Genomic DNA, 55980 nt, shown 5'->3' with positions numbered 1-55980 from the left:
GGCGCGGGCGATCGAGGCCTTCGTGCGCCACCTCCTCAACGCCGAGGTCACGGTGAAGCCCCTCGACCGGCTCGAGGATCCCGACTGGCGCTGGTTCGTCGGGCTCGACGCGGAGGGCACGCGGATTGGCAACGCGCTCTGGCGCGGCGAGGCGCTGGACGACGCCGCCCGCGAGCGGGTGATCGCGGTCTTCAGCCTTACCTTCGCCGATCCGGCCCGCGTCGATCCGCGGGTCGGCGAGCGGCCGGTCTATCTCCTGCTCGCCATGTCGCCGGACAAGACCGTGCAGCTCAAGCCACAGAACCTCGTCGTCGGATTGCCGCTGGCCTCCGACCGGGACGCCGCGTGAGGTCGGACATGACGCCGGAACAGATCCCGGAAGACCGCTTCGAGGTCGGCATCATCGTGGCGCGCCGCCGCCTGAAAGGGCCGTGGGCGAGCCACGCCTGGCTACCGGTTGAGGCTCTTCCGGCAGCGCCGGAGACCGCACCCTGGACCCAACTCTCCGAGACCGAGGAGGAGGCGCGACCTTCTACGCGGGCGCCCACGAGGTCACGCTGCACATCGGCGAGACGGCGCATTACCGCGACAACCTCGTCTCCGGCCGCCCTTCGCTCTGGGTCACGCTCCACGCCACATCGGAGGACACCTACACGGTGGCGAGCGTGACGGCCGATCCCTACGAGGGCGAATCGATGGCCGAGGGTATCGGCGAGATCGTCGAGGCGGTGCCGATGCCGCCCGAAGTGCAGGCCAAGCTGCTCGCCTTCTTCGAAGCCTTCCACATCGAGCGCAAGTTCGAGAAGCGGAAGCGCGACCGCGCCGATCCCGAGGCCCTGGCGCGCCGCGCCCCCGGCACGCAGGGGAAGCCGGAATGAGCGGCAGCTTCCTCTCCCGATGGGCCCGCCGCAAAGAGGCCGTGCGCGCCACCGAGCGCACCGTTGCGCCCGCCGTCTCGGATGAGGTCGAGGCGAAGGCCGCCCTCGACGCCGAGGCGCATACCGGCGACGGATCACCTGCGCCGCAGGCCCGTCGCCCTGACCGGCGACGAACCGGAGGCCGGGACTGACGATCTTCTGGCGCGGCTCCCCTCCCTCGACGCCCTGACGCCGGAGACCGATCTCACCGCCTTCCTCCAGTCCGGCGTGCCCACGGCCCTGCGCAATGCGGCCCTGCGGCGGATGTGGTCGCTCGACCCGGCGATCCGCGACTTCGTCAGCGAGGCGCGGGAATACGCCTATGACTGGAACACGCCCGGCGGCGTGCCGGGCATGGGCCCGCTCCTGCCGACCGACGACGTGAAGGCGATGCTGAAGCGGATCATCGACGGTGTCCCCTTCGCGGCGGAGGAGGAACCGGATACCGAGCCGCAGGACGCTCCGACGGCGTCATCGGAGGAAGCTGCGCAGATCGCCGATGCGGCGCCCCCGGCATCCGAGACCGACCCTGAAACCGACGGCGTTCCGCTTCCGATGCCGGACCTGCACGCTCCGGTCGCGGTTGCCGCCGCCGAGTCCCCTGAGGTCGTACAATCCCCCCTCCCCCGGCCTCGCCTGCGGCGCCATGGTGGGGCGATGCCCTCGTAATTCACGCGCATTTCGATTGCGGCAAAGCCAAACGCTTTTTATTATTGATCCAAACAAGCGGTCCTCTAGGCGGGCCCGAGGGAAACGATGAGTTCGGTCGCGTCGGTAATGGCACTTCCGGGAGATGAGGTGTCTGGAGTCGTCGGCGTTCCGGACGAGATCGACCTCCTGCGCGCGCAGCAATACGATCTCTTGGCTGCGCTGCTCGGCCGGGCACCGGGTTCGTCGCTGCTCGCGGCGCTCGCCGCCGTGAAGGAGGGCGACGGGGTTCTGGGCCGGCAGGTCGCGGCCCTGCGCCGTGCGGCGGCCGAGACCGATACGGAGGCCGTCGAGCGCGAGTTCTTCGCGCTGTTCATCGGCGTCGGTCGCGGCGAGCTTCTGCCGTACGCCTCCTACTACCTCACCGGCTTCCTCAACGAGCGTCCGCTCGCCCGCGTGCGTGAGGACTTCGCCGCGCTCGGGATCGAGCGGGACGAGTCGATGAGCGAGCCGGAGGATCATCTCGCGATCCTTCTGGAGGTGATGGCTGGGCTCGCTGCGGGGCGGTTCGAGGCGGAGCCCGGCATGCAGGCGCACTTCTTCGCCCGGCACATCGAACCCTGGGCGGACCGTTTCTTTGCGGACCTGGAAAAGGCGAAGGCGGGCCGGTTCTACCGCGCGGTCGGGGGGCTCGGCCGCGCCTTTATCGAGATCGAGGCGGAAGCTTTCGCCATGGAAGGCTGAAGGGCTGCTCCGTCGTGACAAATGAAATCGAGGCGCGTTGCCCTACAGCAGGCAGCCGCCGGAGGAGACGAGGGTGATGCGACAGGATCCGAAGACGCTCGGTCGTCGCCAGTTCTTTCGGGCGCTCGGCGGCAGCACGGTGGCCGCCGCGGCCGCCGTCGCCTCGCCGATGGGGGCGACCGAGGCCCAGGCCTACGATCCGGGCAACGACGAAACCAAGGCCCGTTACCGGGAGAGCGACCACGTGAAGGCGTTCTACCGGACCAACGGCTACGAGACGCTGAAGAAGAACACTGATCCGGCTTCCACCGGTCCGAAGTGAGGCTGCCATGCTGATCAAGCGCAAGAGCGGCGACGCTGCTCGCACCAAGCACCAGGCCGTCGCCGCCGGCCTCGCCGCGGGCGTGCTCGACCGCCGCGCCTTCCTCCGCAAGTCCGGGCTGACCGCCGGCGCGCTCGCCGCGGCCGGCACGATCCAGCTCGGCTCGGTGCGCAAGGCGCAGGCCGCCGGCTCCTCCGCCGTCGGGCCGGACACGGTCATCAAGAAGAACGTCTGCACCCACTGCTCGGTGGGCTGCACGGTGACGGCCGAAGTCGTGAACGGCGTCTGGGTCGGCCAGGAGCCGTCCTATGCCAGCCCGATCAACCGCGGTACGCACTGCGCCAAGGGCGCGGCGATCCGCGAGCTCGTCTCGTCCGACCGCCGCCTCAAGTACCCGATGAAGCTCGAAGGCGGGCAGTGGAAGCGGATCTCGTGGGATCAGGCCTACGAGGAGATCGGCGACAAGCTGGTCCAAATCCGCGAGAAGAACGGCGCCGACTCGGTCTACTGGCTGGGTTCGGCCAAGTTTACCAACGAAGCCTCCTACCTGATGCGCAAGTTCGCGGCCCTCTGGGGCACGAACTCGATCGACCATCAGGCGCGCATCTGCCACTCGACCACGGTGGCGGGCGTGGCCAACACCTGGGGCTACGGCGCGCAGACGAACTCCTACAACGACATCCGCAACGCCAAGACGATGATCATCCTCGGCGGCAACCCGGCCGAGGCGCACCCGATCTCCATGCAGCACGTGCTGTCGGGCAAGGAGATCAACCGCGCGAACATGATCGTCATCGATCCGCGCTTCACCCGCACCGCGGCGCACGCCACCGAATACGTGCGCATCCGCTCCGGCACCGACATTCCGGTGGTCTGGGGCATCCTCTGGCACATCTTCCAGAATGGCTGGGAGGACAAGGAGTTCATCGCCCAGCGCGTCTACGCGATGGACGATGTGCGCAAGGAAGTCGCCAAGTGGACGCCCGACGAGGTCGAGCGCGTCTCCGGCGTGCCGGGCGAGCAGCTCAAGCGCGTGGCGGAGAAGTTCGCCAAGGAGAAGCCCGCGACCCTGATCTGGTGCATGGGCGCGACCCAGCACACCGTCGGCACCGCCAACGTGCGCGCGCTATGCATCCTGTGCCTCGCCACCGGCAATGTCGGCAAGCCGGGCACGGGCGCCAACATCTTCCGCGGCCACACCAACGTGCAGGGCGCGACCGATCTCGGCCTCGATGTGACGTCGCTGCCGCTCTATTACGGCCTCGTCGAGGGCGGCTGGCGCCATTGGGCCCGCGTCTGGGACGTGGAGTACGAGTGGCTGCAATCGCGCTTCGATGAGGTTCCGGCGAAGGGCGGCCGCAAGGCGCGCACCCGCAAGGAGAACATGGAGGCGCCCGGCATCACCTCGACCCGGTGGTTCGATGCCGTGAACCTGCCGCCGGAGCAGATCGACCAGCGCAGCCCGATCAAGGCGTTCATGGTGTTCGGCCACGGCGGCAACACCGTGACGCGCATGCCCGAAGCCATCGACGGCATGAACAAGCTCGAACTGCTGGTCGTCGCCGACCCGCACCCGACCACCTTCGCGGCGCTCGATGCGCGGCAGGACAACACCTACCTCCTGCCGATCTGCACCTCGCTGGAGATGGACGGCTCGCGCACGGCCTCGAACCGCTCGATCCAGTGGGGCGAGCAGATCGTGAAGCCGGCCTTCGAGTCGAAGAGCGACTACGAAGTCCTCTACCGCCTCGCGCAGAAGCTCGGTTTTGCCGACAAGCTCTGCAAGAACATCAAGATCGTCGACGGCGCCCCCGAAGCGGAAGACATCCTACGGGAGATCAACCGCGGCGGCTGGTCCACGGGCTATTGCGGCCAGTCGCCGGAGCGGCTGAAGGCGCATATGCGCAACCAGCACAAGTTCGACCTTGTGACGCTGCGCGCGCCCAAGGACGATCCGGAAGTCGGCGGCGATTATTACGGCCTGCCCTGGCCGTGCTGGGGCAAGCCGGAGCTGCGCCATCCGGGCTCGGCCATCCTGTACAACACCAGTCTCCACGTGAAGGACGGCGGCGGCGGCTTCCGCGCACGGTTCGGCACCGAGCGCAACGGCCAGACCCTGCTCGCCGAGAACTCCTTCTCGAAGGGCTCGGACCTTACCGACGGCTACCCCGAATTCACCTTCGGGGTGTTCAAGAAACTCGGCTGGGACAAGGACCTGACGCCGGACGAACTCGCCACGATCCTCAAGATCGGCGGTGAGAAGCCCGATACCGTGAGCTGGGCGACCGACCTCTCGGGCGGTATCCAGCGCGTCTGCCTCGACCACGGCGTCTCGCCCTTCGGCAACGGCAAGGCCCGGGCCAATGCCTGGAACCTGCCCGACCCGGTGCCGGTGCACCGCGAGCCGGTCTACTCGCCCCGTCCCGAACTCGTGGCGAAGTACCCGACCCGCCCCGACGAGCGGCAATTGCGCATGCCGAATATCGGCTTCTCGGTGCAGAAGTCGGTGGTCGATCGCGGCGTCGCCAAGGACTTCCCGATCATCCTCACCTCCGGTCGCCTCGTGGAATACGAGGGCGGCGGCGAGGAGACCCGTTCGAACCCGTGGCTCGCCGAGCTGCAGCAGGACATGTTCGTCGAGATCAACACCGGCGATGCCGCTGCGCGCGGCATCAAGGACGGTCAGTGGGTCTGGGTGAGCGGCCCTGAGAACGGCGCCAAGACCAAGGTCAAGGCGCTGGTGACCGACCGGGTCGGCAAGGGCGTGGCGTTCATGCCCTTCCACTTCTCCGGTTGGTACCAGGGCAAGGACATGCGCGACTTCTACCCGAAGGGCACCGACCCGGTGGTGCTCGGCGAGAGCGTGAACACTGTGACGACCTACGGCTTCGATCCTGTGACGGGCATGCAGGAAACGAAGTGCACCCTGTGCCAGATCGCAGCGGCGTAAGAGGAGCACCCCGAACCATGGCCCGGATGAAGTTCCTCTGCGACGCGGATCGCTGCATCGAGTGCAACGCCTGCGTCACGGCCTGCAAGAACGAGCACGAGGTGCCCTGGGGCATCAATCGCCGCCGCGTCGTCACCCTCAACGACGGCAAGCCCGGCGAGCGCTCGGTCTCGATGGCCTGCATGCACTGCACCGACGCGCCCTGCGCGGCGGTGTGCCCCGTGAACTGCTTCTACACCACGGCCGATGCCGTGGTGTTGCACTCCAAGGACATCTGCATCGGCTGCGGCTACTGCTTCTACGCCTGCCCCTTCGGCGCGCCGCAGTATCCGCGGGTTGGGAACTTCGGTTCGCGCGGCAAGATGGACAAGTGCACCTACTGCTCGGGCGGCCCCGAGCCCGACTTCTCGACCGCCGAGTACGAGAAGTACGGCTCGAACCGCCTCGCGGAAGGCAAGCTGCCGCTCTGCGCCGAGATGTGCTCGACCAAGGCGCTGCTCGCGGGCGACGGCGAGATGATCGCCGAGATCTACAAGCAGCGGGTGATCAAGCGCGGCTACGGCTCGGGCGCCTGGGGCTGGAAGACGGCCTACCGCGAGACCGTCGCAATCTGATCCGGTGTCGAGCGCGGGCTTTGCGGCCCGCGCCCGCGAGCTGTGACGAGACTTCGAAAGGAACGCCGATGCGGCGGGCGACGACCTTCCTCAGCACCCTCCTCCTGGCGGTGATGCTCCTCGCGGTGCCCGGCGCCCTCAGCCCGGCGCAGGCGCAGAACCCGATCCAGGCCGACGGCCAGAACCCGATGGGCGCCCGGCCCACCGCGGATTCGGTCAACGAGGAATTCCTGTTCAAGCAGGAATCCAAGATCCGCGGCCGGGTCTCGATCCCGGACGGCAAGTCGGCCAACCTGATCCAGCCGCAGGGTCGCGAGTATCAGAACTTCCGCGAGCGCTGGCTGCCGTGGATCGGCGCGCTGACCATCCTCGGCATGCTCGCCGCGCTCGGCGCGTTCTTCCTGTTCCGCGGCCGGATCATGATGGAGCACAGCCAGGAATCGGGAAAGAAGATCCTGCGCTTCAACGCCTTCGAGCGCTTCACGCACTGGATGACGGCGGTGTGCTTCATCATCCTGTCGCTGTCGGGCCTGAACTACATCTTCGGCAAGCGGCTGCTGATGCCGCTGATCGGCCCGGAGGCGTTCGGCGCGATCGCGCAATGGGCGAAGTACAGCCACGTCTACCTCGCATGGCCGTTCATGCTCGGCGTGGCCTTCATGTTCGTCCTCTGGATCCGAGACAACATCCCGAACAAGGTCGACTGGGCCTGGATCAAGGCCGGCGGCGGCTTCATCGGTAAGGGTCACCCCCACGCCGCCCGCTTCAATGCCGGCCAGAAGGGTGTGTTCTGGATGGTCGCCGGATTCGGCGCGGCCATGGGCGTTACCGGTCTGATGATGCTGTTCCCGTTCGCGCTCACCGACATCAACGGGATGCAGGTGATGCAGGTGATCCACTCGGTGATCGGCATCATCTTCATCGCCGGCATCCTCGCCCACATCTATATCGGCACGCTGGGCATGGAGGGCGCCTACGACGCCATGGGCAGCGGCAAGGTCGATCTCGCCTGGGCGCGCGCGCACCACGACCTCTGGGTCGAGCAGGAGCAGGCGCGCACCGCCAGCGGCCCGCAGCTCAAGGGCCATCCCGCACCCGCGGAGTGATGAGAGCGGGAGACCGGCGGCGCAGGCCGGTCTCCAGCCAAGGGCAAGACCACCTGCGCTGACCGAGGCCTAAGGCCTCCAGGGAAGACACGACCATGAAAGCCTTCCTCGCCGCCGTGATCGCCGCCATCGCCCTCGGGGTGCTGGCGATGTTCGCGCTCACGAGCAACCAGAAGTTCGCCTATCAGGCGTTCGCGACCTCCGGGGCGCGGGTGTCGGAGCCCGGCACCAACCTCGTCGGTCCCCGCTGGAACGGCGATCCGAAGCCGGACGAGTACAACGGCGAGCCCCACGGCAAGGCCGAGGGTGAAGCGTCGCACCCGAAGCGCTCCTGAACGAATTCAAGAAACCTGAAAACGAAGTCGAGGGAGTGAGCCCGATGAAGCCTTCGCCGATCATCCGGCACCTCGCCGGCGGCCTTGCGGCCTGTGCGCTTCTCGCCGGCACCGCCCTGGCTCAGGATGCGAGCCCGAGCGCGCCGGCCACGCTGCAGACGTCCGGTAAGCCGGCCAATCTCTGCCAGGAACTCGTGGCGTTCGTGAAGCAGCCGGAGCCGGCCAACAAGGCCGCGGCGACGCCGCCGCAGCAGGCCACCGCCGTCTCGAACCCGTCCGGCAAGACCGAGGGCGGCAAGCCGGCGGATGGCGGCGAGCCCCAGAAGACGTCGGGACTCAGCGGCGCTGTCAGCGAGACCGGCAACGGACCCGCGCCGGGCGCCGCGACCAATAATTCCAAGCCCGAGGCCGCGACCGGCAACCCGGCGGACAACCCGAACGCCAAGGCGAATGCCCTGGCCAAGAACCCGCCGCCCCCGGCCCCGCCCGCTCCGGCGCCGAAGCCCGATCCGGCGACCATCGAGAAGATCGAGGCGGCGGCCGGCGCCAACGACCTCGCCGCCTGCCGCGAGGCGGCCCGCTCCATGCGGGTGGCCGGAATCGTCATGCCGCCGCCCCTGCTCGCGCTCGCGGCGCTCGATCCGAAGTTCTTCCAGCAGTAAGAAGAGCAGCGGAGGAGCCGTCAGGCTCCTCCGTCCGGTTAGGCCGCGCCTTGCAGCGGTGCCACCGGGTTGGCGACAGGCGTCGGCTTCTCCGCACCGCCGCGCACCAGTGCGATCACGAGCGCCGTGAGCGTGAGCAGATCGCAGGTCAGGCCGAAGACCGAGCCGACCAGCATGTTGTGGATCGCCCAGCACGACGACGCGCCGAGGAAGAAGCGGCGCATCGCTTGGGAATTCCCCTGAAGCCGTGCCGTCGTCGCCAGTAGCGATCCAAGCCCGGCGCAGGCCGAGGGCCATCCGTTCCAGGTCGCGAGGGTGAGACCCAGCGCGACGAGGCTGCTTGCCAGGAACAACGGGGCGACCCAGGCCGCGCGGGACTCAGGACCGATCCAGCGGGCGGCCACCACGCTCTGCATCACCGAGACGAGGCACATCGCCGTGCCGGTCTGCGCGCCGAGCTGCAGGAAGTGCAGCGCGAAACAGGCCGAGCAGGCCGCCGAGGTGAAGAGGATCAAACTTCGCCGCGGCATCATTCCGCCGGCAAAGCCCAGGCAAAGCCCCAGGCCTCCAAACAGGTCGAGGTGTTCACGCGCGGCATTCCACGCGAGGGGAGCGAGATCTGCGGGGGACATGATGAGGGTCTCGAACGACGCGTTCGTGATTGGCTTGTGACGGGTGTTTTACTGAAGATCGTTCTTGGCTCTTCTTTCGCGGTCCTTGCGGTCTACCGCGAAAGCAGTGCCGACCGCGCCAAGAGCCGCAGCGGTCTTGCCTGCTGCGCTATTCCTGCGTGGTAACCGGTTCGTTAACGCGACGATGACGGCCCCCCGGCGTGGCGCCGGCGCCTCACTCCTGGAGCGATGCACGGTCGGCCCGACAGTGAGAATGAACGTTCATTGACATGAGAATGAACGTTCACTATCAAGCTCGAGGCAGCGTTGGAGTTGGGCCATGAGCATGATTGTCGGTGATCGGGCGTCCTTCCCTCACGCCGTCGGGCTCGGTGCCGATCTCGCCACCGCGCAGGAGGGCTTCAGCCCGGTGCGGTTGTTCAAGGCGGTCTGCACGCCGGCAAACCTGCTCGTCTGCGCCGTCGTGGCGTTCGGCTGGTTCGCGCTGCTCGGCTGGACCGGCGCCGGGCCCGATGGTTGGCAGGCCCGCCTCTGCGCCGATCTCGACCTTCAGCCGCGCTCCTGCGCCGCCGTGCAGCTCCTCAGCGAGCCGGGCCGCACCGCCGCGACGAATACCGTAGGAACCACGTCATGAGTGCAGCGGCCGGCGCCGTCATCGACGCCCGGAGCGGACAGGCGGCCCGGCGCGAGCATATTCTCGACGCGGCCGAAGCCTGCTTCGTCCGCAACGGTTTCCACCGCACCACGATGCAGGATCTCGCCCGCGAGGCTTCGATGAGCCCGGGCAACATCTACCGCTACTTCGATTCTAAGGAGGCCGTCGTCCTCGGGCTGGCCGAGCGCGACCGCGAGCGGGGCGCCGTCCTCGTCGAGGCGATGGAGCGAGCTGGCGACAAGCGTGCCGTGCTGATGGGCGTGCTCGCCCGCTTCTTTCTCGAAATCAGCCGCGAGGCCGCGGTGCTGCGTCTTGATCTGTGGGTGGAAGCCACCCGCAACCCCGCCATCGCCGACCTTGTCGAGCGCGGCGACGAGGAAGGCCGGATCTGGCTGACCGAGATGTTCGACGCGCTCAAGACCTCGCCGGACTGCGATCCTGCGGCCCTGTTCGACGCAATCGCGCCACTGATGAAGGGCATGATCGTCAGCCGGGCGCTCAGTCCCGGCTACGACGCCCGTCCCGCCGTCGCTCAGCTCCAGTCGCTGATCAAGGCGGGTCTTTCGGGCGCGCTCGCCCTCCCCCCTGCCGACAAGGAAGCCGGCCGATGATCCGCGCCCGGACCCTGGCCGTTCCGGCCCTGGTGCTCACTGCCCTGAGCTTCGGTCCCGCATGGGCTGAGGCTGCCCCGCCCCCGGCGAAGACCGCCCCGGCGGCCACCGTCAGCGTGGTCGAAGCCGAGCGGCGCGAGATCGTCGAGAGCGTGGTCGTGACCGGTACCCTGGTGCCGCGCGACGAGATACTCGTCACGCCCGAGATCGACGGCTACCGTCTCGTCGAGCTGCTGACCGAGGAGGGCATGCGCGTCGAGAAGGGGCAGGTGCTGGCCCGCCTCAACCGCGACCTGATCGACCGTCAGCTCACCCAGCAGAACGCGCTGATCGACAAGGTGAGCGCCGCCGTTCTCCAGGCGCAGAGCAACATCGGGCAGGCGGAGGCCGCCGAACTCGAAGCGCGGCTGGCCCATGATCGCGCCAAGCAACTGATCCAGACCGGGATCACCACCGCGGCCGTCATGGAGAACCGCACCGCTGCCCTGCGGCAGGCGGAGGGTAAGCTCGCCTTCGCCCGCAACGGGCTGGCGATGGCCAAGGCCGAACTGGCGCAGGCCAAGGCCGTGCGCGACGAACTCGAACTGCGCCTCGCCCGCACCGAGATCCGCGCACCGGAAGCCGGCATCGTCAGCCGCCGCACGGCGCGGGTCGGCATGGCGACGTCGTCCTCCGCAGAACCGCTGTTCCGGCTGATCGCCCGCGGCGAGATCGAGCTGGAGGCGGAGGTCATCGAGACCAAGCTGCCGCTGCTGCGCGAGGGCGCTCCCGCCTTCATCGAGATCGGCGAGGGCGAGCGCGTCACGGGCAGCGTCCGCGCGGTCTACCCGGAGGTCGACAAGGCGAGCCGGCTCGGCAAGGTCCGCGTCCGCCTCGATCCCGATCCGCGCCTGCGCATCGGCACCTTCGCCCGCGGGGCGGTCGAACTCGCCCGCACCCGCGGCGTCACGGTGCCCCAGGCCTCCGTCCTCTACGGCGGCGGAAAACGAAGCTCCGTGCTCGTCGTCGCGGAGGACAAGGTCGAGTCCCGCGAGGTCCGCACCGGCCTTTCCGACGATGACGACATCGAGATCCGCTCCGGCCTCGCGGAAGGCGAGCGGGTCGTGGCCCGCGCTGGCAGCTTCCTGCGCGACGGCGACCGCGTTCGCCCGGTTTCGCTCGCGCGGCAGGGGCAGACACCGGCCGCGGTCTCGGCCGCCCCCCCGCCGCAGGCCACCGCCGACGCCGGCTCGCGCTGAGGCGGCTCCGCCTCGGCCCCTCGACATTCCTTCTGACGGTTTGCCCCGATGCGCCTGAACATCTCCGCCTGGGCGATCCGCAATCCGATCGCGCCCCTCGTCCTGTTCCTCGTGCTGGTGGTGCTTGGCCTCGTCAGCTTCCGGGGGCTCGCGGTCACCCGCATGCCGAACGTGGACGTGCCGATCGTCTCGGTGACGATCACGCAGGGCGGCGCCGCCCCGTCTGAGTTGCAGACCCAGGTCACGAAATGGGTCGAGGATTCGATCGCGGGCGTGCGCGGCGTCAAGCACATCACCTCGGCGATCACGGAAGGGGCTTCCGTCACCACGGTCGAGTTTCGGCTGGAGGTGAACACCGACCGCGCCGTCAACGACGTGAAGGATGCGGTCTCGAAAATCCGCATCAACCTGCCCCGCACCATCGATGAGCCGGTGATCCAGCGCGTCGAAATCACCGGCCTGCCGATCCTCATCTACGGCGTGACATCGCCCGCGATGACACCGGCCGACCTGTCGTGGTTCGTCGAGGACAAGGTCGCCCGCACGCTGCAGGGCGTGAAGGGCGTCGGCGGCGTCGAGCGCGTCGGCGGTGTTTGCCCGCGAAATCCGCATCACACCGCTGCCCGACCGGCTGCTGGCGCTCGGCATCACCGCGGCGGACGTGAACAAGCAGGTCCGCGTCACCTCTGCCGACCTGGCCGGCGGGCGCGGCGAGGTCGGCGGACGCGAGCAGTCGATCCGGACATTGGCCGCCTCGCGCACGATCCGCGACCTGAAGGCGACCTCCATCGTCCTGCCCGGCGGGCGCAAGGTCCGCCTCGACGACCTCGCCACGGTCGAGGATTCGATCGAGGAGCCGCGCACCTTCGCCCGCTTCAACGGCGAATCCGTCGTTGCCTTCTCGGTCTCCCGTGGCTCAGGCGCGAGCGATGCCGAGGTTGCGGCGGGCGTCGAGAAGAAGATCGCGGAGTTCGCCCAGGGCTACCCCGACATCCAGTTCCAGGAGATCGATTCCTCGGTTGCGGCGACGCGGGGCAGCTACGCCTCGGCGATGCACACCCTGATGGAGGGCGCGGCGCTTGCCGTCATCGTGGTGTTCCTGTTCCTGCGCGATTGGCGCGCCACGCTGATCGCGGCGGTGGCCCTGCCGCTCTCGGTCCTCCCGACCTTCTGGGCGATGGACGCGCTGGGCTTCACCCTCAATGGCATCAGCCTGCTCGCGATCACGCTGGTCACCGGTATCCTCGTCGACGACGCCATCGTCGAGATCGAGAACGTCGTGCGCCACATGCGGATGGGCAAGTCGCCCTACCGCGCCTCGATGGAGGGCGCCGACGAGATTGGGCTCGCCGTCATCGCCATTACGGCGACGCTGATCGCGGTCTTCGCCCCCGTCTCGTTCATGGGTGGCATCGCCGGGCGCTACTTCATCCAGTTCGGCCTGACCATCGCCGTCTCGGTGTTCATGTCCCTGCTGGTGGCGCGCCTGATCACGCCGCTGCTCGCCGCCTACTTCCTGCGCGACCACGGCCATGCCGAGGAGCGCGAAGGCCCGGTGATGCGCGCCTATACCCGCCTCGTCGGCTGGTCGGTGCGCCACAAGTGGATCACCCTCATGGTGGGGCTCGCGCTGTTTGCCGGTTCGATCGTCTCGACCAAACTTCTCCCCTCGGGCTTCATCCCGAAGCAGGACAACGCCCGCACCCTGTTCATGATCGAGTTGGCGCCGGGCGCCCGGCTCCCCGACACCATCGCGGTGGCCGACCGCGTGGTCGAGCGCATTCGCGCCCTGCCCGAGGTCACCTCGGTCTTCGTCGATGGCGGTCGTCAGGCCGGTGGCAAGAAGGAGACGCGGCTCGCCACGCTGATCGTGAACCTGAGCCCGAAGAGCGAGCGCGTGAAGCGCCAATGGACCATCGAGTCCGAGATCGCCGGGCTTCTGGCGCAGGAGCCCGACATCCGCTCCTGGACCCTGCGTGACAGCGGCCAGCGCGACCTCGCCCTCGTCGTCAGCGGCCCAGACGTCGATGTGGTGACGGAGGTCGCCGCGCGGCTCCAGCGCGACATGGCGGCGATCCCGCACCTCGTTTCGGTGATGTCTACGGCGCCGCTCAACCGCACCGAGGTGCGCATCCGCCCGAAGCCGGGCGCCGCGGCCGATCTCGGCGTCGCGACCGACGTGATCGCGGAAACGGTGCGCGTCGGCACCATCGGCGACATCGGCATCAACCTCGCCAAGTTTAACGCAGCGGACCGCCAAGTGCCGATCCGGGTGCAGCTGCCCGAGAGCGCCCGCGGCGCGATCGCGCGGCTCGAGAACCTGAAGGTGCCGGCCAAGAACGGCACGGCCGTGCCGCTCGCCGCCGTGGCCGACATCGAACTCGACCAGGGCCCCGGCGCGATCGAGCGCTACGACCGAGCGGTGCGCGTGGCGGTCGAGGCCAACATGGAGGGCTCGGACGCGCTCGGTTCGCTGATCGAGCAGGCGCTGGCGACCCCGACGGCGAAAAGCCTGCCGCCGGGCGTGACCATCCGCCAGACCGGCGACGCCGAGATCATGCAGGAGGTTTTCTCGGGCTTCCTCATGGCGATGGGCGCCGGCATCATGATGGTCTACGCGGTGCTGGTGCTGCTGTTCGGCTCGTTCCTCCAGCCGCTCACCATCCTGTTCTCGCTGCCGCTCTCCATCGGCGGGGCGATCCTCGGGCTGCTGATCTGCCACATGCCGATCTCCATGCCGGTGGTCATCGGCCTGCTGATGCTGATGGGGCTGGTGACGAAGAACGCGATCATGCTCGTGGATTTCGCGGTCGAGGAGATGGCCCGCGGCGTCGATCGGGTCACCGCCATCGTCGATGCCGGGCGCAAGCGCGCGCGGCCGATCGTAATGACCACCATCGCCATGGCCGCCGGCATGGTCCCCTCGGCGATGGCGCTCGGCATCGGCGGCGAGTTCCGCGCGCCGATGGCGGTCGCGGTGATCGCCGGACTCATCGTCTCGACCCTGCTTTCGCTGGTCTTCGTCCCCGCCGTGTTCCTGCTGATGGACAGCCTCGGCGGTTTGATCGGCCGTGGGCTCGGCCGCTTCGTCGGCCCGCGCGACGAGGCCGAGGACGCACCCGCCCCGGCCGCGCATCACGGCTGACCCCCTGCCCACATCGGCCCGTTCGATGGCCGGTGCGAGAGTGGCAGGGCCGACAGACGGCCGCGCTGCGATGTCGTTTCGCACATCCCGCCAGATGCCCCGCCACCGGCGCTGGAGCACCTCGGGTTCGTCTCCGCCCGCTCAGATATCCCGGCCCTGATAGAGTCCGGGCTCTTCGATGCGCCGTCTCCTCACCTGCCTGAGAATCCGCCCGTCGATGGCCGCGAGACCGACCCCGATGAGGGCCATGCCGACGATGTGACGAACCTCCAGGGACTCGCCCAGCACCCCCGTGCCGAGGAGGATGGCCGTCACCGGGATCAGGAAGGTGACGAGCAGGAGATTGGTCGCCCCAGCCGTTGCCAGAAGGCGAAAGTAGAGCAGGTAGGCGAGCGCGGTGGAGAGCGCCGCGATCCCGAGCACCGCACCCCAGACCGGTGCACCCGGCATCGGCAGCGTCCACGGCCGGTCCGTGAGCAGCGTAACGGGCAGAAGCAGGAGCGTGGACGCCGTCACCTGGCCCGTCGCCGTGGCGAGCGGCGGGACGCCCATGCGCTGAAAGCGCCGTCCGAAGACACCGGCCAGGGCGTAGGACAGGGCCGCGCCGAGCACCGCGATCTGCGCCAGGAGATGGCTCCCCTCGTCGGCGAACGCCGCTGTGCCGATCATGACGGCCACACCGACGAGGCCGGTCAGCGCCCCCGCCAACCGGTTTCCGGTCATCCGCTCGTCGGACGTCAGCAGGTGGGCGACGACGACGGTGAAGAGCGGTGTCGTGGCGTTGAGGATGGCCGCGAGCCCCGAGGCAATCTGCGTCTGCCCCCAGACGATGAGACAGAAGGGCACGACGTTGTTGAGGAGCCCCATCCCGAAAAAGGCAACCCAGACGTTCCGGCCACGCGGAAGGCGGAGGCTGGCCAGAGGCAGGGCGGCATTGAGGATCAGCGCAGCCAATCCGACACGCAGGACGACGAGCGTCAGGGGCGGCAGCGCAGACAGGGCTACACCCGCGAAGAAGAACGATCCGCCCCAGAGCACGGACAGTCCGAGCAGCATCGCCCATTCGAACGGCGACATGGTGCGGTTGACGACGGTTGGCATGAGCAGGCTCCGGCAAGTCCGAGCCCGTGCCTACGGCCCCATCCGGAGGCCGCGCATCCCGCTTCCTGCTTTCGAATCCCCCCTGCGCCGAGACTGGCGCGATGCTCCGGACCGGCCGAAGCGACGCCCTACCGTGACCGGTCGAGCAACCCCGAGACCACGCGGGCGGTGTAGTCCACCATCGGCACGATACGGGAATAGTTGAGCCGCGTCGGGCCGATGACACCGACGACGCCGACGATCTTCTGCGCGCTGTCGCGGAAGGGGGCAGCGATCATCGAGGAGCCGGAGAGCGAGAAGAGCTTGTTTTCCGAGCCGATGAAGATGCGCACGCCGTCGCCCTGCTCGGCCCGAGCCAGAAGTTCGATCACGTCCTTCTGCGTCTCAAGGTCGTTGAACAGCAGGCGGATGCGCTCCAAGTCTTCGGCCGCGCGCAGGTCGTCCAGCAGGTTGGCCTGCCCCCGCACGATGAGCTGGCGCGCCTCGGATGGGCCGACCGTGGTGGCGAGCCCGGCATCGACCAGCCGCTCGGTCAGGGCGTCGAGTTCCCGCTTCATCTCCTTGCGGCCGTTCTCGATATCGTCGCGCAGGGTATCGAGGGTGCGGCCGCGCAGGCGGGCGTTGAGGAAGTTCGAGGCCTCCTGCAGCGCCCCTGCCGGCAGGCCCGGCGGGAGATCGACGAGGCGGTTCTCCACCGTACCGTCGATCGAGACCAGCACCACGAGCGCCCGTTCGGGATCGAGTCGCACGAACTCGACATGCTTGAGCCCGGCATCGACCTTGGTGGTCAGCACCACGCCCGCCCCGCGGGAAATGCCCGAGAGCAGCGAGGACGCTTCGGCCAGGGCCGAATCGAAGGTGTGGCGCGAGGCTGCCGCCTGCATCTGCGCCTCGATGCGCGCCTTCTCGGCGAGATCGACATCGCCGATCTCCATCATCGCATCGACGAAGAAGCGCAGACCCAGCTCCGTCGGCAGGCGCCCGGACGAGGTGTGGGGCGCGAAGATCAGCCCGGAATGCTCCAGATCCGCCATCACGTTGCGGATCGAGGCCGGGGACAGGCTCATCGGCAGGATGCGCGCGAGATTGCGCGACCCCACCGGCTCGCCGGTGGTGACGTAGCTCTCAACGATCTGCCGGAAGATCTCTCGGGAGCGCTCGTTGAGGGCGGCGAGCGCTTGGGGTTGCGGATTCACGATGGGCTGAACGGCCTCGATCAAGGAGATGAGCACCTGACGAATGCAGGATCCTGACAAACGATTGTGAGCGCTTGGGCGCCGCCGATCAATCCTGTCGTGCGGCGACGTTACGGACGATGTCCGGACCGCGCCGACCCGGCGAACGACACCCTGCGGGCTTCAGCCGAGGAATCCTAGGGATCATTCTGCGGCCCCGAGTCGTTTGATGAGCAGGGCAGCGTTTCGAGCCGCGATCCGCCGCCCCGTAACTCGAGTAAAGATGGAGCTTCCGGTAGTGCTGACTGGCGCACGAAAGACCATGGTCAAGGTCGCCGCCCTGGCGATCGCGGTCACCGGCTTGAGCCTCGCTTCGGCGCCCCGCGCCGCGCAGGCTGCCCCGCTCCCGATCCAAACCGAGGCGACCGCGCCAGCCGGTGACATGATCGAGCAGGCGCAGTACCGCGGCCATCGCCGTCACTACCGCGGCCAAATGCGTCACCGTGGCCATTGGCACCGCCATCACCGCTTCGGCGGCCCGCGCCATCACCATCACCGCCGTCACTGGAATCACCGCCGTTGGTGATCGGCTAGCAGCTTATCTGAAGGGCCGCCGTCGCGAGACGGCGGCCTTTTTCGTGCCGGAGACGAGCCTGATGCGGAAAACCACAGGACGGGCGGCGGTTGCCGCGGGGGCTGGCAGCGCCTAAGAGCCCGGGCTTCGATTTTCGACACGGGAGCTTACCAAGCATGCGGCCCTCGAAGCGCGCGGCGGACGCGATGCGCGACGTTACGCTGGAGCGGGCGGTCGCCCGCTACGCGGAAGGCTCCTGCCTCGTCACCTTCGGCAACACCCGCGTGCTCTGCACCGCCTCGCTGGAAGAGCGCGGCCCGCCGTGGCTGCGCGGCTCCGGCAAGGGCTGGGTCACCGCCGAATACGCGATGCTGCCCCGCGCCACCCACGAGCGCACCCGCCGCGAGGTCAATTCCGGCAAGCCCTCGGGCCGCACGCAGGAGATTCAGCGGCTGATCGGCCGCTCCCTGCGCGCCGTCACCAACTTGCCGGCCCTGGGCGAGCGCCAGATCACCGTCGATTGCGACGTGATTCAGGCCGATGGCGGCACCCGCACCGCCTCGATCACCGGAGCGTGGGTAGCCCTGCACGATTGCTTCGCCTGGATGCGGGCCCGCTCGATCATCTCGGTCGATCCCCTGAAGGACCATGTCGCGGCGGTCTCCTGCGGCATCTACAAGGGCCAGCCGGTGCTCGACCTCGACTACGCCGAGGATTCGGCGGCCGAGACGGACGCGAACTTCGTCGTCACCGGCAAGGGCGGCATCGTCGAGGTGCAGGGCACCGCCGAGATGGAGCCGTTCACCGACGAACAGTTCCTCGAATTGCTGCGGCTTGCCAAGGGCGGCGTGGCGGGGCTCGTCGAACTGCAGCGGAAGGCCATCGCGTGAGCGTGCACCGCATCCTCTCGGGCAAGGTCGTCATCGCGACCCACAATGCCGGCAAGCTCGTGGAGATGCGCGAGCTGCTGGCCCCGTTCGGCGTCGAGGCGGTCTCGGCCGGCGAACTCGGCCTGCCCGAGCCCGATGAGACCGGCACGATGTTCTCGGAGAACGCGGCGATCAAGGCGCACGCCGCCGCGAAGGCCTCCGGCCTGCCAGCCTTCGCCGACGATTCCGGGCTTTGCGTCGATGCGCTCGACGGCGCGCCCGGCCTGTTCTCCGCCCGCTGGGCCGGCCCGGACAAGGACTTTTCCGGCGCGATGGCCCGGATCGCCGCCGAACTCGACAAGCGCGGCGCCACGGACCGGCGCGCTCACTTCGTCTCGGCCCTGGTTCTGGCGTGGCCCGATGGTCATACCGAGCTGTTCGAGGGCCGCGTCTTCGGTGATCTGGTGGCGCCGTGCGGTAGTCTCGGCTTCGGCTACGATCCGATGTTCCGCCCCGAAGGCATGGACCGCACCTTCGGCGAGATCTCCTCGGAGGAGAAGCACGGCGTCGATTGGCAGAGCGGCAACGCGCTCTCGCACCGGGCGCGGGCCTTCGTGCTCCTCGCGCAGGCGTGCCTGCGTCGGCCGGGCTGAGCTTTCGCCCGGCGTTGGGCGTGCTTACATCACGCGTGAAGGATGGCAGGCGCTCCGATCGAGCGCTGACATCCCATCCGCCGCCCTCATCCTGAGGTGCCCGCGTCAGCGGGCCTCGAAGGATCTTCCAGTTCCCGCGCGACCCCTGGAGGATCCTTCGAGGCTTCGCTTCCGCTCCGCACCTCAGGATGAGGGCGGCGGGTTGGACGAGTGCGCGGTTCAAGCGGCTCGATGACACAAGACAGGCCGATGCCCCCCGCGACACCGCCCGACCATCCGACCCGCGACGCGGGATTCGGCATCTACCTGCACTGGCCGTTCTGCGCCGCGAAGTGCCCCTATTGCGACTTCAACAGTCATGTCCGCCATGCGGGCGTGGACCAGCCGCGCTTTCTCGCCGCCTTCCGGCGAGAGATCGCCCACGCCGCAGCACTCGCGCCGGGGCGGACGGTCACCAGCATCTTCCTCGGCGGCGGTACGCCCTCGCTGATGTCGCCCGACACGGTGGCCGGGCTGCTCGATGCCGTGGCCGGGGCCTGGAGCGTGGCGCCGGATGCGGAGGTGACGCTGGAGGCCAACCCCACCAGCGTCGAGGCGACCCGCTTCCGCGGCTACCGCGCCGCCGGGGTCAACCGCGTCTCGCTCGGCGTTCAGGCGCTCGATGACGGCGACCTCAAGCGGCTCGGGCGCCTGCACAGCGTGGCGGAAGCGCTCGACGCCGTGCGCACCGCATCGGCGCATTTCGAGCGCTTCTCCTTCGACCTGATCTACGCCCGACCGGAGCAGACACCGGAGGCCTGGGCCGCCGAGCTACGCCGGGCGATCGGTTATGCCGCCGAGCATCTCTCGCTCTATCAGCTCACCATCGAGCCGGGCACGCCCTTCTTCGGCCTGGCCCAGGCCGGCCGCCTCGTGCCGCCTGACGACGACGCCTCACGCGCCCTCTACGACGTGACGCAGGAGATCTGCGGGCTCGCGGGCCTGCCGGCCTACGAGATCTCGAACCACGCCCGACCCGGCGCGCAGTCGCGCCACAACCTGCTCTACTGGCGCTACGGCGAGTATGCCGGCATCGGCCCCGGCGCCCATGGCCGCCTGGTCCTGCCGCAGGGCCGCACCGGTACTCTGACCGAGAAGGCGCCCGAAGACTGGCTCGCCCGCGTCGAGCGCGACGGCCACGGCATCGTCGAGACGGAAACACTGTCCGCCGAGGATCAGGGCGACGAGTTCCTGATGATGGGGCTGCGGCTGACTGAAGGCATCGATCCGGCTCGTTACGCCACCCTGAAGGGGCGCCCGCTCCATGCCGGTCGCCTCGACGCGCTGGTGAGAGACGGCCTCGTCGCACGGCGCCCCGATGGCCGCATCGCCGCGACCGCCCGCGGCGCTCCGGTGCTCAACGCCGTGGTCGCGGAGTTGGCGGGCTGATCCGTCAAATCCCAGACGGCGCGAGCACCTTCGGGGCCGGGCTCACCACGTTCGCCGCGTTGTTGCGGATCTCGTAGACCGCCAAGGTCCGCTCGCTGACGCCGTCAGGCAGGAAGCGGAAGGTACCATCGAGGCCGGAGAAGCCCGCTGGGTTGGTCAGCGTCGCGTCGGCGAAGCGCTGCGAGCCGTACTGGCGCACCAATGCGGCCGTGAGCGAGACGGCGTCATAGCCGAGCGAGGCGGTGCGCGGCGGCATCGTCCCGAAGCGGGTCTGATAGCGCTGGGCGAAACCGGCAAAGCCGGCAGCGTCGGGCGCGGCGAAGCGACCGCCCTGAAAGGCCGCCTGTGACAGCACCCGCGGGTCGTTCCACAGAGCGAGCCCGAGAGGACGGACCCGCACGGGCGAGAACCCGATCTTGGTCAGCGCGGGCGCGACGGCCATCAGGCCCTCGGCGGTGTCGGGCACGAACAGCGCGTCGGCCTGGGCGCCGCCGCCCGCGATCACGCCGCGCAACCGGTCGACCGCCGGGCCGGGATTGCCGGCCGGGTAGCGCTCGATGCCGACGAGCCGGGCGCCACGCCGGGCCACCGCCTCACGGAACTGCGCCTCGACGGCATTGCCGTAGACCGTCTCGGGGATCAGCGCGGCGAAGGAGCGGCGACCACCCGCGCTCGCCTCATCGACGATGCGGTCCACCTCAGATTGCGGCAGGAAGCTGATGAGGTAGACGCCGCGCGCGGCCACCGCCGCGTCGGTCGAGAAGGCGATGACCGGCTTGCCCGCCCCGCGGGCGACACCCCCGGCCGCCTGGACATTGGCGGCGAAGAGCGGGCCGAGCACCATTTCGGCGCCCTCGGCGAAGGCCGCCTGCGTCGCCTCGCGTGCGCCCTCCGGCGTGCCGCGGTCGTCCTTCACGAGGATCTGCAGGTTCGGCTTCTGGAAATCGTCGTAGGCGAGTTCGGCGGCGTTGCGCAGGGCGGCGCCGACCGCCGCCCCCTGCCCGCTCAACGGGACGATCAGGGCGACTTTCACCGTGCCCGCGCCGATGACGTTGCCGGCGGTCACGGTGGGCTCGCCCTCGGGCACCGCCCGAGCCGCCGGTCGCGGCGCATCCGGAACGCCGAGGCAGCCCGCAAGCCCGATCGTGAGCCCGAGGCCGAGAAGCGCGGCACCCGCGCGGGCCGTCCACCGTCCGCCGCGTCGCGCCATCGCGACCCCCTGTCCGAGCCCAATTCGCGATCACGATGCGGAGGGGCTTGCGAAAAGTAAATGTGAGGCCCTGCCTTTCCCCGGTCTTCAAAGGCGCGCGGGCGTGGCATTGTCGCGGCGATGACACAGCGACTCGACAAGCGCCCCGAAGGGGCCCCCCGCAGCCCCGCCACCTTCACGGCCTTCGGCCTCGCCGCCGAGGCCGAGTCCCTGGCGCCGGGACTCTACGTGGTGGCGACCCCGATCGGTAACCTGCGCGACGTCTCGTTCCGCGCCCTCGCGACGCTCGCCGCCGCCGATGCCGTGCTGGCCGAGGACACCCGCGTCACCCGAACCCTGCTGATGCACTACGGGATTACGACGCCGCTGCTCTCCTACCACGAGCATTCCAACGAGGCGGTGCGTGAGCGGATGGTGATGCGGTTGAAGGCCGGCGAGACCCTGGCGCTGGTCTCCGATGCCGGCACGCCGCTGGTCTCGGATCCCGGCTTCAAGCTGGTTCAGGCGGCCATTGCCGCCGGCATCCCGGTGACGCCTATTCCTGGCCCGTCCGCGGTGATGACCGCCATCGTCGCCGCCGGCCTGCCGACCGACCGGTTCTTTTTCGAAGGGTTCCTGCCGCAGAAATCGGGTGCCCGGCGCAACCGTCTGGAGGCTTTGGCCACGATCCCCGGCACGCTGGTGGTGTTCGAATCCCCCCATCGCTTGCCCGAAATGCTGGCCGATGCCGCCGCCACCCTCGGGCCGGAGCGGCCCGCGGCGGTGGCCCGCGAATTGACCAAGCTGTTTGAGACGATCCGCCGCGACAGCCTCGGTGCGCTGGCCGAAGCCTTCGCCCAGGAGGGTCCGCCGAAGGGCGAGGTCGTCGTGGTCATCGGCACGGCACCCGAGGACGCCGCCCCGCGCGAAGCCGATACCGGGCTCGACGCCCGGATCGAGGCGGCGCTCGCCCGGCACTCGATCAAGGATGCGGCGGCGCTCGTCGCCGACGAGACCGGCCAGCCCAAGCGCGTCGTCTATGCTCGCGCCCTGGTGCTCGCCCGCCGGGCGGACGATGAAAACTCCGGCTGATCCGGGGGCGCGGCGCCGCGCCACCCACGGACGCGGCCTGTCGGCCGAGGGGTTAGCGCTGCTGGTGCTGATGCTGAAAGGTTATCGGCCGCTCGCCCGGCGCTTCGCGGCCGCGGGCGGGGAGATCGACCTGATCGTCCGGCGCGGGCGCACCATCGCCTTCGTCGAGGTCAAGGCCCGCGCGACGCTGGACGCCGCCGCGACCGCCATCGACGCGCGCAAGCGGGCACGCCTGTCGCGGGCCGCGCGGGCTTGGCTCGCGCGTCACCCGCTTGCCGCCGACGCGACCCTGCGGGCGGATGCCGTCTTCGTGGCGCCGCGCCGCTGGCCACGCCATCTGCCCAACGCGTTCGAGATCGAAGGTTTATGAGCGTCCGGCCCAGAGCCGGACGGGCTGCGTCAGCCCTCGGCGGCGGCGATGGCCGCGGCGAGGGTGCGCTTGAGGTCGGCTTGGCTGAACGGCTTCTGCACCACCAGCCGGTCGCGGAACGGCTCGCGGATGCCCGCGCCGCCATAGCCGGTCGAGAACACGATGGGCAGGTTGCGCTCGGCGATGGCCTCGGCCACCGGGTAGATCGGCTCACCCGCAACGTTCACGTCTAGGATGGCGACCGTGAAGCTCTCGCTGCGGGCCATCTCCAGGGCGGTCGCGAGCCGGGCCGCCGGCCCGACGATCTCGCAGCCAAAATCGAGCAGCATATCCTCGAGAAGCATCGAGATGGCCGCTTCGTCCTCGACAACCAGCACCCGCGCGCCGGACAGACGATCCTCGTTCGAATCCACACTCACGCCGGGTCGTCTTCCCTATCGATTCGTTCCCGATCCGGAACGCCGTCTCGAGTCTGTCAGTCGCGCCTGGATTGTTCCGGAGGAGACTCCTCCGATACGCTTCGAGAGCGGATGAGCGACCCGGAAAACGCTGCCCGGCACCGCGAGCCGTCGCCCGTAAAGCTGGGCGTGTCAAGCGCCGCAAAGCCCCGCCCGTGCTATGCTGATCGGCCCAATGTTATTCCGCAAAACATTTCACGCTCATTGTCGCAACATGGCGACAGCCCCGGCACGAGGCGAAGCCCGCTCAACCATGAGTCGGCGGGGCCTCCTCGCCGCGGCGGCCGCCGCGATGCTTCCGATCCGCGCCCGTGCCGAACCGGGGCGTCCAATCGTGATCGGCTCGAAGAGCGATACCGAAGGCGCGCTGCTCGGAAACCTGATTTCTCTCGTCCTTGAGGATCTTGGCTTGCGCGTGGAGCGCCGCCTCGGCCTCGGACCGACCCTGATCGTCCGCTCGGCCCTGCTGGCCGGAGAGATCGACCTGTATCCCGAATATACCGGCAACGTCGCCTTCTTCTCCGGCACCGAGACAGATCCTGCCTGGAAGAACAGTGCCGGTGCCTACGGCCTCGCCCTGCGGCTCGACGCCGCGCATGATCTGGTCTGGCTCGGTCGGGCACCGGCCAACAACACGTGGCTGATCGCGGTTCAGGGCCGTCTCGCCCGTGAGCGGAGGCTCGCCACCATGGCGGATTTCGCCGGCGCGGTGCGGGATGGTGTGATCCGCCTCGCCGCCTCGACGGAGTTCGTGGAGAGCCCCGCCGCCCTGCCCTCCTTCGAATCCGCCTACGATTTCTCCCTGCCGCTGTCGCGCATCGTCAGCCTGCCCGGCGGCGACACCGCGGTGACCGCCCGCGCTGCGGCGGAAGGCATCAGCGGAATCAATGCCGGCATGGTCTACGGCACCGATGGGGCGCTGGCCGCCCTCGACCTCGCTGTGATGAGCGATCCCAAGGGGGCGCAGATCGTCTACGAACCTGCCCCCGTGATCCGTGCCGCGACGCTGGAACGCCACCCGCGGATCCGCGAGGCCCTCGACCCGATCTTTGCGCGCCTCGACGCCGACACGCTGCGGCGGCTCAACGCGGCCATCACCGTCGACGGGCGCACCGCCGAGGCGGTGGCCAAGGCGTGGCTGGCTGAAGCAGTAAGTCGCCCGTGACGGCACGACTCCTCGCCGGCCTCGCCGCGGCGGCTCTGCTCCCGGCGGTGTTCGCTGGGCTGCCCCTGCTGCACCTCGCACCGAACCGGCTGGTGACGGGTGCGCCCATCGCCGCTTCGGACGCACTTGGCACCGGGCTCTGGCCCATCGCCGCCCTCGCGGCCGGGGGACTCGGCCTGCTCGCGGCGGGCCGGGGACGGATGGCTGCCGGTTTCGCCGGGCTCGCCTGCCTCGGCGCTCTCGCTCTCCTGCTAGTGGGGCTCGGCGCCGGCGCCGCGGACCTCACTGCCGGCCAGCCGTTCGCGACGCGGGCGCGCCTCGCCTCCGGCGCCTGGACCGGCGTGGTCGTGCTGGCCTGTGCCCTCGCCTTCGCCGCGCGGCGTGCCCGCCTACCCAGCGGCGGCCTCATCGCGGCGGCCGCCGTCCTGGCGCTGATCGGGGGCCTGTGGCGCGCCGGGCGCCTCGATGCGCTCTCGCTCGTCGTCGAGGGGCGCGCCCGGTCCGACGCCCTCGGCGGCGCCATCCGCGAGCATCTCGTCCTCACCCTCTGCGCCCTGGTGCTGGCCGCCGGCCTCACGGGTGGGCTCGCGCTGTGGCGTCGGGGGCGCGGGACAGTCGACCTCACGGTCAGCGGCTTGCAGGTCGTGCCGGCGGTCGCCCTGCTCGGCGGCCTCGTCGCCGGTCTCTCGGCGTTGCTGTCGGCGGCCCCGGCACTACGCGGCTACGGGATCTCGGCGCTCGGCATCGGTCCGGCCCTGATCGGCGTCGCGGCCTATCTGCTCCTGCCGCTCTGGCGCGGCCTTCAGGCGGCACGCCGCGCCACCGGCCCCGACAACATCGCCGCCGCGCGGGCCCTCGGGCTCACGTCGGGCCAGATCCTGACGACCCTACGCCTGCCGCTCGGTGCCCCGGCCCTCATTGGCGGCCTGCGGGTCGCCACGGTCCAGGCGCTCGGTCTCGCGACCCTGGGGGCGCTGGTCGGCGCGGGAGGGCTCGGTACCCTCGTCTTCGACGGCATGGCGCAATTCGCGCCGGACCTGATCCTGCTCGGCGCCCTGCCGATCATCGCGCTCTCGCTCGCCGCCGAGGGGGCGCTCGGCAGGCTGGAGGCGGCCCTGCGCCGACGGTGGCCGCGATGAATCGCGTCTGTGAGGCCCTGGGACCGTTCGTGCTCGGCCTGGCGCTGGCCGGAGCGAGCCATCCCGCCTTTGCCAGCCTGATCGGCGCAAGCGGCCGACCCCTGACCGTCGGCCATATCGCGGAACTGGCGCTGAACCACCTCACCCTGGCCGCGACCGGGCTCACCCTGGTCGCCGCACTCGGAATCGGGCTCGGCCTGATCGCCACGCGGGCGCGCTTCGCGGGGTTTCGGACCAGCATCGACACGCTCGTCACCTTCGCCCAGGCGGTGCCGCCGGTGGTCGTCGTGGCCCTGGCCCTGCCGGTGCTCGGCTTCGGCGGGCCGCCGACCCTGCTGGCGCTGACCGCCTACGGGATCATGCCGACCCTGCGCGGCACGGTCGGCGCGCTCGACGCCGTGACCGCCGAAGCCCGCGAATCGGCCCAGGCCATCGGGCTGACGCCGGCGCAGATCCTCATCCATATCGAATTGCCGCTGGCCGCGGCAGGCCTCGTGGATACGTTGCGCACCGCCCTGATTCTCGCCGTCTCCGTCACCGCCGTCGGCGCGCTTGCAGGGGCCTCGACGCTGGGCACGCCGATCGTCGCCGGGCTCCAGAACCAGAACATCGCGGCGATGCTCCAGGGCGCGCTTGCGACCGCGGCGCTCGCCTTCCTCGGCGATGCGCTGCTGCTCGCGATCGGAGCCAGCCTACGTCCGCCCGAAGGACGGACGGCCGGCTAAGCGAGGCTAGCCGGCTGATCGAGGCTACTTGTCCAGGAACTCGACCTTCGCGCCCTTCTTCGTATGGCTCGCGAGGTCGCGCGCGTCCCAGTTCGTGAGGCGGATGCAGCCGTGCGACTCGGTCTTGCCGACCTTCTCCGGCTCCGGTGTGCCGTGAATGCCGTAGGAGGGAATGGACAGGTCGATCCAGACGACACCGACCGGGCTGTTCGGCCCCGGATGGATCGAGAACTTCTTCGTCGCCTTCACACCCTTGAACTGGTACTTCGGGTTGTAGGTGTACCAGGGGTCGAAGGCGACCGCCTTCACCTTCGCCGACCCGTCCGGCGCCGGCTTTTCCGAACTGCCGATCGAGGCGGGGTAATCCGCCGTCAGCTTGCCGTCCTCCGCAAAGGCGCGCACCCGCTTCGTGCGCTTGTCGACCTCGATGCGGGTGACTTTGGGGGCCACCGGCGCGCCCTCGACCTTGCCCTCGCCGAGCGGCGGCACGGCCGCGACGACCAGCGTGCCGCCAGCCTTGTCGAGGGGCACGTTCGGGTTGAGGGCGGAGAACAGGTCGCGCTGCATGTGGAAGCGCTCGGCCAGCATCTCGCGGGCGTTGGTGTAGCGCATCGGCCCGACCTCGGCCTGCTCCTCCATCTTGGGCGGCATCTTCTCGACGAAGGGGCCTTTCACGTCCTCCTCCGTGATCGTGTACTGCGTCACGACCGGTTCTTTCCCGGTGGCCTGAAGCCGGTCGAAGACCTCGCGGGTGAGGCGGTCGCCCTCGGGCAGCCCTTGCGCCGCGGCGAAGGCTTTGAGCGCGCCGCGCAGATTCTCGCCGTCGCGCCCATCGATGGCGCCGGGGGAGAACCGGGCCCGGTCGAGCAGCACCTGCACCTTCACCAGCAGAGGGTCGGGCTTCTTCTCCGCGTCCTTCTTCGCCTCGGCTTCCTTCTTCGCCTCAGCTTCCTTTTTGGATTTCTTCCCCGGCTTGGACGCCTTGTCGGGCTTGGCCTCTTCCGGCGACTCTCGGAACGCCGCGTTCTCGATGGCCTCGCGGGTCAAGTCGGGCGCCCCGGACTCGGCGGCCTGCGCGGCTGCCGACCATACACTGAGCGCCGCCAGCGCTCCTCGCATCCACGCCCGTTCCATAGCCCGCTCGCGCTCCTCGACTCACGACGAAGAGGAAGCTTTGGCCAAACGCTACCGTTCCCGCGGCGAATGGCGCTTCGTCATGCGTCCGGCCCCGGAAAGCCGCCTACTGGCAGAGGCGGTGCCCGGCATTGCGCTCGCGCAGGTCGAGATGCAGGTGGTTGCCGTGCGCGGCGTCGCTGCCCGGCCCCAGCACCGTGCGGAAGAAGGTGCAGGCGCCCGTGCGCGCCGAGGCCAGAAAGGCCGCCTCCGGCGTGCCGTCCGGCGCCGCCGTCACCTTGAGGCTCGCGCGCTTGGTGAAACCGTAGGCCATCACGTCGATGGCGTTGGCGAAGCTGTGCTCGCTGAGTTTGGCGTCGGTGTCGTGGTTCTGCCCGCGGCAGACATAGGTGCCGCCGAGCGCAAGGCTCTTCAGGCTCTCGCCGAACTCCTTTTGCGCCGCGACCTGAACCTCCGTCGTCCAGCGCGCCAGCGCCTCCGCGGCCCGGCAGTTGAGGGTGGCCGCCGGCTCCAGCGTGACGCCGTCGGCAAGCGCGGTGACGGTGAGAGGATGCGGCGCGCTGCATTGGCCGTTGCCGAGCGGCGACGCCGCCTCGAAGCGCGCGCCGAGCCGCTCCAGCCGGCGCAGGCAGGCGGTGTCGTCGGGCGCCGAGACCTTGAGGGCGAGCGCCGACTCGCCCGACAGCTCCGGCGGCCGAGCCGGCGGCAGCGGCGCCTCCGGCAGGGCGGCGGGCGCGTCCCTGGTGTCGTTCGGGTTCTTCGTCTCCTTGGGCGGCTCGTCCGGCTTGGCCACGGCGCCCTTGTCCGGGCCGGTGGCAAGCTCCGGCGGGCGCTCCGGCGGCAGCGGCGTCACCTGCGGGGCGGGCGGCACGAGGTCGTCCGGGCGCGCCGGCGGCTGAGGCGGCGGCAGCGGCACCGTCGCGGGCAGCGGCTTGGCCGGATCGGACCATGCCGGGTCCGGCGGAAGGGCGAACCCGGCAGCGAGGAGGCACGCGAGAAGGGAAGCGAGGGTGGAAGGCTTCATGCCGTGTGTGTCCCGCTCGCCCGGCCGCGCACCGTCGCCCCCTCATCCGCCGCGCGGCCGTTCACGGCAAGGACGCGGCGGCCACGCCCGGCGAAAACGTGAAAGAACCGGGCGCGGGCAGCTGTCGCTTTGCGCCGCTCGGCCCACAAACCTATGCTCGACGCTTCACTGTCCGACGCGCCCCGAAGGTTTTGCCCATGACCGCCGACACCGCACGCGACCTCCCCGAGGGTACGGAGCCCGGCCGTGGCGGCGTGCAAGCCAACCCGTTCGACGCACCGGATTGGGCGACGCCGTTCGGTCTGCCGGATTTCGAAGCGATCCGGCCCGAGCATTACGTGCCGGCCTTCGCACACGCCCTGAAGGCGCACGAGGCCGAAATCGCGGCGATTGCCGGGAACGAGGCGGCGCCGACCTTCGCCAACACGGTCGCGGCGATGGAGCGCGCGGGCGCCGCGCTCGACCGCGTGGCCAACGTGTTCTTCAACCTGACCGGCAGCAACACCAGCCCCGAGCTTCAGGCGATCGAGCGGGCGGTCGCGCCGCAGCTCGCGCGGCATTCGAGCGCCATCACCCTGAACCCGCAGCTCTGGGCCCGGCTCTCGGCCATCGATGCCGATGCGGAAGAGTTGGGCGCGGAGGAGCGCCGCGTGCTCGACCGCTACCGCAGCCGGTTCCGCCGGGCCGGCGCCGGCCTTGCCCCGGAAGCCAAGGCCCGCATCGCCGAGATCGCGGTCCGGCTGGCCGAACTCGGGACGCAATTCTCCCAAAACGTGCTCGCCGACGAGCGCGACTTCATCCTGCCGCTGAACGGCGAGGCGGATCTCGCCGGCCTGCCGCCCTTCCTGCGCGATGCCGCCGCGGAGGCTGCCAAGGAGCGCGGCGGCGGGCAGAGCCACGTCATCACCCTCTCGCGCTCGCTGATCGAGCCCTTCCTCGTCTTCTCCACCCGCCGCGACCTGCGGGCGCTGGCCTACGCGGCCTGGACCCGTCGCGGCGAGAATGGCGGCGAGACCGACAACCGCGCCATCATCGCCGAGATCGTGCGCCTGCGCGCCGAGCGGGCCCGGCTGCTCGGCTTCGACAGCTTCGCCCATCTCAAGCTCGACGACACCATGGCGGGCTCCCCCGACGCGGCGATGGAGCTGCTGCGCAATGTCTGGAAGCCGGCGCTCCAGCGCGCAGCAACGGAACGCGAAGGGCTCCAGGCCCTGGTTCGGGCGGAGGGGCACGACTTCGCCCTCGAAGCGCATGACTGGCGGCACTATTCCGAAAAGCTGCGGCGGGCCGAGCACGACCTCGACGAGTCCGAGATCAAGCCGTACCTGCCGCTGGAAGGCATGATCCGAGCGGCCTTCGACACCGCGTCGAGACTGTTCGGGCTCGCCTTCGAGGAGTTGCGCGACGTGCCGCGCTATCACCCGGATGTGCGCACCTGGCTCGTGCGCGACGCCGACGGCTCCGAGGTCGGCCTGTTCCTCGGCGACTACTTCGCCCGCCCCTCGAAGCGCTCGGGCGCCTGGATGAGCGCCTTCCGTTCGCAGGAACGGCTGAACGGCGACATCCGGCCGATCATCGTCAACGTGATGAACTTCGCCCGCGCCCCGCGAGGCGAACCGACGCTGCTCTCCTTCGACGACGCCCGCACGCTGTTCCACGAATTCGGCCACGCCCTGCACGGGCTTCTCTCCGATGTGACCTATCCGCTGCTGTCAGGCACTGCGGTCTCGCGCGACTTCGTGGAACTGCCCTCGCAGCTCTACGAGCACTGGCTGCAGCAGCCGGAGGTGCTGCGCGCCCATGCCCGCCATGTGACCACCGGTGAGCCGATGCCCGATGCGCTGCTCGAACGCCTGCTCGCGGCGGCCAACTTCAACCAGGGCTTCGCGACGATCGAATATGCGGCCTCGGCCATCGTCGACATGACGCTGCATCTCTCCGCGGCCGGAGAGGACGGGCTCGACGTCGTCGCGTTCGAGGCGGACGCCCTGCGCCGCATTGCCATGCCGGCGGAGATCGCGGCGCGGCACCGGGCGCCGCACTTCGCGCATATCTTCTCCGGCGACGGCTATGCGGCCGGCTATTACAGCTATCTCTGGTCGGAGGTGCTCGATGCCGACGCCTTCGACGCCTTCCGCGAGACGGGCGACATCTTCCATCCGGAGACGGCGCAGCGGCTGCGCCGCATGATCTACGGCGCGGGCAACCTGCGCGATGCGCGCGAGGCCTATACGGCGTTCCGGGGGCGGCTGCCGAGCATCGAACCGCTGCTGAAGAAGCGCGGGCTGGCGGCGTAGCGCAGAGGGCAAAGGGCCCTCCCCCGACGGACCTCGAGCCTGCCCAAGATCCGCAACGATCCGCCCAAGTCAGGCAAGCCCGACTTGGGAAGGAGGGAGGGCTGAGAGTGGCGGCTAGAACAGCCCGTCGATCTGACCGTTGGCGTCGAGGCGGATGGTGTCCGCCGCCGGCACCTTGGGCAGGCCCGGCATGGTCATGATCTCACCGCAGATCACCACGACGAAGCCGGCGCCCGCCGAGAGGCGGACGTCGCGCACCGAGACGAGGTGGCCCGAAGGCGCGCCCATCAGGGTCGGGTCGGTCGAGAACGAGTACTGCGTCTTGGCCATGCAGACCGGCAATTTGCCGTAGCCGTCCTTCTCGAAGCCGGCGAGCTTGGTGGCGGCCTTCGACTCGATCTGGATGTCGGCCGCACCGTAGAGCTTGGTCGCGATCGCCTTGATCTTGTCGGTGATCTTCGTCTCGGTCTCGTAGGCGAAGGTCAGCGGCTTCTGCTCGCCCTCGGCGAGCTTCACCACGGCCTGCGCCAGCGCCTCGGCGCCCGCGCCGCCCTCCGCCCAGTGCTTGCAGGTGATCGCCTCGACCTGGAGCCGGTCGCGGCAGAGCTCCTTCAACCGGGCATGCTCGGCGTCTGTGTCCTGGAAGAAGTGGTTCACGCCCACCACCACCGGCAGGCCGAAGCTGCGGACGTTGTTCACGTGGCGCTCGAGGTTGGCGAAGCCCTTCTCCAGCGCGTCGAGGTTCTCAGCCTGGAGATCCTTCTTGTTGACGCCGCCATGCATCTTGAGGGCGCGGATCGTGGCGACGATCACCACCGCCGAGGGCTTAAGGCCGGTCTGGCGGCACTTGATGTCGATGAACTTCTCCGCGCCAAGATCGGCGCCGAAGCCGGCCTCGGTGACGGTGTAGTCGGCGAGCCGCAGGCCGGTGCGGGTGGCGATCACCGAGTTGCAGCCGTGGGCGATGTTGGCGAACGGGCCGCCATGGATCAGGGCCGGGTTGCCCTCCAGCGTCTGCACGAGGTTCGGCTGAAGCGCGTCCTTGAGCAGAACGGTCATAGCGCCGGTCGCTTTCACGTCGGCCAGCGTCACCGGCTTGCGGTCGCGGGTCTCGGCGATGACGATGCGGCCGAGCCGCTCCTCGAGGTCGGCCAGATTCTTGGCGAGGCAGAACACCGCCATCACCTCGGAGGCGACGGTGATGTCGAAGCCGTCCTCACGCGGAAAGCCGTTGGCGACACCGCCGAGCGACTGGTTGATCGCGCGCAGCGCCCGGTCGTTCATGTCGACCACGCGGCGCCAGTGGATGCGGCGCACGTCGATGTTGAGCTCGTTGGCCCAGTAGATGTGGTTGTCGATCAGCGCGGCGGCGAGCGAGTGCGCCGAGGTGATGGCGTGGAAGTCGCCGGTGAAGTGCAGGTTGATCTGCTCCATCGGCACGACCTGCGCCTTGCCGCCGCCTGCCGCGCCGCCCTTCATGCCGAAGCAGGGGCCGAGCGAGGGCTCGCGCAGGCACATCACCGCCCGCTTGCCGATGCGGTTGAGTGCGTCGCCGAGACCCACCGTGGTGGTGGTCTTGCCCTCGCCCGCGGGCGTCGGCGAGATCGCGGTGACGAGCACCAGCTTGCCCTCGGGCTTACCCTCGAGCGAGGCGATGAAGTCGTGGTCGATCTTGGCGATGTGCTTGCCGTAGTTGTGAAGCGCCTCATCCGGGATGCCGAGCTTTTCGGCGACCTGGGCGATCGGCTTCAGGGTCGCCGCGCGGGCGATCTCGATATCTGAGGGCATTTCTCTCACCGTCGTTTCTTGTTCACGCGGGCTCGCGGCGTGCCGAGCCGTCGCCCGGTCCGTCCCTATGCTTCCGTGGTAGCGAACGGAACGGCCACGATAAACCGATCGTGGCAGTGTGAGCGAAACGACGACGAAAAGCGTCTCGGATTTTTTTTAACCCGACCGTTAAGTTTTCTCATGGGACAGGAGGTTTGGGACAGGTGATCCGCCGACCGGCGCGCGAGGCCGAATGGTTTCAACCGGTCATCGCGGTGGCGGTGTAACCGGCTTGGGTCAGCGCTTGAGCCACGTCGAGGCTCTGCGCGACGGTCGTCGCGGAGACCCGGCCCAGGCCGACATCGACCGAAACGTCCGCCTGCGGGTCGAGGCGACGGATCGTGCGGCGCACCGCTTCGGCGCATCCCTCGCAGGTCATTCCGTCCACGCGCATCGTCAGTTCGATCGGGCTCTGGTCCATCGCCATCGTTTCCTCGCTGCCCGCCGGGTGCCGACGCGCCTCCGCAGATGTGGCTTCTGGATCGCGCGCGGCAAGCACACGGCGCGTTCGGGCCGAATGAACGGGAGAAACCTATGATGCCGCCTTGCGGTGGGGAGCGCCGTCGGCGACATTAGGGTTACGACGATCCGGATGCGTCCTTGCACGCGATCCGGCGCGTTTCACCCACACGTTCTGCGGGCGCTCGCTTCGCAGCGTGAATGAGAAGCCCGGCCGCGGCCGCCAGACAGAAACGCGTCGATCGACGGTGAAAACGCCGAAAGCCCGAACGATCCGCCCGCGCGGCACCCCCTGGATCCTCGGCCTCATCGGCGTCCTGGTCCTCGTTCCGCTGGCGCTCATTCTCCCGCTCGCCGCCGTCGCCGCCGTGTCCGGCCTCGCGATCGTCGGCGGAGCGCTGCTGTGGCGGCGGCTTTCCGCCTTCGCCGTCGCACAGGAGGTCGTCTCGAAGGAGATCGGCGTCCTATCTCAGCGCCTCGTGAAGCTGGAAGCCGTCACGGCCGCCCTGATCCAGTCGCGGATGCAGGATTCGACGGCGGCGGCGGACGGGTCGGCGCGGCCGCCGGACGAGGCGGTCAAGGCGCTCGACGCACGGTTCGATGCCGGGATCGAGGAGGTGACCGCCGAGATCGGCATCCTCAGCGGCATCGTTCGGGAACTCGCCGCGGTGGTGGCATCGCAGGACGGCGACATCGCCCGCCTGAGAGTCCAGGCGCAGGCGCCTCAGCCGAAGCCGGTTCCGCAGGCGGCGCCGGAGCCGATCCGGCCGCGCCCGGCGCCGGCCGCGCCCCCTCCCCCCGAGACGGAACCGATGGCCCCGCCGATGCGGCTCGTGCCCCGCACGACCCTGACGGCGGCCCGTCCCTCCGATCATTTCGCCACCGAGGCCGACGCGGCATTGCTGATCGAGGCCTTCGACGGCGAGGGACTGGAAGTCTTCCTGCAGCCGGTGGTCACCCTGCCGCAGCGCAAGGTCGTCGCCTACGAAGCGCTGGCGCGGCTCAAGGTCGGCGACGCGGTCTACGCGCCGGAGACGTTCCTGCCCGTCCTGGAGCGGCACGGCCGCACCACGGCGCTCGACCGGCGCATGCTCCAGCGCGTCGCAACGATCGCGCGTCACCTCCAAGGCCGTGGTAGCCCAGCCTCGGTCAGCTACAGCTTGACGCCGCATTCGCTGTTCGAGCCGGGCTTCCTGCGCTCCCTCGGCCGCCTCGTCAGCGAGGGGCCGGAACTCGCGGGCCGCGTGGTGATCGCCCTGCCGCAATCGAGTTGGCGCAGCCTCGATGCGGAGCAGGCCGCCCTTTTGGCGGGCCTGCGCGGCCGGATCGGCTTCGTGATGGATCGACCGATCGACCTGCGGTTCGACCCGACCGCTCTGGCCGAGCGCGGCATCACGCAAGTCAAGGTCGCGGCCGCGCTGCTGCTGCGACCGCTCGACCGGGAGGCGCGGCCGGATATCGCCCTGGAGGATCTGGTGACCTCCCTGGCGCGGGCCGGAATCCGACTCGTCGCGACCGGCGTTGAGGCCGAGACGGAGGTGCCCGACCTGATCGATCTCGACGTGCCGCTGGCGCAAGGCGGGGTGTTCGCCGCGCCCCGTGCCGTGCGGTCGGAAGTGCTCTCCGCCTCGCCCGAGGCGGCGCCGCCGCCACCGCCCTCCCCCGATCCACCGCCGAGCCCGCCGCCGCAGCGTCGCCCATTCCGGGATTTCCTGCGCAGAGCCGGGTGAAACCGGCCGAGGACGCGTCGTCGGTGGAAGGGGTTCAGCCCCGCGCGGCGTCGCGCTCCATCCGCTTGCGCAGCCGGGAGGCTCCGTAGATTTTCGCCAGACGCTGGCGCGCCGCATGGACCGGAGGCGCCGCGCGCTCGGCGCGGGCGGCCGCGATCACGAGAAGCGTCGTCGCGATGGAATGGTGCATCTGCCCCTGCGCGCGGGCGCGGTCGAGGGCATCGCCGGATGCGCGATCGGGCAGCAGATCGGAGTTCGCCATGGTCCAGCCCCTGCGGAATCTCGAGCTCGGATCCCGCACCCTTTTTCAGGGATGACCTTGACGGCTTTTCGCAACGGCGATGTTCGGAACAAGGCAGCTTGGCCGTAACGGCCGGCCGATCTCAGCCCCGTCCGAGGCCGCGCCGATCCAGCGTCCGCCTGTCCCCTGGGTCAGGCGAACAGGGCGTCGATGGCATCCTGCGCTGTCGCGGGACCGCCCATTTGCGGCCCGTTGAGCAAGAGCGACTCGTTGCGCTTGCGCCGGTCGGCTTCGGTCTCGTCGATGCCGGCCGCGTCGCGGGCTTTCACGGCAGCGGTGAAGCGGGCGAGCCGTCCTTCGAGCTGGCTCATCGCCTCCGCCACCTTGGCGATGCGCTGGCCGGTGATGTCCTGGAAGGTGCAGGCCTCGAAGATGTCGTAGATCTTGGCCTCGACCGCGTCCCGGTAGCCGGGCCCATCGCGCAGGGCGAGCACGGCTTCCGCGGTGCTCATGATTGAATTGGTCGCGCCGGCCGTCGCCGCCACCACCTCGCTCAGCTCCTCGTGGACCATCGGCAGACGGTCACGCGTCAGCTCGTTGGCCCGCAGGATCGCGATCGCGTCCCGCAGACTGGCGATGTAGTCCGCGATGTCGAGAAGCTCCTTCACCATCGCCGACGGGTGGGAGTTCTGCGACCGGCCGTCGCGTGCCGTTGCCATCATTTTCATGGGCGATCTCTCGCGACGTTCTCGTGTTCGATCCGTTGACGGCCACCCGCAGGGACGGCCGCTCCTCCTGCTCCGACCCCGACGGCATGACGGCCGGGATCGGCTCTCGTGACCGTTTCAGTCCGCTCGTTTTCACTCGGCGCGCCTCTGTTCAGCGCGACGGTCCACCGGCGGATCGTGAGATCAGGCTCCGCAGACCGCCTCGATCTTCGACTTGAGGGTGGCGGCGTTGAAGGGCTTGACGATGTAGTTGTTCACGCCGGCCTTCTTGGCGGCGATGACGTTCTCGGTCTTCGACTCGGCGGTGACCATGATGAACGGCGTCGTGCGCAGGCCCTCGTCGGCACGGACATGGCGCAGAAGCTCGTAGCCGGTCATCGGCTCCATGTTCCAATCCGAGATGACGAGGCCGTACTTGCGGCCCTTCAGGCGCGCCAGTGCGGCGGTGCCGTCGGAGGCATCATCCACGTCCTCGAAGCCAAGCTGCTTGAGGAGGTTGCGGATGATACGCACCATGGTCTGGTAGTCGTCGACCACCAGGATAGGCATGCTGAGGTCGAGGGCCATATGACGATTGCTCCGTTTGTCCCTGATCGATACTGGCGGCGCGGCTCTCTCGAGCGATCTACGTCGCATCGACGCGTGCGAGCGGAGCTGCCTTCCGTTCCCAGACAATAGGTGGCGCGGATTGCGAAGCAGTTAATCCCGCGCCCTTCTCCCTCGCTTGACCCGAGAGACTGATTTCGCCAAGTCTCCCGCCGCTCTCCCGCCGCGCGGGGACGAGGCGGACGAGCCCGGCCGCGCCGACGCTTCCCGTCGATGCTCCCTGCCGACAATCCCTTAAGACTCGCAGACATTCGATCGCAGGAGCCGATGCCCTCAGGCGATGAGAACGCCGTGCCGCCCGCCGGGACCGGCCTCCGCCCCTCTTCGAGACCCTTCACGGTCTGCCGCGAGGACGACCCGGTGCCTCCGGCGCTGGCGGGTGCCGTCGCCGCGCTCGGGAACTTCGATGGCGTCCATCGCGGCCACCGCACGCTGATTGAGGCGGTGCGCACCGAGGCCGGGTCACACCCTGCCGCCGTGCTGACCTTCGAGCCGCATCCCCGCGCCTTCTTCGCACCCGACCAGCCGATGTTCCGTCTCACCGGCCCCAGCGCCAAGGAGATCGTGTTCGCGCGCCTCGGTCTCGACGGTCTGATCGTGCGCCGGTTCGATGAACGGCTTGCCGGCACCAGCGCCCGGGATTTCGTGGAGGGCTGGCTGCGTGACGGGCTCGGCCTGTCCGGCGTGGTGATCGGCCACGATTTCCATTTCGGCCGCGGGCGCGAGGGCTCGCCGGGGACGCTCGCCGAGCTGTGCGCCGAGGCCGGTCTGTCCTGCCGGATCGTCCCCGCGGTCTCGGCCGATCCCGGCGATGCGCCGATCTCGTCGAGCGCGATCCGCGCTGCCCTCGCATCGGGCGACGTGGCGCGGGCCAACGACCTCCTCGGCTATCGCTGGTTCGTGCTGGCCCAGGTGCGCCACGGCGACAAGCGCGGACGCACCTTGGGCTACCCCACGGCCAACCTCGCCCTCGAATCCTGCGGGCTCGCCCACGGCATCTACGCGGTGCGAGTGCGCTTGGCCGACGGCAGCCTGCACGACGGCGTGGCGAGCTACGGCCGCCGCCCGACCTTCGACGACGGCGCGCCGCTCCTCGAAGTGCACCTGTTCGACTTCAAGGGCGATCTCTACGGGCAGGAAGTCGCCGTCGAGCTGCTGGCCTATCTGCGCGGCGAGGAGAAGTTTTCGAGCGCCGAGGCGCTGATCGCGCAGATGGATGTCGACTCGGCTCGGGCCAAGGCGGCCATTCGTACGGATCGCGTACCGTCGATGCTGGGCTGAGGGGAGCCTTCGGCTCGGCCGTCAGACGAATTGCCCGCGGTGTTCGAAGCTAGGCACAATTGGCCGCACCGGTTTCTGAACGGATGCGCCCGACAGCTCGCTTTTGGCGTTACGCGCTCTCCGCCCCATCGCTGCGGAGCGGAGCCGAGGCAGGACTCCAGCGCCGCAGCGACCGAGTTCAGGCCTGCCGTCAGAGCATGCTCGGAAGGATCCGGTCCGGCGGACGGTGGCCGTCCATGAAGGTCTTGATGTTGATGATGACCTTCTCGCCCATGTCGGTGCGGCTCTCATGCGTCGCCGAACCCATATGCGGCAGCAGCACGACCTTGCCGGTGCGAGCGAGCCGCACGAGGCGCGGGCTCACCGCCGGCTCCTGCTCGAACACGTCGAGGCCGGCGGCCGAGATCTCGCCCCCCTCGATCAGGCGCGCCAGCGCGTTCTCGTCGATCACCTCGCCGCGGGCGGTGTTGACGACGATCGCCTCGGGCTTGAGCAGCTTCAGGCGGCGGGCCGAGAGCAGGTGATAGGTCGCGGGCGTGTGCGGGCAGTTGACCGACACGATATCGACCCGGGCCAGCATCTGGTCGAGGGATTCCCAGTAGGTCGCATCGAGCGATTCTTCGATATGCGAGGGCACGCGGCGGCGGTTGTGGTAGTGGATCGACAGACCGAAAGCCTTCGCGCGGCGGGCGAGTGCCTGGCCGATGCGGCCCATGCCGACGATGCCGAGGCGCTTGCCCGTGATGCGGCGGCCGAGCATCCAGGTCGGCGACCATCCCGTGGTCCAGTCGTCGTCGGGGATGATGCGCGCACCTTCGGCGAGCCGGCGGGCGACCGCCAGGATCAGCGCCATGGTCATGTCGGCGGTGTCCTCGGTCAGGACGCCGGGCGTGTTGGTGACCGTGATGCCGCGCTCCAGCGCCCCGGCGACGTCGATGTGATCGACACCGTTGCCGAAATTGGCGATGAGCCGCAGGTTCGGCCCCGCCTGCGCGAGCAATCCGGCCCCGATCTCGTCGGTCACGGTGGGCACGAGCACGTCGGCTTCGCGAATCGCGGCCGACAGCGCTTCCTGCGAGAGCGGCGCATCATCGTGGTTGAGGCGGGTATCGAACAATTCGCGCATGCGCGTCTCGACGGCGTCCGGCAGACGCCGCGTGACGACCACCAGCGGCTTGCGCTTCAACGACGACATGTTCCCTCCCCGACGAGGCGGCCCGCATTCCTGTGCCTGCGCCGGACGCCACCCCGCTATGCCGCGAGGGGTCGGCTTACGCTCCCTTAACCATGACGCGGCCAGATGGAGCGGAAGGCGGACCGGTTCCCCGGTCCGCTGCAGGACGTTCGGCCTCTCTATCAGAGAGGTCGGCGAACACAATGCGGCCCTGACCCGGATGGATCAGTGCCGGAGGGCCGGCCGATCCTGCGCCGACCCATGGACGTTTCCGGCCTGTGCCCCCGCACGCGCCGAAACGCCACCGCCGGAACGACTTTGGAGACACGGATCGGAGACGAGGCACGATGCGCCCGCCTGAGCTTCCCCCGATGAACCCCGCGCGCCTCGCGCTGCTCGCGGCCCTGTTCGCCCTGTTGATACCCCTGACCGCCGAGGCCGCGCCGGCTCCCGCGCCGGAGGTCGGCAAGGGGCCCGTGACCAAGCTGCCCCTGCCGCGCTACGCCAGCCTGAAGACCAACCGCGTCAACCTGCGCGAGGGGCCCTCGAAGGATCACAGAACCCTGTGGGTCTTCCAGCGCGAGGGCCTGCCGGTCGAGATCGTCGCCGAGTTCGAGACCTGGCGCCGCATCCGCGATTCCGAAGGGACGGAGGGCTGGGTCTTGCACTCGCTGCTCTCGGGCCGCCGGACCGCCGTGGTGATTCCCCCGTCGGGCGAACGGGCCGATTCCGCCAAGGCGACGGTTCCGCTGACCGCCCGCGCCGACGAGCAGTCGGCCGAGCAGGCGCGGCTGCAGCCCGGCGTCATCGGCAGCGTGAAGGGATGCACCGGCTCGTGGTGCCGCCTCGTAGTGCCGCTTCCGGACAAGCGCGGCGACGTCGACGGCTACATCCGCCAGAGCCGATTATGGGGCGTCTACCCCGACGAGCGGGTGGAGTAAGCCAAGACGCGGCGCCGCGATCGACAGCCGCCGCACCACGAATCGACATGAAAAAGGCCCGGACATCCGGGCCTTTTTTCGTCTCGAAATCGGGCGGCGCCGGATCAGGCGCGTCCGGACACCTTGCGGCGGCGCAGGCGCACGATCACTTCGACGCCGGCAATCTCCATGCCCTCGGGCGCGTCGGGCAGCGAATCGACCGAGACGCCGCATTCCGGCATATCGAGAACCTCGCCTTCTTCCTCGAAGAAGAAGTGGTGATGCTCGGTCGGGTTCGTGTCGAAATAGGCTTTCGAGCCATCGAGCGCGAGCTGGCGCAGCAGGCCTGCCTCGGTGAACTGATGCAGCGTGTTGTAGACGGTCGCCAGCGAGACCGGCACCTTGGCGCGCATCGCCTCGTCGTAGAGCATTTCCGCCGTCAGGTGGCGGTCGCCGCGGCCGAACAGTAGCCAGCCCAGCGAGAGGCGCTGACGGGTCGGGCGCAGGCCGGCCCGGCGCAAGCGATCGCGCAGGTCGGAGAGGGGACAGCCCCGACGGCCGCTAGCGTCGCCCGGCGAGGCGGACCGTGCGTTCAGCACGGCCTGGAGAGGCATCAAGTCGGACATCGTCGGGAACGATTCCCAGTTATTTAGAATGAGTATAGCGTAGAAATTATACGGATCATGGAGCCCTGCGGCAACCCATGCCGATGTCGACACCGGGTTGATACGTGGATGGTGCATGGCTCTGGTCGATTCGCCGAGCGTCGACCGAGCATAGGTACTGCGCAGGCGCCGCTTTGTGGGCGCGCGGAGGCTGTGCTAACGAGGCGCCCATTCCATCACGCCTCGTCCGTTCGCTCGCATCGGACCCGTCCGTCACCGAGGACCCGTACGTCATCCATGGCCTCTCTCGACCAGCAATCCGACGGTGCTTCTCCGCAGCGCGCTTCGAGCTTCTCCTACGAGGATCTCCTGGCCTGCGGGCGCGGTGAGCTGTTCGGAGCGGGCAACGCCCAGCTTCCGCTTCCGCCGATGCTGATGTTCGACCGGATCACCTCGATCGGGACCGAGGGCGGCGCCCACGGCAAGGGTCACGTGCTGGCCGAGTTCGACATCCGGCCAGACCTCTGGTTCTTCCCCTGCCACTTCAAGGACGATCCGGTGATGCCCGGCTGTCTCGGGCTCGACGCCCTGTGGCAGCTCGTCGGCTTCCATCTCGGCTGGCTCGGCGCACTGGGCCGCGGCCGGGCGCTCGGCGTCGGCGAGGTGAAGTTCACCGATCAGGTGCTGCCGACCGTCAAGCAGGTCGTCTACGGCATCGACATAAAGCGCGTGCGTCAGGGCAAGCTCGTGCTCGGGATCGCCGACGGCTGGCTCGAGGCCGATGGCCGGCGCATCTACGAGGCGAACGACCTGCGCGTGGCGCTCTTCCGCGCCTGAGACCGGCTCAACGCGCTCGGTTCTGAGGGTTTTTCGCGCCGAACCGACCGTCGGTTCGGTGCCGAGTGCGCGAAGCGCGGTTGAGATTGGCCGCGCATCATCCTAACTGACCCCCCGAGGAAACGCCGCACCAGCCGCGGCGTCAGCAGCACGAGCCATCATGCGGCGTGTCGTCATCAGCGGGATGGGCATCGTCTCGTCCATCGGCAACAATACCGGGGAGGTCCTGGACTCCCTGCGCGAGGCCCGTTCCGGGATCGCCCGCTCCGAGGCGCAGGCCGCGCACGGCTTTCGCAGCCAGGTGGCGGGTGCCCCGACGATCGACCCCGAGGGCGTCGTCGATCGCCGCGCCATGCGCTTCCACGGCGGCGGCACCGCCTGGAACCACATCGCCATGGATCAGGCGATCCGCGATGCCGGCCTCGAAGAGCGGGAGATCTCCAACGACCGCACCGGCATCATCATGGGCTCCGGCGGTCCCTCGACCCGGACCATTGTCGAATCCGCCGCCATCGCCCGCGAGAAGGGGCCGAAGCGCGTCGGCCCGTTCGCGGTGCCCAAAGCGATGTCCTCGACCGCGTCGGCCACGTTGGCGACCTGGTTCAAGATCCGCGGCGTGAACTATTCGATCTCCTCGGCCTGCGCGACCTCGAATCACTGCATCGGCAACGCTGCCGAGATCATTCGCGGCGGCCGGCAGGACATCATCTTCGCGGGCGGTTGCGAGGAGCTGGATTGGACGCTCTCCGTCCTGTTCGACGCCATGGGCGCGATGTCCTCGCGCTACAACGAAACCCCTTCCCGTGCCTCGCGCGCCTATGACGTGAATCGCGACGGCTTCGTCATCGCGGGCGGCGCCGGTGTGCTGGTGTTGGAGGAATACGAGCACGCCAAGGCCCGCGGCGCGCGGATCTACGGCGAGGTCGCAGGCTACGGCGCCACCTCCGACGGGCACGACATGGTCGCCCCCTCGGGCGAGGGTGCGGTGCGGTGCATGCGGCAGGCCATGGAAGACCTGAAGGGCGTCAAGATCGACTACATCAACCCGCACGCCACCTCGACGCCGGTCGGCGACGACAAGGAGATCGAGGCGATCCGCACGGTGTTCGGCGCCGGCGACGCCTGCCCGCCGATCTCAGCGACCAAGTCGCTGACGGGGCATTCGCTCGGCGCGACCGGGGTGCAGGAGGCGATCTACGCGCTGCTGATGATGAACAACGGTTTCATCTGCGAAAGCGCGCATATCGAGGAACTCGATCCCGCCTTCGCCGACATGCCGATCCTGCGTCAGCGCCGGGACGGGGCGCAGCTCGGCCACGTGATGTCGAACTCCTTCGGCTTCGGCGGCACCAACGCGACGCTCGTGCTCAAGCACCCCGACGCATAAGGCACGGAACCGCTGCGCGGCGCCTTGCCGTGCAGCGTAGATTTTCTCGCACTTGCGAGAAGACGGACCAAGCATAAGCTTGGCTATAGGCTGATGGATTGGGGGAACCGACCAGTTGTCTTCGCGTTCCTGCTTCGATAGGCAGGTAACACCATGATCGTCATCCTCGCTCTGTTCACCGTTTCCAGCTTGGCCATTGCGGCCGGCGTGGCGGTGCGCGCCAAGCAGACCTTGATCGACGACGCGCAGACCGGGACCCGCGGCTACTTCTAAGCGGCCGGCTGCCCGCCCCCATCTGAGCCCCCGTCCAGCCCCGTCGTGTCCGCGTCGGGGCTTTCTCATGCCGGCTTCCTCAGGCCATTTCCCGACGCCCAGGGTGCAAGACGGCCGCGCGCGTGGACAGGCCCTCGCCCGGCGGGCTAAGCCGGGATGGGGGCGCCGCGGCGCCGGGCCGATACGCGTACGGATTTGAGAATGACGGGTTTGATGGCGGGCAAGCGCGGCCTCATCATGGGGGTCGCCAACGATCATTCGATCGCGTGGGGCATCGCCAAGACCCTGCACCGGCACGGCGCCGAACTCGCCTTCACCTATCAGGGCGAGGCGCTTGGGCGCCGCGTCACCCCGCTCGCGGCCTCGGTCGGCTCCGATATCGTGCTGCCCTGCGACGTCGAGGATCTCTCGACCGTCGATGCCGCCTTTGCGACCCTCGATGAGCGCTTCCCCGACGGGATCGACTTCATCGTCCACGCCATCGGCTTTTCCGACAAGGCGCAGCTCAAGGGCCGCTACGTCGATGTCACGACGCGCGCGAACTTTTCGCGGACCATGACGATCTCCTGCTTCTCCTTCACCGAGATCGCCCAGCGCGCCGCCGCCCGGATGCCGCGGGGCGGCGCGCTGCTGACGCTGACCTATGCCGGCTCGACCCGGGTGATGCCGAACTACAACGTGATGGGCGTGGCCAAGGCCGCGCTCGAAGCGTCCGTCCGTTATCTCGCCAGCGACCTCGGCCCCGACGGTATCCGCGTCAACGCCCTCTCGGCTGGCCCGATGCGCACGCTGGCCGGCGCCGGCATCGCCGATGCGCGGCTGATGTACAATCACCAGAAGGCGCACGCCCCGCTCCGGCGCACGGTGACGCTGGACGATGTCGGCAACTCCGCGCTCTACCTGCTTTCCGATCTTTCGGGCGGCGTGACCGGCGAGATCCACTTCGTCGATTCGGGCTACAACATCATCTCGATGCCCCGCCCGGCGGTGCTTCAGGCCCAGGACGAGGCGGGCGTCGTCGGCGATCTGTGATCCCACCGGCAGCGTGTCGTCGCGTCGCTTGTGCGCGTCGGCGTCACGCCGCAGGGTGCGGCCCGCGATGACCCCCTCCCCCAGCCGGCCCGTGCCGCGATCCCTCCCCCTGACGCTTCTCCTGGCCGCGCTGCTGCTGGCGGCTGGCTCGGGCGCGGCGTGGGCGCAGAGCGTCACCCTCGATCTCGGTGCGGGCGGCACCACGGAACGGGCGCTGCAGCTCGTCGCGCTGATCACGGTCCTGGCGCTCGCGCCCTCCGTGCTGGTGATGGCGACCTCGTTCACCCGGATCGTCGTGGTGCTGTCGATCCTGCGCTCGGCGCTCGGCACGCAGACCGCGCCGCCCAACACGGTGATGGTGAGTCTGGCCCTGTTCCTGACCGCCTTCGTGATGGCGCCGACGGCGCGGGAGGCCTACCGGACCGGCGTCGAGCCGCTGATGGCGGGCCAGATCAGTCAGTCCCAGGCGTTCGAGCGGGCCTCGGCGCCGTTCAAGACCTTCATGTTGCGCAACGTGCGCGAGAAGGACCTCAAGCTGTTCCTCGACATGGCGCGCCAGCCGGCCCCGGCGGGCCCGGAAGCGATCGGCCTGGAGATCGTCACCCCCGCCTTCATGATCTCCGAGCTGCGGCGCGCCTTCGAGATCGGCTTCCTTCTGTTCATCCCCTTCCTCATCATCGACCTCGTGGTCGCCTCGGTGCTGATGGCGATGGGCATGATGATGCTGCCGCCGGCCACGGTCGCGCTGCCGTTCAAGCTGATCTTCTTCGTGCTGGTCGATGGATGGACGCTGGTGGCGGGTTCCCTGATTCAGAGCTACGGAAGCTGAGGCCCGTCACGATACGATTCGAGGTTGTGGCGGCCGCGTAACGAGGACGCCGACGCATGGATCTGACGACCACCACCACGCACTGGGCCCCGCGGATGCTCAGCATCCTGCGTATCGTCTCGGCGCTGATCTTCATGGCGCATGGCACGCAGAAGATCCTCGGCTTTCCCGCCAGCTCGATGAACCCGCCGCTGCTATCGCTGCCGGGCATCGCCGGCCTGCTCGAACTCGTCGGCGGCGCGCTGCTCGTGGTCGGGCTGTTCAGCCGGCCGGTGGCCTTCATCCTCTCCGGCCAGATGGCCTTCGCCTACTTCATCGCCCACGCCCCCAAAGAGCTTCTTCCCGGCCCTGAACGGCGGCGACGCGGCGATCCTCTTCTGCTTCGTCTTCCTCTACATCGCCTTCGCCGGCCCCGGCCCGTGGAGCATCGATGCGCAGCGCGGCCGCGGTCGCGTCTGACCCTTAGCCCGGCGGCGGGGACGGCGCCTCGGCGCGGTTGCCCGTCGCGGCGCTGCCGGGTTCCGGCACGGCGCTGTCGGGGTAGCGCTTGCGGTACTCCGAGAGGAAGGCGGCAAGCGTCTCCGCCTTGGTCGCCCGCAGCGCCGCATCGCGGAAAGCAGCGGAGCGGGGCGCATCCGGCCGCGTCAGCATGGCGAAGGTGCGGGCATCCGCGCTCTCGGCCATCGGCCCCGCGAACTTTGCCTTCAGCCGTTCGAGCCCGAGGGATTCGCCCGCGAGTCCGTAGGCGATGCCGGCGCGGATCACGTCGGCCCGCGCCGTGTCGTCGAGGGGCTTTCCGGAGCGCCATGCCGGCCCGAGGATCATCTCGTGCGCCTCGCCCGCCTCGCGCCAGCGCCGGGCTGCCCACAGGATGTCCGCTCGCAGCCGCTCGGCGTCGGCGCCGGTCTCGCCCTCGACGGTCTCCAGAGCGAGATCGGTGCGGGAGAGATCCGACAGGGCGCGGGCGCGCAGCATCGCGCGGGCGCGGCGCACGTCCTCGGGCAGTTCGGGAAGGTGCGTCGCGTCGAGCGTCTGGAGTGCCTGTAGCGGCTTGCCCTCCATCAGTCGGATCGTGGCGAGCCGCGCCGAGACCGAGGAGCGGGCCGTGCCCTCAAGCCGGTGATCGATCTGGTACTGCAGCAACTCGTCCGCGGACTCGAGCAGATCGAGGGCGACGAGGCGGTCGGCGAGGCGCCGCACGATTTCGTCGGCGCGCCGGCCGGCGGGCGCGAAATCCTTGAAGTCGAAATACAGCGCCAGCGCCTCGACACCGCCGAGCCGCTCGCCGCGCGCGCCCAGGAACAGATCCTCGAACACAGCCAGGGCGCGCTTGTGCAGGGCGCGGGCGATCGGCGCCTCGGGGCTGAGCGCGTTGGCGCGGCGGGCGGTGGTGAAGATCTTGCGCCAGCGCCCGGCCTCCTCGTAGAGGCCGCCGAGCGCGCCGAGCGTCCCGATTTCGGTGGGGCCGCCGTGCCAGGTCAGGGCCAGAACCTCCAACTGATCGATCGCTTCGGGCAGGGGCGTCTTGCCGAGGGTATGGCCGAGGACGGCAGCCCGCAGGGTCGCCTCCGCCGCCAGCGGCCAAGGCGCTTGATTCCGCAGCGTCTCGTAGGCCGCCAGCGCCGCCGCGCCGCGGCCGGTCGCCTCGTCCATCTTCGCCCGCAGCAGGGTCAGACGGTCGCGGGTGTAATCGGTGGCGGCACGGGTGGCGGCGATCGATTCGCGCGTGACCGCCTCCCAATCGCCGGTCTCGACTGCGGCCTCGGCGGCGGCGGCGTGGAACAGCGATGCGAGGGGTTCGGGGTAGCGCTCCAAGACCGATTCGCCGGCACGCAGCGCAACGGCCGCCTCGTTCCACCGACCGACCAGGGCATCGGCATAGCCGCGCCAGAGCCGGGCTTCCGGATTGGTGGCGAGCCGCTCGTCGGAGAGGAGTTTGCGCGCCTCTTCGGCCCGCCCAATCCGGGCGAGCAGGATGCCGCGCATCAGCGCCGTCTGCCGGTCCCCGTCGATGACCACATCCTCGGCGGCGGCGGCAGTCAGCGCGCCGAGCGCCTCCACGTCGAGATCGTTGGCCATCATTGCCCGGGCCAGACCGAGACGGGCGCCGCCGCGGTCGCGGCGATGGGCCTCGACGGCGGCAGCGAGGCCCTCCCGCAGCGTCGCGCGCACATCGCCGCGCTGCGCCTTCTCCCAGGCGTCGCGATCGACCGCGAGTTCCGTGACCGCCCCGACGGGCGGATCGGCGGGGCGGGAGATGCCCGACACGGAGAGCCCGCCGTCGCGGCCTTCCCGTGCGCCCTGTCTCGCGCCCTCACGGCCGATCGTCACGCCGTCGAGGTCCGGCCGCACGATGAGGTCGTCGGCATTGGCAAGAACGGCGAGGCCGAGCCGGCTCGGAATCAGCTCGAACTCGACGAAGCGCTGCGCCTTGACCACGCCGGCAGGGCGGCTGCCGTCGGTGGTGACGACGGCGATGCGCTCGCCGTCGAGATCGAGCCAGCCGGCCGGGCCGGCCTGAGGCAGCCGCACGCTGACGCCGAGCCGGCCCTGGGCCGTCGGGGCGCGCTGCGCGGTCAGGCTCTCGCTCGGGGCGAGACCCTCGCCGGTCGCCAGCTCCCATCCGGCGGGCTCGGTGACGGGCAGAAGATCGACGAGCCGTCCCGCGGGCGCGGTGAAGCGAAGGATGGTGAAGCCGCCGCCCCGTTGCGGCGGCGCGAGGGCGACGAGGCCGGTGGCACCGGGCGGCGGGACGACGACCGGCTCGGTCGTGGCGAAGACGAGGGTGACGATGCCGCCGCGCTCGAACAACGCCGCCGGCACGCGCTTGGCGAAGGGGAAGACGAGGCCCGAGCCGGCCTTGCGCGACAGCACGGCCGGCGCGGCGGCCCGCGGCGATGCGTCAGCGCTCGATGCAGCGGGACGCGCGGACTCTTTTGGCGCCTCCTTCGCCGCCGCGGCCGAAGCTCCGGCAGACGGAGCGGGTGACGTCGCGGTCTCGGGCGTCTTCGGCTTGGTGACGAAATCGATCGCCACGACATCTTCGTCGCGCAAGGTGGAGAGCGTCACGCCCTCGGCCGGGCTTGCGACGATCCGTGCCTCGCCGGTCTCCGTCTCGACCGTGACACGGCCGAGATTCGGGTCGAGCCGGCCGCGGAGGGCGTGGTCGTCGATGCGCCACGCCCCCGGCAGCGTCAGCCGCGTGCCGGTGCCGTCCGGGGCGAAGGCGGCCTCGGAGCCCGCCGGCAGGCGCAGGGAGAGCCGGGTGCGCGCATCGGTGCGGGCGAGTTCGAGGGTGAGCGGACGCGGCACCGGGGCCGGGTTGCGCGCTTTCAGGCTGGCCTCGGCGGCGGCAGCCCGGCGGGCGAGGTCGGCGACGACCTCGGTGGGAAGCGGCGGCAGGAAGCCGTTCCAGCTTTCCGGCAGGAGATCGATGAAGACCTGTTCGCCGGCATCCTGCACGTTGACGCGGTAGGGCCGCTGCAGGGCGAGGCGCAGGGCCGAGCCGTCGGGGTCGCGCCGCACCACGGTGACGTAGTCCGGCATCCCCGCCGCGATCCGCTCGGGGCCGGAGCCCACCGCCTCGCCGAAATTGAGCACGAGGATCGCGCCCGACAGCCGCGCCTTGACGGAGACCGGCTCATCAAACGTCAGGACGATGCGGCCGAAGCCCTCCGGCGGCTGCGCGCCCTTGGCCGAGACGAGTCGGGCCGCCTCCGCCGCCGAGGTCGCGGCGCAGAGGCCGACGGCGAAGCCGGCGCGCAGGAGAGCCCTGCCCGGACGCCGCTTTGCCTGACCGGCCCGTCCCCCCATCGCCCGAAACGCCCGCCCTCACCGGCGGCCGGCCTTCGGAGGCCGGGCGCCGAACGCCACTCGTGCCGGCACTCTCGCCCAGCGCAGTGAACGGGCGCTTAAGGACGAACCTTCGTTACGAGGCCTTGCGCAGGACGAGGCCGGGGATCGCCTTGCCCTTCTCGCCGAACATCTCCTGCGCCTTGCGGCAGCTCTCATCGACGTTCTTCCGGTAGGCTTCGGTGTAGCCCATGCTGCGCATGAGCAACTCGCCCTTCGAGATCGCGTCGAGATCGACGCCCATGGCGGAGACCACCGCCTTGAACCGCTCGTAATCGGGCTGCGCCTCCTTGCAGGATTCGCCGACGAAGCGGACGAGCCCAGCGAGCTTGGCGGCATTCGCCTCCTGGCGGTCCTGCGCGGTCTGCGGCGCCTTCGGGGCAGCGTCCGGAGCGGGGCTGGCGGCCTCAGGGCTGGTCTTGACGGTGTCGGGCGCGGCCGGCGACTCGGCCCCAGCGGCGAGCGGCCATGCGAACAGAATCGCGGCGGCGATCGCGAGATGCTTCATCGTGTTTCTCCCTGGGCGTCGTGCTTGATTATTATTTTGAACTTATTTTTCGTCGAACCAGCATAGCAAAGGCGCGGGCTTTGTTCTGCCCGCTTCGCGAAGCTTTGTCGAAGCGCCGGCCGCGCAGCATGCCGCGGCCGGCGCCGATCGGCGTCAGACCCGCTTGGCCGCGCGTGCCGCCATCAGCGCGAAGGCGTAGATCAGGCCGACCTCCTCGAGGCGGTCGAACCGCCCGGCGGCGCCGCCATGCCCGGCCTCCATGTTGATCTTCATGAGGACCGGGCCGCCGCCGGTCATGGTGGCGCGCAGCCGCGCCACCCATTTGGCGGGCTCCCAATAGGTCACGCGCGGATCGGTGAGGCCGCCGAGCGCGAAGATCGCGGGATAGGTTTTGGCGGCGACGTTGTCGTAGGGCGAATAGGACAGGATCGTCTTGAAGGCCTCTTCGCTCTCGGCCGGGTTGCCCCATTCGGGCCATTCCGGCGGCGTCAGCGGCAGGTCCGCGTCGAGCATGGTGTTGAGCACATCGACGAAGGGCACGTCGGCGACGATGCCGGCAAACAGCTCCGGCGCGAGGTTGGCGGCCGCCCCCATCAGCATGCCGCCCGCGCTGCCGCCATGGGCGACGATCCGCCCCTGCGCGGTGTAGCCCGTCTCGATCAGCGCCCGGCCGCAGGCGACGAAATCGGTGAAGGTGTTGGGCTTCTTCTCGCGCTTGCCCTCGAGATACCAGTTCCACCCCTTTTCCGTGCCGCCGCGGACATGGGCGATGGCGTAGACGAAGCCGCGATCGACGAGGCTGAGCAGGTTGGTGCGGAAACCCGCCGGCATCAGCGTACCGTAGGAGCCGTAGCCGTAGAGCAGCAGCGGCGCCGAGCCGTCGAGGCTGAGCCCGCGGCGGTGCAGCAGCGAGATCGGCACGCTCTCGCCGTCGGGCGCGGTCGCGAACAGGCGGCGGGTGACGTAGTCGGCGGGCTCGTGGCCGCTCGGCACGCTCTGGCGCTTGCGCAGGATGCGGGCGCGGGTGACGCAATCGTAGTCGTAGGTCTCGGCCGGCGTCGTCATCGACGAGTAGCTGAAGCGGATGCGCGCCGTCTCGAACTCGTAGCCCGGCAACAGTCCGAGCGAATAGGCTTCCTCGGCGAAGGAGACGGTGTGCTCCTCGCCCTTCATGTCGCGCACGACGATGCGCGGCAGGGCGTTCTCCAGTTCGAGCCGCACGAGGTGGTTGCCGAGCACGTGCAGGTGCCGGATCATCACGCCGGCGCCGGTACGGCACCGCGTCCTGCCAATTCTCCCGCGCCGTCGCGTCGAGGGGGCAGGTGACGATCTTGAAGTCCACCGCCCCGTCGGCGTTCGTCAGGATGACGAGATACGAGCCCCAGTGCTCGACCGAGTAGATCAGCCGCTCCTCGCGGGGCGCGACGCAGGCCAGCGTGCCCTCGTCGTCGGCCCGGTCGAGCAGATGGACTTCCGCCGTCTCGTGGTCACTCGCGGTGACGGTGAGGTAGGTGCCCGACTGGGTGCGGCCGATATTCACGAAGAAGCCCGGATCGGGCTCCTCATAGACGGTCGTGTCCTGCGCCTGATCGGTGCCGAGGCGGTGGCGCATGACGCGGGCCGGACGGTGGTTCTCATCGAGCGCCACGTAGAAGAAGGCGGTGCCGGCCGCGTTCCAGACCGCCTCGCCCGCGGTCGATTCGACCCGCTCCGGGCGGTCTTCGCCGGTGTCGAGATCGCGCACGCGGATGGTGTGGAGTTCCGAGCCCTTGGTGTCGACGCCCCAGGCGAGCAGGCGGTGGTCGTCGGAATGGGCAGCACCCGCGATCTCGAAGAAGGCGAGCCCCTCCCCTTCCCGGTCGCCATCGAGCAAAATCTGCTCGCCGATCTCGCCATCCTCCGGCTCCTCGGCGATGCGGTGGACGGTGCGCGGACGCCGGCAGATCAGCGGATGCTGGCCGCCCTCGCGGTGGCGGGAGTAATAGGCAAAGGGTCCGTCGGGCTCGGGCACTGAGGCATCGTCCTCACGGATGCGCCCGCGCATTTCGGCGACCAGAGTTTTGCGCAGGTCGGCGGAGCCGCACAGCGCCGCCTCGGCATAGGCGTTCTCGGCCTCGAGATAGGCGCGGATGTCGGGGGCCAGGGCCGACGGGTCCTTCAGCACCGCGCGCCAGTTCTCGGCCTTCAGCCAGGCGAACGGGTCTTCGACGCGCCGTCCGAAGAGCTCGAAGACGTGCGGGCGCGTCTCGGCAACGGGCGCCTCGGGCGGCAGAGCGAAGGGGGGTGGCTCGAAGGTCATCGCCGGACTCCGGTGGGAACGCTTGTGTGGCAGCGCTTTGATAAACGCGGCCGATACCAGGCGGTGTGCCGTGCGACGGCCGTGGCCGCAAGGCTGGCAAACGAGCCGCCCCTTCGTCGCGCCCTCGCCGCGACGCGAGAGCGATGAGGGCGGGCGGGCCGCCGCCCCGGAAGCGATGTCGAGCATTCACGACAAATTGCGCACGTCCCAGATCGCGAGGAATCCGTTCAGTTGTGCATACCGGCCCCGTCTTGCAGGTCTAATTTGGATGTTCTAGGTAGAACCCGTGACTGCGGGGGCGTCACGCCAAACCGAAATCAAGCGGCACCATTGCACAGGCCGATAGGTACCTGTCCGTTTCCGTCTTCGCACAGGATGATGGACCGGATCGATTGCGCGCGATGCACCGCCAAGGGACAACCACGAACATGAACGAAACCGAGACGCCGGTCGATTACGTCGCTCTCACGGCCGACATCGTCGCCGCCTATGTGAGCAACAATCCGGTGCCGGCCGCCGAACTTGCGGGTCTGATCGGCAACATCCACGGCGCCCTGATCCAGGTCGGAACGGGCCGGGCCGCCGCGCCGCAGCCCGTGGCCCAGGAGGCGCTTCAGCCGGCCGTGCCGATCAAGAAGTCGATCCAGCCGGACTATCTCGTCTGTCTGGAAGATGGGCGGACCTTCAAGTCGCTGAAGCGGCACCTGCGCGCCAAATACAACCTCTCCCCCGAGCAGTATCGCGCCAAGTGGGGCCTCTCGCCCGACTACCCGATGGTGGCGCCGAACTATGCCAAGGCCCGCTCCGACCTCGCCAAGGCGATCGGCCTCGGCCAGGTGCGGCCCGGCTACGACGCGGCCGCCTGAGGTTTCGCCCGGCCCTCACGCGAAGCCAGCTGCGCCGCCCTGTTCAGGGCCGGCGCAGCGGCGGCTCATGCGGGCGGAGATTGACGAATCGGGTTATCAACAACAAAGTCGTGGAACGGCACAACTTCTGCTGCATTGCCCCCACATGAGCGACGACAGCCCCTCCGAACAACTTGCCAAGACCAATGAAGCGCTCGCAGAGTGGGCAGCCCGCTCTGCCTGCGACAGTGACCGTCTGATCGATCGCTTCGAGCAGATGGGATACGCGGTGCGCGGCAAGTCCGAGGACGAGATCGCCGAGATCCTCAAGAAGCCGCCGACGAAGCCGTCTCAGGCCTGAAACCACCGGAAACCGGCAGCGTGACGGTGCAACCAGAGGCAGTATCAAAGTCTGTCAAGACTTGTATTAGGACGATTTTCCCTTAGCCTCCCGTAGCGGTTCCGGTTCGGGTGGTACGATGTCAAAAGAACAAAACACGAACAAAACGGGCGGTCTCGGACGCGAGGCCGAACGCCTGCTGGCGGCGCTGGCGCCTGAAGGTGCCTACGCCTTCCCCGATCCGAGTGCGCCGGAAACGCTGATCGTGCGCAGCGGCGGACGCGGAGTGTCGTTGGGTGCCGGCCGTTTCCCGGTACGGGCCGGCGAAGCGCTGGTGGCGGCGGATCTCGCGTCGCGGGACGACGGGCGGCGCAACCGGCTGGTCATCGGGGCGGCCGGGCGCGCCCGCTTGCGGCGGGCGGAAATCGGCGGGCCGGACAGCTTCCGATTGCAGCATCTCGCCGTGGTCCGGGAAGGCACGGGCGACGGGGAACGCGTGCGGGATACAGCGGAGAGCCCGCTGGCCTGGATGGCGCGGCGGCGCGGGCGCGACGGCGAGCCGATGATCGATGCGGCCACCTTCGCGGCGGGTGAGCGACTGCGCCACGACCTCGCCTCGGCGCAGATGATGCCGCAGCTCTCAACCGACTGGACCGCCCCGCGCGTCGATGGCGGCGGCCCGCGCGATCCGAGCTCGGGGTCCGACCGGGTCATCGCCGCGCGACAGCGGGTGGATCTCGCGCTGGCGGCGGTGGGCTCGGATCTGTCGGGGCTTCTGATCGACCTGTGCGGCTTTCTCAAAGGCCTCGAGCGGATCGAGGCGGAGCGGCGCTGGCCGGCCCGTTCCGCCAAGGTGGTAGCCCGGATCGCTCTCGGGCGGCTCGCCGAGCATTACGGCCTCGCACGCGAGGCGACGGGGCCGGAGCGGGCCCGCACCCGCGCTTGGCGCCTCAAGACGGACCAGCCGCCGGCCTCGTCCTGAGACTCTTCCGCCCGCCGCCGTCAGATCTCGTGGCGGGTCAGTTCAGCGTCTGAAGGCGGCCCGCATCCTTCCGGATGCGGTCCACCATCGCGCGCACGCCGTTCGAGCGCTTCGACGTGATGTGCGAGCCGAAATCGAGACGCTTGAGCAAGTCGAAGCCGTCGGCCTTGATCGCCTCGTCGGGCGTCTTCCCCTCGTAGAGCGCCACCATCAGCGCGACGAAGCCCTTCACGATGTGGGAATCGCTATCCCCTTCGAGCTTCAGCGCCGGGTGGCCCGCGTCTTTCTTCAGCGACACGTCGATCCACACCTGGCTCTCGCAGCCGGAGACGCGGTTGTCCTCGACCTTCGCCGCTTCGGGCATTTTCGGCATCAGCTTACCGAGTTCGATGACATACTCGTAGCGATCCATCGGATCGTCGAGGATCTCGAAGTTCTCGATGATGGTGTCGAGGTCGGGAAGCATGGCACTCGCGTTCAGGCGCGTCTGGGAATCGAACCCGATATAGCGATCGCAGGCCGAGGCCGCGAGGCACCCGCCTGCGCCGATTGTATCAGCTCAGTGAGGGCGAGATCGTCGGGGCCACGTCGGCGCGAACCTCGGGCAACTGCAGATGAAGCGGATCAGCCTCCGTGGCGGTGCCGCAGACCGCGATCTCGGCCTGCGCGGCGTAGGCCGCGATGAGACGGGGGCCAAGCTTCGGCACCCCCTCACGTCCCGCGGCCGCGGCCTCGCCGGCACCGGAGATCACCGAGAGGCGCACAGGCGCGCCGGCCGCGGCATCGATGCGGATCGAGATGCCGCAGGTCACCGTCTCCGTCGTGGCATCGAGACATTCCGCGACGACCTCGGCCACGATCATGCCGAGCGCGTTGGCGGTGCGCGGCTCGACCAGGCTCGTTCCGTCTCCCTCGACCGTCACGCCGATCCGCCCGGCCCGACGCAACTGTCCGAGCCCGGAGGCGAGCCGGTGCAGATAGTCGCGCAGATCGATCGAGGCGATATGCGGCGCCTCGTGCAGATGCTGCTGCACCAGGGCGATCGCCCGCACCCGCTGACCCAGGGCATCGAAGCTGCCACGGCAGGCCTCGGGCGCGGCGCGGCCGTAGAGGCCGATCAGGCTCACCATCACCTGAAGATTGTTGCGCACCCGGTGATAGATTTCTGCGAGCAGCGTCTCCTTCTCGACCAAGGCGTGCTCAGCATGCTCCTCGGCGTTCTTCCGATCGGTGATGTCGAAGCACGAGCCGAGATAGCCGTGGAAGACGCCGTTCTCCTCAAGCGGACGGCCGGTATCGAGAAGCCAGCGATAGGCCCCGTCGTGACGGCGCAGCCGAAACTCCACGGTGAAGGGAAGGCGCGACTCGACGGCCTTCTCGACGATTTCGGCGTGCCGGTTGAAATCGTCCGGGTGCACGCCACCGCGCCAGCCGTCGGCGATCTCCTCGGCGAGCGGGCGGCCGGTGAACTGGAGCCAGCACTCGTTGTGATAGGTCGAACGCCCGCTCTCATCCGTACGCCACATCATCAGCGGTACGTGGTCGGCGAACCGGCGAAAGCCGTCGCCGAGGTCGAACGGGGTGTCCGCCCCATGATTCCCCGAAAGTCCGCCCTGTGGCGTGTCAGCACCCATACCGCTCGTCTGTTCGCTTATCGCAGCCTGGAAACGACGTTCTCTTCGCGCCGGTCAACGTGCGCGGTGTTGGGCCGTTCCGGGCCTTCCACAAGTCGATGTGTCCTGTCGGCCGGAAAAGCTCCCGTTACAAGCCACGGTGAGACCAAGTTTCACGAAAGCTCCATCATCTCGCGGATGCGCGCGGCGAGCCGTTCGACCGGAAACGGCTTGGTGATCATCTGCATGTCCGGATCGAGCGGGCCCCCGCCGAACGTCGCGTTCTCGGCATATCCCGTCATGAACAGCACCCTCAGTTCGGGCCGCAGGGTGCGGGCGTGGTCTGCGAGCTGGCGCCCGTTGAGGCCGGGCAGGCCGACATCGGTGACCAGAAGATCGATCCGGGCGGAGGATCGCACGATCTCCAGGCCGGACGGCCCGTCCGGTGCCTCGATCGCGCGGTAGCCGAGTTCGCGCAGCACTTCCACGACGAGGTCGCGCACCACCAACTCGTCCTCGACCACGAGGACCGTCTCGTTCCGCTCCGAGCGCACCGGCTCGGGTGGCAAGGCCGACGCGCGCTCGGACGACAGCGCACCACGGTAGCGGGGCAGGCAGATCGTCACCGTCGTCCCCCGGC

General features: G+C 69.3%; 50 protein-coding genes and 5 pseudogenes (2 of these 55 only partly in view). 35 read left to right on the top strand and 20 right to left on the bottom strand.

What is annotated here, in order from left to right; translation table 11 throughout:
- From M2437_RS05930 to M2437_RS05885, 10 genes and pseudogenes are all read left to right on the top strand, one after another.
- On the top strand, positions 1-349 hold the end of the coding sequence (locus M2437_RS05930; protein WP_253386802.1) for a DUF6352 family protein. Its footprint begins 662 nt before the window's first position; only the last 349 of its 1011 coding nucleotides appear in the window; its start codon lies off the left edge, out of view; its stop codon occupies positions 347-349.
- 8 nt (positions 350-357) lie between these two features.
- Positions 358-878 (top strand): annotated as a pseudogene (locus tag M2437_RS05925) (DUF3305 domain-containing protein).
- Positions 875-1586 (top strand): annotated as a pseudogene (locus M2437_RS05920) (DUF3306 domain-containing protein). Before M2437_RS05925 ends, M2437_RS05920 begins: the two co-directional pseudogenes overlap by 4 nt.
- Positions 1587-1673: 87 nt before the next feature.
- Positions 1674-2309, top strand: coding sequence for a TorD/DmsD family molecular chaperone (locus M2437_RS05915; protein WP_012252185.1), 636 nt, complete (start codon positions 1674-1676; stop codon positions 2307-2309).
- 76 nt (positions 2310-2385) lie between these two features.
- Positions 2386-2631: a formate dehydrogenase gene (locus M2437_RS05910; RefSeq protein ID WP_003601742.1), complete on the top strand. Its 246-nt coding sequence runs from the start codon at positions 2386-2388 to the stop codon at positions 2629-2631.
- Between the two features lie 7 nt (positions 2632-2638).
- The gene (locus M2437_RS05905) at positions 2639-5581 is read left to right on the top strand and encodes a formate dehydrogenase subunit alpha (protein ID WP_012752061.1); all 2943 of its coding nucleotides are present in this window, start codon (positions 2639-2641) and stop codon (positions 5579-5581) included.
- 17 nt (positions 5582-5598) lie between these two features.
- Positions 5599-6195, top strand: coding sequence for a formate dehydrogenase FDH3 subunit beta (gene fdh3B / locus M2437_RS05900; protein ID WP_003605051.1), 597 nt, complete (start codon positions 5599-5601; stop codon positions 6193-6195).
- 68 nt (positions 6196-6263) lie between these two features.
- Positions 6264-7301 (top strand): formate dehydrogenase subunit gamma, encoded by a 1038-nt coding sequence (locus M2437_RS05895; RefSeq protein WP_012252187.1) that lies wholly within the window; start codon positions 6264-6266, stop codon positions 7299-7301.
- A 95-nt stretch (positions 7302-7396) separates the two neighbouring features.
- Positions 7397-7636 carry a hypothetical protein gene (locus tag M2437_RS05890; protein WP_003605055.1) on the top strand — a complete coding sequence of 80 codons (240 nt, stop codon included), beginning with the start codon at positions 7397-7399 and terminating at the stop codon, positions 7634-7636.
- A gap of 44 nt (positions 7637-7680) precedes the next feature.
- Positions 7681-8298, top strand: coding sequence for a hypothetical protein (locus tag M2437_RS05885; RefSeq protein ID WP_253386800.1), 618 nt, complete (start codon positions 7681-7683; stop codon positions 8296-8298).
- A gap of 38 nt (positions 8299-8336) precedes the next feature.
- On the opposite strand, the gene M2437_RS05880 is transcribed toward M2437_RS05885, so the two are convergent.
- Positions 8337-8930, bottom strand: a complete 594-nt coding sequence (locus tag M2437_RS05880; protein WP_253386799.1) for a YgjV family protein — start codon at positions 8928-8930, stop codon at positions 8337-8339.
- 319 nt (positions 8931-9249) lie between these two features.
- On the opposite strand from M2437_RS05880, the gene M2437_RS05875 reads away from it, so the two are divergent.
- The 4 genes and pseudogenes from M2437_RS05875 to M2437_RS05860 all read left to right on the top strand — a co-directional run bounded on the left by M2437_RS05875 (position 9250) and on the right by M2437_RS05860 (position 14579).
- Positions 9250-9564: a hypothetical protein gene (locus M2437_RS05875; protein ID WP_253386798.1), complete on the top strand. Its 315-nt coding sequence runs from the start codon at positions 9250-9252 to the stop codon at positions 9562-9564.
- Positions 9561-10196 carry a TetR/AcrR family transcriptional regulator gene (locus tag M2437_RS05870; RefSeq protein ID WP_253386797.1) on the top strand — a complete coding sequence of 212 codons (636 nt, stop codon included), beginning with the start codon at positions 9561-9563 and terminating at the stop codon, positions 10194-10196. The genes M2437_RS05875 and M2437_RS05870 overlap by 4 nt, the downstream gene beginning before the upstream one ends.
- Positions 10193-11434: an efflux RND transporter periplasmic adaptor subunit gene (locus tag M2437_RS05865; RefSeq protein ID WP_253386796.1), complete on the top strand. Its 1242-nt coding sequence runs from the start codon at positions 10193-10195 to the stop codon at positions 11432-11434. Before M2437_RS05870 ends, M2437_RS05865 begins: the two co-directional genes overlap by 4 nt.
- Before the next feature lie 48 nt (positions 11435-11482).
- Positions 11483-14579 (top strand): annotated as a pseudogene (locus M2437_RS05860) (efflux RND transporter permease subunit).
- Positions 14580-14720: 141 nt separating this feature from the next.
- On the opposite strand, the gene M2437_RS05855 reads toward M2437_RS05860, so the two are convergent.
- Positions 14721-15680, bottom strand: a complete 960-nt coding sequence (locus M2437_RS05855) for a DMT family transporter (protein ID WP_253386794.1) — start codon at positions 15678-15680, stop codon at positions 14721-14723.
- Between the two features lie 128 nt (positions 15681-15808).
- Complete coding sequence (gene hrcA / locus M2437_RS05850) at positions 15809-16900, bottom strand: heat-inducible transcriptional repressor HrcA (protein ID WP_253386793.1); 1092 nt, start codon at positions 16898-16900, stop codon at positions 15809-15811.
- 277 nt (positions 16901-17177) lie between these two features.
- On the opposite strand from hrcA, the gene M2437_RS05845 reads away from it, so the two are divergent.
- From M2437_RS05845 to hemW, 4 genes are all read left to right on the top strand, one after another.
- A complete protein-coding gene (locus M2437_RS05845) occupies positions 17178-17441 on the top strand; it encodes a hypothetical protein (protein WP_499006526.1) in 264 nt (87 codons plus the stop codon).
- 164 nt (positions 17442-17605) lie between these two features.
- Complete coding sequence (rph, locus tag M2437_RS05840) at positions 17606-18319, top strand: ribonuclease PH (RefSeq protein ID WP_003604865.1); 714 nt, start codon at positions 17606-17608, stop codon at positions 18317-18319.
- Positions 18316-18951: an RdgB/HAM1 family non-canonical purine NTP pyrophosphatase gene (rdgB, locus tag M2437_RS05835; RefSeq protein ID WP_253386791.1), complete on the top strand. Its 636-nt coding sequence runs from the start codon at positions 18316-18318 to the stop codon at positions 18949-18951. The genes rph and rdgB overlap by 4 nt, the downstream gene beginning before the upstream one ends.
- A gap of 249 nt (positions 18952-19200) precedes the next feature.
- Positions 19201-20379, top strand: coding sequence for a radical SAM family heme chaperone HemW (hemW, locus tag M2437_RS05830; RefSeq protein ID WP_253386790.1), 1179 nt, complete (start codon positions 19201-19203; stop codon positions 20377-20379).
- 4 nt (positions 20380-20383) lie between these two features.
- Here the strand turns inward: hemW and M2437_RS05825 are convergent, their stop codons facing one another.
- The gene (locus tag M2437_RS05825) at positions 20384-21589 is read right to left on the bottom strand and encodes a penicillin-binding protein activator (protein ID WP_253386789.1); all 1206 of its coding nucleotides are present in this window, start codon (positions 21587-21589) and stop codon (positions 20384-20386) included.
- 120 nt (positions 21590-21709) lie between these two features.
- On the opposite strand from M2437_RS05825, the gene rsmI reads away from it, so the two are divergent.
- The gene (gene rsmI / locus M2437_RS05820) at positions 21710-22660 is read left to right on the top strand and encodes a 16S rRNA (cytidine(1402)-2'-O)-methyltransferase (RefSeq protein ID WP_253386788.1); all 951 of its coding nucleotides are present in this window, start codon (positions 21710-21712) and stop codon (positions 22658-22660) included.
- Positions 22644-23030, top strand: coding sequence for a YraN family protein (locus tag M2437_RS05815; protein ID WP_253386787.1), 387 nt, complete (start codon positions 22644-22646; stop codon positions 23028-23030). Before rsmI ends, M2437_RS05815 begins: the two co-directional genes overlap by 17 nt.
- 29 nt (positions 23031-23059) lie before the next feature.
- On the opposite strand, the gene M2437_RS05810 is transcribed toward M2437_RS05815, so the two are convergent.
- Complete coding sequence (locus M2437_RS05810; protein ID WP_012779253.1) at positions 23060-23449, bottom strand: response regulator; 390 nt, start codon at positions 23447-23449, stop codon at positions 23060-23062.
- Between the two features lie 292 nt (positions 23450-23741).
- On the opposite strand from M2437_RS05810, the gene M2437_RS05805 reads away from it, so the two are divergent.
- The 3 genes from M2437_RS05805 to M2437_RS05795 are packed head-to-tail and all read left to right on the top strand — an operon-like array spanning position 23742 to position 26517.
- Positions 23742-24653, top strand: coding sequence for an ABC transporter substrate-binding protein (locus M2437_RS05805; protein ID WP_253386786.1), 912 nt, complete (start codon positions 23742-23744; stop codon positions 24651-24653).
- Positions 24650-25792: an ABC transporter permease gene (locus M2437_RS05800; protein ID WP_253386785.1), complete on the top strand. Its 1143-nt coding sequence runs from the start codon at positions 24650-24652 to the stop codon at positions 25790-25792. The genes M2437_RS05805 and M2437_RS05800 overlap by 4 nt, the downstream gene beginning before the upstream one ends.
- On the top strand, positions 25789-26517 hold the full coding sequence (locus M2437_RS05795; protein WP_253386784.1) for an ABC transporter permease: 729 nt from the start codon (positions 25789-25791) through the stop codon (positions 26515-26517). The genes M2437_RS05800 and M2437_RS05795 overlap by 4 nt, the downstream gene beginning before the upstream one ends.
- Positions 26518-26541: 24 nt before the next feature.
- Here M2437_RS05795 and M2437_RS05790 read toward each other — a convergent pair whose 3' ends face one another.
- Both M2437_RS05790 and M2437_RS05785 read right to left on the bottom strand, forming a co-directional pair.
- Positions 26542-27651, bottom strand: coding sequence for a L,D-transpeptidase family protein (locus M2437_RS05790; RefSeq protein WP_253386783.1), 1110 nt, complete (start codon positions 27649-27651; stop codon positions 26542-26544).
- A gap of 106 nt (positions 27652-27757) precedes the next feature.
- Positions 27758-28675, bottom strand: coding sequence for an extensin-like domain-containing protein (locus tag M2437_RS05785; RefSeq protein WP_253386782.1), 918 nt, complete (start codon positions 28673-28675; stop codon positions 27758-27760).
- A gap of 197 nt (positions 28676-28872) precedes the next feature.
- On the opposite strand from M2437_RS05785, the gene M2437_RS05780 reads away from it, so the two are divergent.
- On the top strand, positions 28873-30972 hold the full coding sequence (locus tag M2437_RS05780; RefSeq protein ID WP_253386781.1) for a M3 family metallopeptidase: 2100 nt from the start codon (positions 28873-28875) through the stop codon (positions 30970-30972).
- Positions 30973-31086: 114 nt separating this feature from the next.
- Here M2437_RS05780 and M2437_RS05775 read toward each other — a convergent pair whose 3' ends face one another.
- Complete coding sequence (locus M2437_RS05775) at positions 31087-32760, bottom strand: formate--tetrahydrofolate ligase (RefSeq protein ID WP_012252208.1); 1674 nt, start codon at positions 32758-32760, stop codon at positions 31087-31089.
- Between the two features lie 238 nt (positions 32761-32998).
- Positions 32999-33220, bottom strand: a complete 222-nt coding sequence (locus M2437_RS05770) for a heavy-metal-associated domain-containing protein (RefSeq protein WP_003606334.1) — start codon at positions 33218-33220, stop codon at positions 32999-33001.
- 286 nt (positions 33221-33506) lie between these two features.
- On the opposite strand from M2437_RS05770, the gene M2437_RS05765 reads away from it, so the two are divergent.
- Positions 33507-34988 carry an EAL domain-containing protein gene (locus tag M2437_RS05765; protein WP_253386780.1) on the top strand — a complete coding sequence of 494 codons (1482 nt, stop codon included), beginning with the start codon at positions 33507-33509 and terminating at the stop codon, positions 34986-34988.
- A gap of 34 nt (positions 34989-35022) precedes the next feature.
- On the opposite strand, the gene M2437_RS05760 is transcribed toward M2437_RS05765, so the two are convergent.
- The 3 genes from M2437_RS05760 to M2437_RS05750 form a co-directional block, all read right to left on the bottom strand.
- Entirely contained in the window at positions 35023-35250 is a 228-nt protein-coding gene (locus M2437_RS05760; RefSeq protein WP_003604013.1) for a hypothetical protein, read from the bottom strand.
- Between the two features lie 170 nt (positions 35251-35420).
- Positions 35421-35957 (bottom strand): protein phosphatase CheZ, encoded by a 537-nt coding sequence (locus M2437_RS05755; RefSeq protein WP_003604012.1) that lies wholly within the window; start codon positions 35955-35957, stop codon positions 35421-35423.
- Between the two features lie 183 nt (positions 35958-36140).
- Positions 36141-36524 (bottom strand): response regulator, encoded by a 384-nt coding sequence (locus tag M2437_RS05750; RefSeq protein ID WP_003604011.1) that lies wholly within the window; start codon positions 36522-36524, stop codon positions 36141-36143.
- Between the two features lie 306 nt (positions 36525-36830).
- On the opposite strand from M2437_RS05750, the gene M2437_RS05745 reads away from it, so the two are divergent.
- Positions 36831-37844 carry a bifunctional riboflavin kinase/FAD synthetase gene (locus M2437_RS05745; RefSeq protein WP_042508661.1) on the top strand — a complete coding sequence of 338 codons (1014 nt, stop codon included), beginning with the start codon at positions 36831-36833 and terminating at the stop codon, positions 37842-37844.
- Between the two features lie 190 nt (positions 37845-38034).
- Here M2437_RS05745 and M2437_RS05740 read toward each other — a convergent pair whose 3' ends face one another.
- Positions 38035-39039: a 2-hydroxyacid dehydrogenase gene (locus M2437_RS05740; RefSeq protein ID WP_003604009.1), complete on the bottom strand. Its 1005-nt coding sequence runs from the start codon at positions 39037-39039 to the stop codon at positions 38035-38037.
- A gap of 326 nt (positions 39040-39365) precedes the next feature.
- Between M2437_RS05740 and M2437_RS05735 the strand changes: the two genes are divergently transcribed.
- Entirely contained in the window at positions 39366-39959 is a 594-nt protein-coding gene (locus M2437_RS05735; protein WP_003604008.1) for an SH3 domain-containing protein, read from the top strand.
- Between the two features lie 104 nt (positions 39960-40063).
- On the opposite strand, the gene irr is transcribed toward M2437_RS05735, so the two are convergent.
- The gene (gene irr, locus M2437_RS05730; RefSeq protein ID WP_253386779.1) at positions 40064-40564 is read right to left on the bottom strand and encodes a Fur family transcriptional regulator Irr; all 501 of its coding nucleotides are present in this window, start codon (positions 40562-40564) and stop codon (positions 40064-40066) included.
- A gap of 276 nt (positions 40565-40840) precedes the next feature.
- Here irr and fabA point away from each other — a divergent pair, with 276 nt between their 5' ends.
- From fabA to M2437_RS05705, 5 genes and pseudogenes are all read left to right on the top strand, one after another.
- Positions 40841-41380: a bifunctional 3-hydroxydecanoyl-ACP dehydratase/trans-2-decenoyl-ACP isomerase gene (fabA, locus tag M2437_RS05725; protein ID WP_003604006.1), complete on the top strand. Its 540-nt coding sequence runs from the start codon at positions 40841-40843 to the stop codon at positions 41378-41380.
- Between the two features lie 160 nt (positions 41381-41540).
- A complete protein-coding gene (fabB, locus tag M2437_RS05720; RefSeq protein ID WP_056457087.1) occupies positions 41541-42767 on the top strand; it encodes a beta-ketoacyl-ACP synthase I in 1227 nt (408 codons plus the stop codon).
- Positions 42768-43241: 474 nt separating this feature from the next.
- Positions 43242-44072 (top strand): enoyl-ACP reductase FabI, encoded by an 831-nt coding sequence (gene fabI / locus M2437_RS05715; RefSeq protein ID WP_253386778.1) that lies wholly within the window; start codon positions 43242-43244, stop codon positions 44070-44072.
- Between the two features lie 67 nt (positions 44073-44139).
- A complete protein-coding gene (gene fliP, locus M2437_RS05710) occupies positions 44140-44901 on the top strand; it encodes a flagellar type III secretion system pore protein FliP (RefSeq protein WP_003604002.1) in 762 nt (253 codons plus the stop codon).
- Between the two features lie 56 nt (positions 44902-44957).
- Positions 44958-45360: pseudogene (locus M2437_RS05705) on the top strand (DoxX family protein).
- 3 nt (positions 45361-45363) lie between these two features.
- On the opposite strand, the gene M2437_RS05700 reads toward M2437_RS05705, so the two are convergent.
- The 3 genes and pseudogenes from M2437_RS05700 to M2437_RS05690 form a co-directional block, all read right to left on the bottom strand.
- Positions 45364-48714 carry a tetratricopeptide repeat protein gene (locus M2437_RS05700; protein WP_253386777.1) on the bottom strand — a complete coding sequence of 1117 codons (3351 nt, stop codon included), beginning with the start codon at positions 48712-48714 and terminating at the stop codon, positions 45364-45366.
- Positions 48715-48829: 115 nt separating this feature from the next.
- Positions 48830-49261: a hypothetical protein gene (locus M2437_RS05695; RefSeq protein WP_253386776.1), complete on the bottom strand. Its 432-nt coding sequence runs from the start codon at positions 49259-49261 to the stop codon at positions 48830-48832.
- A 153-nt stretch (positions 49262-49414) separates the two neighbouring features.
- Positions 49415-51560: pseudogene (locus M2437_RS05690) on the bottom strand (S9 family peptidase).
- A gap of 428 nt (positions 51561-51988) precedes the next feature.
- Between M2437_RS05690 and M2437_RS05685 the strand changes: the two are divergent.
- From M2437_RS05685 to M2437_RS05675, 3 genes are all read left to right on the top strand, one after another.
- The gene (locus M2437_RS05685) at positions 51989-52426 is read left to right on the top strand and encodes a Ros/MucR family transcriptional regulator (RefSeq protein WP_003606492.1); all 438 of its coding nucleotides are present in this window, start codon (positions 51989-51991) and stop codon (positions 52424-52426) included.
- Positions 52427-52571: 145 nt separating this feature from the next.
- On the top strand, positions 52572-52766 hold the full coding sequence (locus M2437_RS05680; protein ID WP_003606491.1) for a hypothetical protein: 195 nt from the start codon (positions 52572-52574) through the stop codon (positions 52764-52766).
- Positions 52767-52884: 118 nt separating this feature from the next.
- Positions 52885-53727: a DUF6456 domain-containing protein gene (locus tag M2437_RS05675; protein ID WP_253386774.1), complete on the top strand. Its 843-nt coding sequence runs from the start codon at positions 52885-52887 to the stop codon at positions 53725-53727.
- Positions 53728-53764: 37 nt separating this feature from the next.
- On the opposite strand, the gene M2437_RS05670 is transcribed toward M2437_RS05675, so the two are convergent.
- The 3 genes from M2437_RS05670 to M2437_RS05660 all read right to left on the bottom strand — a co-directional run.
- Positions 53765-54193 carry a SufE family protein gene (locus M2437_RS05670; RefSeq protein ID WP_012252219.1) on the bottom strand — a complete coding sequence of 143 codons (429 nt, stop codon included), beginning with the start codon at positions 54191-54193 and terminating at the stop codon, positions 53765-53767.
- A gap of 88 nt (positions 54194-54281) precedes the next feature.
- Positions 54282-55361 carry a sensor histidine kinase gene (locus M2437_RS05665; RefSeq protein ID WP_253386773.1) on the bottom strand — a complete coding sequence of 360 codons (1080 nt, stop codon included), beginning with the start codon at positions 55359-55361 and terminating at the stop codon, positions 54282-54284.
- A 152-nt stretch (positions 55362-55513) separates the two neighbouring features.
- Positions 55514-55980, bottom strand: the 3' portion of a protein-coding gene (locus M2437_RS05660) for a PAS domain S-box protein (protein ID WP_253386772.1). It continues 3211 nt past the right edge of the window; the window shows 467 of its 3678 coding nt (coding positions 3212-3678); its start codon lies off the right edge, out of view; its stop codon occupies positions 55514-55516.

This window comes from Methylorubrum pseudosasae, assembly GCF_029504475.1.
Classification (GTDB): Bacteria; Pseudomonadota; Alphaproteobacteria; order Rhizobiales; family Beijerinckiaceae; genus Methylobacterium; species Methylobacterium extorquens.
This window is presented reverse-complemented; position numbering and strand designations above follow the sequence as displayed.

Coding starts and splice junctions, on each gene's coding strand:
- M2437_RS05915 (WP_012252185.1), top strand. CDS start 1,674: ATGAGTTCGGTCGCGTCGGTAATGGCACTTCCGGGAGATGAGGTGTCT.
- M2437_RS05910 (WP_003601742.1), top strand. CDS start 2,386: ATGCGACAGGATCCGAAGACGCTCGGTCGTCGCCAGTTCTTTCGGGCG.
- M2437_RS05905 (WP_012752061.1), top strand. CDS start 2,639: ATGCTGATCAAGCGCAAGAGCGGCGACGCTGCTCGCACCAAGCACCAG.
- fdh3B (WP_003605051.1), top strand. CDS start 5,599: ATGGCCCGGATGAAGTTCCTCTGCGACGCGGATCGCTGCATCGAGTGC.
- M2437_RS05895 (WP_012252187.1), top strand. CDS start 6,264: ATGCGGCGGGCGACGACCTTCCTCAGCACCCTCCTCCTGGCGGTGATG.
- M2437_RS05890 (WP_003605055.1), top strand. CDS start 7,397: ATGAAAGCCTTCCTCGCCGCCGTGATCGCCGCCATCGCCCTCGGGGTG.
- M2437_RS05885 (WP_253386800.1), top strand. CDS start 7,681: ATGAAGCCTTCGCCGATCATCCGGCACCTCGCCGGCGGCCTTGCGGCC.
- M2437_RS05880 (WP_253386799.1), bottom strand. CDS start 8,930: ATGTCCCCCGCAGATCTCGCTCCCCTCGCGTGGAATGCCGCGCGTGAA.
- M2437_RS05875 (WP_253386798.1), top strand. CDS start 9,250: ATGAGCATGATTGTCGGTGATCGGGCGTCCTTCCCTCACGCCGTCGGG.
- M2437_RS05870 (WP_253386797.1), top strand. CDS start 9,561: ATGAGTGCAGCGGCCGGCGCCGTCATCGACGCCCGGAGCGGACAGGCG.
- M2437_RS05865 (WP_253386796.1), top strand. CDS start 10,193: ATGATCCGCGCCCGGACCCTGGCCGTTCCGGCCCTGGTGCTCACTGCC.
- M2437_RS05855 (WP_253386794.1), bottom strand. CDS start 15,680: ATGCCAACCGTCGTCAACCGCACCATGTCGCCGTTCGAATGGGCGATG.
- M2437_RS05845 (WP_499006526.1), top strand. CDS start 17,178: ATGGTCAAGGTCGCCGCCCTGGCGATCGCGGTCACCGGCTTGAGCCTC.
- rph (WP_003604865.1), top strand. CDS start 17,606: ATGCGGCCCTCGAAGCGCGCGGCGGACGCGATGCGCGACGTTACGCTG.
- hemW (WP_253386790.1), top strand. CDS start 19,201: ATGCCCCCCGCGACACCGCCCGACCATCCGACCCGCGACGCGGGATTC.
- M2437_RS05825 (WP_253386789.1), bottom strand. CDS start 21,589: ATGGCGCGACGCGGCGGACGGTGGACGGCCCGCGCGGGTGCCGCGCTT.
- rsmI (WP_253386788.1), top strand. CDS start 21,710: ATGACACAGCGACTCGACAAGCGCCCCGAAGGGGCCCCCCGCAGCCCC.
- M2437_RS05815 (WP_253386787.1), top strand. CDS start 22,644: ATGAAAACTCCGGCTGATCCGGGGGCGCGGCGCCGCGCCACCCACGGA.
- M2437_RS05805 (WP_253386786.1), top strand. CDS start 23,742: ATGAGTCGGCGGGGCCTCCTCGCCGCGGCGGCCGCCGCGATGCTTCCG.
- M2437_RS05795 (WP_253386784.1), top strand. CDS start 25,789: ATGAATCGCGTCTGTGAGGCCCTGGGACCGTTCGTGCTCGGCCTGGCG.
- M2437_RS05790 (WP_253386783.1), bottom strand. CDS start 27,651: ATGGAACGGGCGTGGATGCGAGGAGCGCTGGCGGCGCTCAGTGTATGG.
- M2437_RS05785 (WP_253386782.1), bottom strand. CDS start 28,675: ATGAAGCCTTCCACCCTCGCTTCCCTTCTCGCGTGCCTCCTCGCTGCC.
- M2437_RS05780 (WP_253386781.1), top strand. CDS start 28,873: ATGACCGCCGACACCGCACGCGACCTCCCCGAGGGTACGGAGCCCGGC.
- M2437_RS05775 (WP_012252208.1), bottom strand. CDS start 32,760: ATGCCCTCAGATATCGAGATCGCCCGCGCGGCGACCCTGAAGCCGATC.
- M2437_RS05770 (WP_003606334.1), bottom strand. CDS start 33,220: ATGGACCAGAGCCCGATCGAACTGACGATGCGCGTGGACGGAATGACC.
- M2437_RS05760 (WP_003604013.1), bottom strand. CDS start 35,250: ATGGCGAACTCCGATCTGCTGCCCGATCGCGCATCCGGCGATGCCCTC.
- M2437_RS05755 (WP_003604012.1), bottom strand. CDS start 35,957: ATGAAAATGATGGCAACGGCACGCGACGGCCGGTCGCAGAACTCCCAC.
- M2437_RS05750 (WP_003604011.1), bottom strand. CDS start 36,524: ATGGCCCTCGACCTCAGCATGCCTATCCTGGTGGTCGACGACTACCAG.
- M2437_RS05745 (WP_042508661.1), top strand. CDS start 36,831: ATGCCCTCAGGCGATGAGAACGCCGTGCCGCCCGCCGGGACCGGCCTC.
- M2437_RS05740 (WP_003604009.1), bottom strand. CDS start 39,039: ATGTCGTCGTTGAAGCGCAAGCCGCTGGTGGTCGTCACGCGGCGTCTG.
- M2437_RS05735 (WP_003604008.1), top strand. CDS start 39,366: ATGCGCCCGCCTGAGCTTCCCCCGATGAACCCCGCGCGCCTCGCGCTG.
- irr (WP_253386779.1), bottom strand. CDS start 40,564: ATGTCCGACTTGATGCCTCTCCAGGCCGTGCTGAACGCACGGTCCGCC.
- fabA (WP_003604006.1), top strand. CDS start 40,841: ATGGCCTCTCTCGACCAGCAATCCGACGGTGCTTCTCCGCAGCGCGCT.
- fabB (WP_056457087.1), top strand. CDS start 41,541: ATGCGGCGTGTCGTCATCAGCGGGATGGGCATCGTCTCGTCCATCGGC.
- fabI (WP_253386778.1), top strand. CDS start 43,242: ATGACGGGTTTGATGGCGGGCAAGCGCGGCCTCATCATGGGGGTCGCC.
- fliP (WP_003604002.1), top strand. CDS start 44,140: ATGACCCCCTCCCCCAGCCGGCCCGTGCCGCGATCCCTCCCCCTGACG.
- M2437_RS05700 (WP_253386777.1), bottom strand. CDS start 48,714: ATGGGGGGACGGGCCGGTCAGGCAAAGCGGCGTCCGGGCAGGGCTCTC.
- M2437_RS05695 (WP_253386776.1), bottom strand. CDS start 49,261: ATGAAGCATCTCGCGATCGCCGCCGCGATTCTGTTCGCATGGCCGCTC.
- M2437_RS05685 (WP_003606492.1), top strand. CDS start 51,989: ATGAACGAAACCGAGACGCCGGTCGATTACGTCGCTCTCACGGCCGAC.
- M2437_RS05680 (WP_003606491.1), top strand. CDS start 52,572: ATGAGCGACGACAGCCCCTCCGAACAACTTGCCAAGACCAATGAAGCG.
- M2437_RS05675 (WP_253386774.1), top strand. CDS start 52,885: ATGTCAAAAGAACAAAACACGAACAAAACGGGCGGTCTCGGACGCGAG.
- M2437_RS05670 (WP_012252219.1), bottom strand. CDS start 54,193: ATGCTTCCCGACCTCGACACCATCATCGAGAACTTCGAGATCCTCGAC.
- M2437_RS05665 (WP_253386773.1), bottom strand. CDS start 55,361: ATGGGTGCTGACACGCCACAGGGCGGACTTTCGGGGAATCATGGGGCG.